This window comes from Nostoc sp. JL23 (assembly GCF_017115065.1).
GTDB classification, from domain to species: domain Bacteria; phylum Cyanobacteriota; class Cyanobacteriia; order Cyanobacteriales; family Nostocaceae; genus Nostoc; species Nostoc punctiforme_A.
The window spans coordinates 1-42,564 of record NZ_JABXKN010000066.1 but is presented as its reverse complement, the minus strand read 5'-3'; the positions used below and the strand labels follow the sequence as shown (position 1 = coordinate 42,564).

Below are 42,564 nucleotides of genomic sequence, written 5' to 3'. Positions count from 1 at the left end.
ACTGCAACTTCTCCTCTGCTCCCTGCTCCCCTGCTTCCATGATTCTTCCCCACTCCCTCATCTCCTATTTCCCATGCCCCATGCGCTATTCTCCATGCCCTAATAAATATGTTTTTATATCTATCCAAATTACTGCCATTATTTTTTTATCCACTAGGATTAGCCTGTGTAAGCTTGGTAGTAGCATTAGTGACTTTGTGGAAACGACCCCGGACTGCTGCGATCGCAATTGCTTTTTCCCTAACTTTATTGCTATTTTGTAGCAATGCTTGGATCGCTAAATCATTAGTGCGATCGCTAGAATGGCAAAATCTTCCACTCGCCCAAATACCTAATGCAGAAGCGATTGTGGTTTTGGGTGGCGCAACCAAATCAGCTTTTCCCCCAAGACCTACCGTCGATTTGAGTGAAGCAGGTGATCGCGTTATCTATGCCGCCCAACTCTATCGCCAGAAAAAAGCGCCTATAATCATTCTGAGCGGGGGACGCATTGATTGGCGTGGAAGTGGTTCTCCAGAATCGGCAGATATGGCAACTATACTCACATCTATTGGTATTCCATCTGAGGCGATTATCCAAGAACCTGACTCTCTCAATACTTATCAAAATGCTGTAAATGTCCGCAAAATCTTGTTATCTCGTGGGATAAATCAGGTATTATTAGTAACTTCGGCAATGCATATACCGCGATCGCTTCAGATTTTCCAGCGTCAAGGAATCAATGCTATTCCTGCACCCACTGACTTTCTGGTTAGTGAGGGTGAGTTGCAAGAACTCGGTAGTACTCCCAAAGCCGCTATACTAAATTTATTACCTGATACTGACAACTTACACCAATTTACCATCGCTTTAAAAGAGTATATTGGTTCTTTAGTTTATCGCTTACGTGGTTGGCTTTAATTAAAGTTAGGAGTTGTTAGAAAGTTAAGGTTATGAGTTATGAGTTATTAATAAGGAAGTGCGGTAATTACCTGAATTCAAAACTTCCGACTCCCGACTCTTAAATTTTATGTCAAAAAATTTACCTTATATTATTCCAGTTGCTCAACCTGAAGTTGAGGAAGCTTTTGCCTCTTACCAAACAACCCATCAGTTTTACCACGAAGTTCGGTCACGGTCGGAGTTTCAGCGTTATTGTGATTGGTATTATACAACCGCAGAACAAAACCGCCAAGAGCTTAAAAGAATGCGCGGCGAACTGAATATTTTTCAGTGGTTTCGCCGCCGATAAGTGATTTAGATGATTTCTAACTCATTTTCACGCAAGTGGGCTTTAAACTTTTTACTAAACTGCACTACAATCGGCAGATTAGCGCTTACTGGTCTGTCTCGCCATTGGGTGGCAATAGCTACTACATCGCCTTCTGTGCCTTTGATGTCAAAAGGCTGATTCCGATGTTCAGGATGATGATACACCACTACCGAATCTTTAACGCGGACGCGATCGCCAACTTTCATAACAACATTTACACCTAGCATTTTCTTTTCCACAAGTATCTGCTACAAAATATATGATTAAATCGCTTAGAATTTGATTTAATCAGCTATTTCTTGACGCTTCATCGGGGTGCAACGGCTTAACCCTCTGCGTCCAGGCACGTCTTAGCAATCCGCGCGTACTTTTTTAAGTTTTTTGCCACCTTAATAAGTATCGCCCATAGCCTTTCTCTTTAACCCAAAAGCAGGGAAATGAAAGAAAATCAGGCGATATCGGATGTGCTTAGTACTTTGACAATATATCCAACCCTTTTATCTTGACTCTAGGATGTTCCCCAGGTCAACTCTCTCACGAATTTTAGTGTATGGCAGATGCTTGGTTATTGCGATCGCTCGTTTGTATACAATAGAATTTGACCTCTCTTGTTTTACTGGAGTTTAGACTCAGCTCTGCTGAGTCTAAACTCCAGTACGGCGGGCTACGCCTACGCTCTCAGTATTGAGAGATTGTCCGGAGCATTACCCATACATATTGTTGAGTCATCCTCCTTCATAACTACGTCTTTAATCCAATGAAGGCGATTTTCGATACTCCAATAACCGCGAATACCACCTTGCACCCCTAAGACAGGTGTGGTTCAAATACATCAAAACTGCTGTAAACGCTAGGATTAAAATTTCTGGTTTACAGTGGAATGTTAAGAGTGTCAACCAAATTGTTTCTGTTCGTTGTTGCCAAAACCGGATGCTCCCTACTCACACCCCCTATTTTTCTTGAAAATATCTGAAGATATATGAAATTTAGAACCTTCAAATATCCTTTCGCACTCATCCTAGTCAGCTTCGGTTTTTTGCAGATAGCTGATGCTCAAACTCCTGTAGCGGAAATCTCCAAGCTATCTCAAGAAGTTTCTGTACTTCGGAAACAGGGCCCAAAAGGGTTACAAGTATTTCTTAAATCCCATGCTAATACGTTAAATACCGCTTCTTCAGGAGCAGTTCTACCTTCCCCTGCACTTCGGGTAGCTTTAGACGAACTTTGTCAACAACAGGACTGTTACGCCTCTCGTTTGTATTGGTACACTGATATAGAACAAGCCAAAGCTGCTGCTAGAAGCAGTGGTAAACCCATTCTATCTCTGCGGTTATTGGGTAGGCTGGATCAAGATTTGAGTTGTGCTAATAGTAGATTCTTCAGGGTAGCGCTGTATCCGAATGTTGAAATTTCTAAGCTGCTTCAAGACCGCTTTATTTTGCATTGGCAATCAGTGCGCCCTGTACCCAAAGTAACTATTGATTTTGGCGACGGACGCAAGTTGGAGCGAACGATTACAGGCAATAGCATTCATTATATATTGGATGCATCGGGTCGGCCAATCGATGCTATTCCAGGGTTATATAGTCCCAAAGCATTTTTGCAACAGCTACAGCAGGCTGAATTAGCAGTAAAAAATTACAGTAAACTTACACCAAGCGATCGCGAGTCTTATTTAAGAAAATACCACAGCGATCGCTTAAATTCTATCCAAGCCCAATGGGTTGCAGATTTATCCCGCCTGGGTATCCAGTCTCCCCCTAAGTTGGTAGAGATTCCCAGCAATCCCAGTCAACCACCGACAGCAGAAATAGCAAGCTCTCTAGCAGTTTCTAAAATGAGAGTTGAAACGCCAATGCTAACTGCTCTCCAGTCTAGTGCTGAACGCAATCAAAACGCCTTAGCTGAAATTACTGACCAAAAAGTTTGGGACAAAATTGCTCAACTCTATGCCGCCGATGTCAAGCTAGATCGAAACAGTATTTCTCTAATCAGAGCTAAAAAGTCTCAGTCTGTCAACACTCAAGAAGATAATTTGCCGATAATAGTGAAAAATTTTGAAGCCACAATGGCTCTAGATACAGTCAGAAATGAATATATGCTGCACAGCCAAATTCATCAATGGTTTATGCAAGGTAAGCAAACCAGGAGCGTGGAAGCGCTCAATGAACGAGTATACGGACAACTATTTTTAACTCCTAGTTCTGACCCTTGGTTAGGGCTTTTCCCCAGCGACAGCTACAGCGCCATTGATAATGATGGCATTCGTTAGGGGACTTGCAAAAAATAAATTATCTCAAATTATTTCTAGATTTGTAGGGGCGCAAGCCCCTACTCATAACCTGATGTAAGTAAAAAGGAGTGATGAGATTTTATAGCACTGACACCTTACCCATCACCCCTTATAACTTGCGCGTTGATTAGCTGTTACGCATTGTTAAATTACACCAGCTTACTACTTCATTTATCCTCTAACTAAAGAGGCGGATAATTATTAAGTTAATACGTGCTTCTCTATACAAATATTTTTAACTTATTAATATCTATCTTTGCAATTTTAGATATATTAGTCCCACTATTGCTTGTTCTCACTAGTTTTAATCGTTACCTGTGCCAGATATTTCCATAATGAATTTGAAAATCGAAAGGCTTAGATTCCCAACTTCTCAAAAAAGTGGGGAATTTTATTAATAGACAACGTATTCAGAATCACAAACAAACTTAACTTATATTCTATGTCTTTAGTAGTAGTTGCTTGATTCTTGTGATGGAAGTTGGCGACAGTCTTATCAGTTATTCTTAAGGAAAATGGAAACAATTATCATTAGCACTAAATCATTCATTGGGGGAATGACAAAGCGGGTTCAATAATAATAGTCATAAATTAAGGTTGAGATGTCGGGTTTTGCGAGTCTGCTATCTTATCTAATTTCTTTGCTAGTCAGCATTTTGACTGGTTTATCAGTTTAGTCAAAAATTAGCATAATCTTAGATTGGGAGATTTGGCACTCGTCTTTAGCCGAGTTTACCGAATTTTACCACCAAAGGTAGAAGTAATACTTAGCAAAACCCCGTAAAATTTATTCTTTGATTTTTTGTTAAAAAACATCCGAGTGGCGCAAGTTCTTAATGGACACTTTGTAACTTGCTAAATTCAATTTACTTTTGAGTATCCAGGTTGAATGCGACACGTGTCATTTCAAAACTGGTTTATTTATAGCGCCTGTAGGATATAAATTGTCGAAAACCTAAAATAAATGTAATTTGACAAGTTCAATTGAATAAAAATTGCAGTTTACAACCAGTTAAATTTATCACTCAGCCAAATTACGAGTGCTGCAATTTTTTCAAGGATTTACTTGGTATATTTTTTTGCTCAACCTCTGCAAGCAAGTAGCGGGAATTTAAGGTGAATATAGAAAAATTTATCCAACGCGCAGAAGTATTGCACAAGCGTTTAGCAGATTTATACCAAACTGCTAGTGTATTACCTTGGATTTCCCCGGATTTGCTGCCGCAAGCTTTTAAGGAACTTTATAACACCTCGAAAATAGTACAGTTAGCGGCAGAGGAACTTTATCAGCAAAACGAGGAACTAGTAAAAACACGAAATTGGCTAGAAACAGAACGCAAACACTATCAAGATTTATTCGACTTGGCGCCCGACGGCTATTTAGTGACTAATACAGAAGGAATCATTCAAGAAGCTAACTTGACCGTAGCGAAGTTACTCAATGTTTCAAAGCAATTTCTAGTGGGCAAATCAATGATTAGCTTCGTCCCTCTAGAAGAACGTCAGCACCTTCGCAGCGAAATCATTCAGCTATCACAATCAAACAGAGCTAGAGAGCTATTGATACGCTTGCAACAACGTCATGGTGAATTTTTTGATGCAGCTTTGACAGTGGCAGTTACCCGCAATCCGCAGGAAAAGGCAACGTCTCTACGCTGGATAGTACGTAATATCACTGAACGTAAACGAGTAGAATCAGCAGTAGTCAAGAATGACAGCGACCTCTTCAATAATCGTCCCGTAGATAAATATTCTAAAGGAGAAACTATTCCCCTCAACCCATTAGTAATTTTGTATGTTTCTCAGGGTTTAGTCAAACTCAGTACCTACTGTGAAACGGGTGAAGAAGTGCTGATAGGATTGGCAACGGCAGGAATGGTTTTTGGCTCTAGTTTGACATCTTTAAACATTTACCAAGCAACAGTTCTCGCTGATGTTGAGTTAGTGTCAATTTACGCGGCAGAGATGGCAGCTTCTCCAACACTGAGCCATACGCTTTTACCAAAAATTAATCAGCGGTTACAGCAAACAGAATCTTTTTTAGTCATTTGTGGAAGACGGCGGGTACAAGAACGCTTGCACCACCTATTACAACTTTTGAAACGAGAAGTGGGTGAAACTGTACCAGAGGGAACTCGTTTAAGTGTTCGCTTTACTCACGAAGATTTTGCTAGCGCCTGCTGCACCACTAGGGTAACAATTACAAGATTGATGGGCAAATTACAAGAAGAAGGTATAATCAGTTTCGACTTAAAAAAACACATTATCTTGAGAGATTTTGATTAATTAATTCGCTGTGGATTTATTTTACTTTTGTTAAGTAAAGATAAGTTGCCAGCCAATCAGGAAAATTGCTATATCTGCAAAAACATGGCTGATGTATCCAGGCCAGATTGAGGAATAATTTAAGTAGCACCATGACCAAACTACCCCTGCTAGAAACACCCCCAATGAGCATAATATTGTCGCCCGCCAGTCGAAGTAAGCTGTCAAACCAACAACGTGATGAATCGTAAAAAAAAGTGCAGACAGTATTACAGCTAAAGGACTTGATACCAAAATTTCACATTTACGATAGACAAACCAACGCCAGACAAATTCCTCAAGTAAAGAGTTAACAAATATCCAATACACTGAACCTACTAAGTAAATCACAAAACTGTTTAATCCAACTTGTGTTGCTCGACCGCGAACATATTCAACATCTATCCATTTTGCTCCCAGCAGCCAATAAACAATCAAGATGATGCCTAGCATCAATAGCCCTAATCCGACTCCAGCCAATAAATCGCGTCTTTTAGGATATTCAACTTTTAAATTCTCTTTATCGACAAATAACAACCAAATAATCGGTAGTAGCAACAACCAGATTTTAGATAATAAAGCTACTAAATGTCCTTGAAAGCCAGGGAGTATATATAGTTGAGTTGTAATACCAATGCTCGGAACTGGCACAAGTAACAACAGAGCTAGTAGTGCATTCTGATTTTGGTTAGCTTTTAACATGGGTAGATTTTATTGTATTTCGATGGTTTTAACTTTTAAACCACATCTAGTTTTAAATCCATAGTTTTTATATCAAGTTAAGATGATTACTTGTAATAAAATCTATATTAACGAGGTTTACTCTCAATACTGTTCGGTTAAGCAAGAGACGCGATGAATCGCCGTCTCTACAATAATTAGTCTTTTGAGAGACGACGATTTGCGTCTTTGCGAACTAGAATTTTCATCAAAAAACCTTAACAAAACCGTATTGAATTTACTATTAATGTTTTATATGCAAACTATAAAACATGAGTAAACTAATCAGACTTGAATAAAGTGACACTTTGTATATTGCCACATAAATTTAATAATAAAACTTGTATGAATTTGTGTGTAATATTCCTGCGATCACAGCATTTTGATAATTATTTACTATGCTGATATACTTACACATAATTAAAATTCACAGTGTCTTGCAACGTTGTGAAGGTCTGGGATTTGAGGCGAACATCGATACCCATTGTGCTAAGTAAAACTTTGCGTAAAAATGTAGCGTTTTTAAATTTACAGAGACGTAACGCTATGCAAACAGGTAATTCAAAATGTACCCAAAATAATGTATATGTGATTGAGGGCGTATTGCTAAAATCGCGATGTCTAGTACAGCACGGTGGAAGTAAACCACCCCTTCGGGTGACGCTCTCTACGAGACGTTAAAAGCGAACGCAGGCTCGCTAACGGCAGTTCCTCATGGGGGAACCCCCCTTGGCGCTAGCCTCTCCCTTTGGGAGAAGACCGGACTACCTCACCATTTAAAATCTATGAAACGCTTACGCTGTATTCATTTTTAATTTTTAATTCCGCCTTGCGGTACTAGGTTGGGCTACGCCTACGCAGCATTCAAAGCAGCTATGCACACATTTGGCACAAAAATTCCATCATTGGGCTACATTTTAGCACTGGATTTAGGTACGACAGGCAACCGCGCCTTTGTATTTAACGCAGACGGCAAGATTGTTGGGCAAGCATATAAAGAATTAACTCAGTATTATCCTCAGCCAGGATGGTTAGAACATGACCCTCAACAAATCTGGCAGGATACCTGTTGGGTGATGCAAACTGCAATTGCAAATGCCCAGATTGCAGCATCAGCGATCGCAGCTTTGGGACTAACTGTACAGCGCGAAACCTGCTTGATTTGGGACAAAACTACTAGTAAACCACTCCATAGAGCAATCGTTTGGCAAGATCGCCGCACTGCTCCCCTTTGCCACCAGTTACAAGAACAAGGCTACGCTGATGAAATTTACGATCGCACCGGATTAATTATCGATGCCTATTTTTCTGCTACCAAACTTAGATGGCTATTAGATAATTTTCCAGATGTTGACCAGAACAATGTCTTAGCAGGCACTATTGATACCTGGGTGCTGTGGAATCTCACTGGTGGGAAAGTTCATGCTACTGACCACAGTAACGCCAGCCGGACAATGCTAATGAATCTCAAAACCTGTGAATGGGATGAGAATTTACTTAAACTATTTCAAATCCCGGCTCATATTTTGCCCCAGATTCAGCCGAGTTTAGGAGTATTTGGAGTTACTGATGCGACTTTATTGGGTGCGGAAATTCCCATCACTGCCATCTTTGGAGATCAGCAAGCGGCTTTATTTGGTCATGGCTGCGATCGCCCAGGTTTGATGAAATGCACTTACGGTACTGGTAGCTTTTTAGTTGCTCACACAGGTAATCAAATTGTGCGATCGCACCATCAACTCATTTCGACAGTGGCATGGACACAAGCAAATACCAGCGATACTTTAGATGTCGGCTATGCCTTAGAGGGCAGTATGTTTACTAGTGGTGCTTGTATTCAATGGTTGCGCGATCGCCTGAAGCTGATTAAAACTGCTGCTGAAACTGAAGCGATGGCCAATCAGGTAAAAGATAATGGCGGAGTCTACTTTGTGCCAGCATTTAGTGGACTGGGCGCGCCCTACTGGGATATGAGCGCGAGGGGAGCCTTTTTCGGCATTACCGCCAGTGTACAACCAGAGCATCTAGTTCGCGCTGTGTTGGAAGCGATCGCTTATCAAGTTCTGGAGGTGGTGCAGGCGATAAATGCATCTAGCGGTACTCCAGTTGGGCGATTAACCGTAGATGGTGGTGCTTGCGAGAATAATTTTTTGATGCAGTTTCAAGCTGATGTCTTAGGTATTCCAGTTGAACGTCCGATAATGCGGGATACCACCGTTCAGGGTGCAGCATTTGCGGCAGGTTTAGCTGTAGGATTTTGGGAGAGCTATGAAGCACTGGTGGAACAACGGCAAATTGAGCGTGTGTTTGAACCAAGGAACAATTTCCCCTTGTCCAACTTTGGTACTTGGCAAAAGGCAGTGAAACGTACTCTGGCTTGGGAGGAGTAGCTGATGCAATTTCTGAAACTAGAGGGACAAACAGTCACAATTGATTTAATGGATTATTCTCTTCCTCCTATCGAACCAATCCTGAGCTTTTTCGTGTGGATGGTGAAAGCAGGTTAATCTCATTCAAAAATCGATCGTTAAAATAACTCTTACTTTGTCAAAATATCACTCTCATATAATAAAAAGCGCATGACTACTAAACCGAAGATTTTCATTGATGGGGAATCGGGAACCACAGGCTTACAAATTTACTCACGCCTGAACCAGCGTGATGACATCGAGTTAGTTAGCATTGAAGCATCTAAACGTAAAGATGCAACTGAGCGAACTAAACTAATCAATGCTGTTGATGTTATCATTCTCTGCCTACCTGATGATGCAGCCCGCGAAGCTGTTAGCTTAGTCAGTAATACTAGGGTTAAGATCCTTGATGCTAGCACTGCCCATCGCACCGCTAAAGACTGGGTATATGGCTTCCCTGAACTAAATCCAGGACAACGAGAGAAAATCGCCAGCGCCCAGTTTGTCAGCAATCCGGGCTGTTATCCCACAGGATTTTTAGCTTGTATTCGTCCGTTGATTGCTAAAGGACTCCTGAACAGTAACTTTCCCATCACCGTTAATGCAGTATCAGGTTACTCCGGTGGCGGAAAGAATCTTATAAAACAGTATCATAGCTTCCACGAACAGCAAGCCGGGGCAGAATCACTCTACCCTTATGGCATCTACGGTTTGCAGTTTGGGCATAAGCACGTCAAAGAAATGCAACATTATTCAGGGTTAGCATCGCCGCCGCTATTCGTACCCGCAGTGGGAGATTTTGAGCAGGGGATGCTAGTACAGATACCTTTGCCACTGGGAAGTTTAGATAATCCACCATCAGGTAAGGTTATCTATGAAGCGATCGCTGACTACTACCAAAGTGAAAAGTTTGTGCAGGTTGCTCCATTCCAAGATTCTACACTGCTCAGAGACGGAACATTTCTGGATGCAATCGCACTGAATAATACCAATATTGTTCAGGTTTTTGTATTCGCCAATGACACCACTAAAGAAGCGTTGCTAGTTGCTCGTCTTGACAATCTGGGTAAAGGCGCATCAGGAGCCGCAGTCCAAAACCTAAATATCATGCTCGGTTTTTCAGAAGAGTTGGGATTGTTATGAAAGCGAGTTAAGCGGTAGGAGTGGGGAGTAGGGGAGCAGAGGAGCAGAGGAGCAGAGGAGAAGTTGCAGTAAGTTTTTCCTCTGTGCCTCATGTGCCCAATGCCCAATGCCCAATGCCCAATGCCCAATGCCCATTATCTTGATTTTTCTTTCAGTTCCTCAAGCAATTGAATTACATTATGCTCAAATGCTTTGTTTCGCTCTTGAACTGATTCAATTAACGGTTTATCAAAAAGATTAATAACATATTTAGCTAGCTGAATACCTAAAGGTCTTAAATGTCCACCTGCTACAGTTTTCCGAAAATCTTGAGTTGGCTTTTGCAGAATATTAGTAAACCATTCACAGGTTGATTTAGCAATATTGTCTGATTTAAAACAGACTAAACCCATAATATTAAATAGCCCACTATCCTTAATTAAATACTGAGTTTCTTCAACAGTTGGTTTCACACCCCAACCAAGATTATCGATGATATCCGCTAAAAATTGAGGACGAATTGCGCTCCCTGTGTCAGCAATAGCAGGTGCTAATAGGATAGAAACCTGTCCTTTAATGAAGAGACTGTTAATGTTGATATTCTTATGCACATAAGTGTAAATTAATTTTTTAATTTCATACGTTTTTCGCGTTAGTTCATCAAAGAGAATGTTAATGTCTGCAATAACACTTTCTATCTCTGACTCATCAGAAGTTTTAGATAGTAGCTTCCGAATAAACTGCTCTCTATCTTGACGCTCTGGAGGTAGAGCAGTAAATCCTTCTAACAGCGAGATATATTTACAGCCAAGGCTATGTCCAATCCAAGAAAAGTTTTTATCATCTAAATAGGCTTCATAATCATATCCTGCAACACTTGCCATTTTCACAAGCTCTGGCAGAATTTCATACTGTTCTCTCATGAGAAAACCAGCTTCTACATAATGGTTAAAAGTAAAATTAAACGGCAAAAGAATAATTGTATATCCCTGCTCAAGTAGAGATTGAAGCAGATGACGATAAAAAAGCATAGGGACAAATGTACCAAAGAAAGCCCCGGCAATAAATTGAATTACCCCTTTAGGCTTTGGATGTAGAGCAACCCAACTGTGAGAAACTGGTTTAAATCTCAGTTTTAGATTCATATTTACCATGACTTATTTGTAGGTATATGCTGAATCTCCAAACTGAAATTATTGCTTTTCGGATTATTCAAAAGATATTTTTACAAAACTGCGATCGCTTTGTTAACGAATAGCCGGAACTCTCCTAATGTCCTTAATTCCACTAGTTAGCCGTGGTTAAAGCTATTTCACCTTAGCGCGGAAGCGGACAAAACCATAAGAATTAGCTGGTGTGCCAGATCCAGTGGCTGCTGGTAGATTGGGAAAACTGGGGACTGTAATATTGACCACTACTGCTCCATTGGTGTTAGTACCGCAGTATGATGGTGTGCCTGAGTCATTAGCTGTATAAAAATGCCCGCGATCGCTATCTCCAACATTTGTCAGATAAAGCGTAGGTGTATTAGAACCAATAGCTAGAGCAATTCCTTGATCTGCTCCTGGTAAGCCACCATCATTAGGAGTCATACTATTAAAAGCAGTAGGAATAAAATTAACATTAGTCGGAATTAAATCGCAGAATTTCACATTAGTTGCATTACCAAGACCATTGGAAAGAAAATATATCGTGTATTCCAATTCATCTCCCGGTTTGACAGTGCCAGCATTAATTAATCCTCGCAAGTAGCCAACAGGCCATTTAGGATCGCTATCATCAGTAGCATAAGGTTCTGGTACATAGTTACTGGCATTAGTAGCAACGTCACTGCGACCATCCACAATATCAGTTAAATCTTGGTTATTGAGGCGGGTAATGCGTTTAATTAACAGCAATTTAGGGTTAGAACTAATAATATTTAATACTGTAAATAAAGTGGGGTCATCATCTGCTGTACTGGCAGGATTATTACCAGTATTTACACCATTATCAGTAATTTGCAAGAACGAATTACCAAGAGTAGGTGGATTATTAGTATTACCAGCAGAGTCTGCATCTGTCAACACTGTACCAACAGTTCCTGTAGGATTATCAGGTGTGTTAAAAGTTGCATTTGCTTGGTTACTAATTGGATTACCGCCATTGGCATTATTAATCGTGGCAGTAATTTTAATGGTAATCGTATCACCTACACGGAGAGTTCCAGAATTTGTTACAGCAACAACACTAGTACCGTTGTAACTGGGATTGATTGTGATATTATTTCCTGAAGTTGTAGCACTAATTGCCGCACTCACAAAACTTAATTGTGAGGGTAATGAGTCGTTAATAGCAAAGTTAATTGCATCGCTATTACCTGGATTTAAGTTGGAATAAGTGATGGTATATTCGATGCGATCGCCTACAGTCACTGTTCCACTACTATCATTGTCTGCGAGGAAGCGAACAGATTTGGTTCCTACGACATTTGCTTGAGTGTTAGTAGTAATTACCAAGGGAGTAGTGATTGCTTCACTTGGGAAATATGTCCAAGTATCTATACCCTTATAGTCACCATAATTACTATTAAATTCATGCTCTCCTAACGCACTATTGATCCCTCTAGCAGCATTACGCGGGTTAGTAGCTCCCGTACCATCTAAGTTAATCGCCGTGCCGTTAGCAGAAGTATAGTTGTTGTCGTTGTAATAAACGGTCGTCGATCCAATCTGCTGTCCATTTTGATCTACAAGGTTAGGAAAAGCAGCCGGAGGATTTTCCATTGTGATTTTAAACCCCAGCGGATTATTTTCGGCATCCAACATGGGAAAGTGATATTCACCCGACCGTGTTGTGATTATGGCATTGTATGGTAAGTTTCCTGGTCGAGGCAGGAGATTTACCCCACTTGCATCCTTTCCATTCCAAAGCACCACATTTGAGCCGAGAGATAGCACATTTTGTAGTACTCTATCGCTACTAGGGTCATAAATACCGTCAGTGTTGGTGTCAATAATTATTTGATAGCTACCACTTGAACTGGCATTGAAACTAAAATTGCCTCCTACACCCACAGAAGTTTGGTTCCCACTACCTCCATTACCCCCAGTAAATTTGAACGAAGTCGGTACTATCGGAATATTCGCTGCAATAGGAATACTCAAAGCATTGAGAGTTGCGGTGTCTGGCCGATTGAAGAAAACTAGGTGGGTAATGTCTGTTGTAGTATCAGTAACATTCGGATTTTGAACTTTTACATTGCCATAAAAGTTGAGTGTGCTGTTTGGGTCTGGTGGGGAATTGATCGAGTGATAAAGTGTAGAACTGTTACTGTCAATATATCCCCGGCTATTAGCAAAAAAGATGAAGCCAAAAGGATCGACTCCATTCATGTCAGTTTCGTAACGATACCCATCTTTAGTTTGAATATAGAGCTTAGAGTTAAGTCCTAAACCAGCAGGAGCGCCATTTAGCCCAGCATTTCCTCCCATATTCATCGCGATATAGTTGGTAAATACTCGCCCTTTTTTGGTAGCGCCGTTACTATCTCGAACTGTAATATCCCAAGCCGCTACCCCTGAAAGTTGAGTACCATTTATAGGAAATACCGCCGTTGTAGTTCTTGGAGGCGGATTGCCTGTAGTACCACTTTTATCAGGAGAATGAAATTCAACTTCGTAAATACCTGTTTCTGTAGCGATGAAGCTACAAGGTGAATAGCCACCACTATTAGGTAAAGGGCCGGCCGTTTCTTTGGCAACGGTGTCAATCCAACCAAAACCAGAAGTTAGAACATTACAAGAGCCATTTTGAGTACCAAAGGGACTGCGGTAAACAATATCTTGTGGGTCTGAAAAGCTAGTATGCACACTAGAGCCAAGATTAACTGTTTCTCCTTGTTGAACATAAACTTTGAGTATAGTTTTCCGAACAATACCTGCCAGCGCTAAATCTGACCATTCAACGTAGGGTCTGTAGCCGCCATCAGAAACTAACTCTTTGCTGCCTTCAGCCCAGCTAGGTTGGATACTATTCCCTAAAATACATAAAAAAAAGCCCAAGCTACTGAGCCATACTTTTTGGCGGCTACTTGTTAATGACTTTTCCATAGTTTTTTTTATTGGGTTATCCACAGTCAGAGAAAATTTATCATTTTCATCAATATTTACTGTGGCGATCGCTCTTAATTTCTTAAATAAAGATTTCATTATTTAGTTCCAATAAAAATACATAATATGTGAGTAATGATATTGAGTTTATAAATATACAAATACCAGAACGAAAATTGAAGCGTTTTTGCACTAGATTCAAAGCGAATAATAAAATCGTTACGACAATAGTATTCCCATGAGGAAAGGTTAAATTCGTATATAGAGGTTGCAATGAACATCTCTACATCAAATAACCCTTTTATATTTCACGCCTTTGCATCCCCCTCATTGCAGCCTTGAGTTTACCCACCAAAGTTTTCATCGCCGATTCCTGTGGCTGGCGCGCTATAGGTTTTTGTTGTCCAAAGCCGTCAAACAATTCGTTGAGCTTAACTGTAAAGCCCAAATACGCACCTCCCGCAGAACGTGTTCCTGAGAAATCTCGGTCATCAACTTTACCAAAGACGTAACCAGCCGAAACACGCAGATTGGGCGTGAGATAGTAGCCTGTTTCAAGAACAAAGCCTGTCTCACTGTAGCTAGACTGACTAATTACACGAGCTTCACCCACCAAATCCCAGCTATATCCCAAACGATAGGTAGCGCGTACTTGGGCCAGATTTACTGTGCTAGTATCGGCTAAATCGTTAGCTATATAAGAGGTACTGTTACGCAATGCATACTTCCCGTAGAATTCCCATTGCCAATTAGGAGCGTAAATCGCTTCTAAAGCAAAGGTATGGTCTTGGGAACCCGTACCACTTCCTAACAGGATGGTGTCAGGGATGGTTGATGGATTTTGGCGATATTCATAACGCAATAAAGCATTAAATTTATCGCTATTGGGATCGCGGTAGGCTAAACCCAGTTTTAAGTTAGCAGTATCTCCCAATCCTGAAAGCTTTTGATTAGAAGAACCGGCTTGTTGATAACGTACCAAAGCGGTGAGAGTCGGAGAAATTTTACCCGCAGCACCTGCGGTAATTACTGTATTGTTACCACCAGAAGAGGAACGATGTTCATAACGGACGCTGGCTTGAAATTGCGGATTATCACTGTATTCCAGCCCTACACTGTAGCTATCGCCACCATCAAATCCGATCGCAGATGCTGCTTGACCAAAGGCGTAGGGTTGAGCATATTGTTGACCGGCTACAGTGCGTCCGAAGAAGTTGCCAAATACGTGTTCGTAAGCAACGTTTAGCCGTAATCCCGAAGCAATAGTCCAGCGGTTATTTATGCCAATTGCACCTTGAGTAGTCATTTCGTTAGCACCACCCAAAATTGAGTAACGACCGGTCAAGGTAGTATCCGAACCGAGTTTGTGTTCGCCGTTGACACTCAAGCTAGTAATGGAATTACCCGAATATTGACCGCTACTGTAATACTGTTGGGCCAAACTGACGCTGACACCAGGAATTACCGCCCAATTCAACCCCAAAATGGTACGGTCTGGGTAAACAGTATCTTTTTGGGAAGATAAGCTGAGTTCATTTTGCGCCTGGAAGGTCAGGTTCTTAGCTAGAGGAACTGAAAAACGCGATCGCAGTTGATCGGAATTACTACTCAAGCTATTGTCGGGGATGCGGTCTTCCAAACGACGATGAATCCAATCCAGATCGATAGTGGCTCTACCTAAGCGTTGTTGAATCCCAGCAGAAATCGTCGTCAGCGAATTATTAACCTTGCTACCAGGTATCGCCTCATAACGCGGTGCAAACAGTTCTTCAAAGGTGTCTAAGGGTTGGGGAGCAATCCCAAAATTGTCTTCGTGGTCGTATTGCGCTCTGACGTTAGTAGTTGAGGTGAGTTTAGCTGTAACCTGCGCTCCATAACGGGTTTGTCCTGGGACAAAGCTGATAGTGGCATTATTGGCAAAACCCGTATCAGCAAAGCGATAATAGGCACGACCTTGAATCCCATTAGCAATCTTTCTTTCAGCTTCTAAACGGTAGGCATCACCTCTGACTTTTCCCACAACATCAGAATCATTAGTGGAATGAGCATATTCTGCGATTAACTGACCGTTGTCACCTAAAGCAATCAGCGCATCTGCACCGTAAAGTTGAAAGTCGCGTACCCCATGATTTTCTTGAACGTAAGTTGCTCCTATCCAACTTTCGGAGTTAAGTTTGCGGGAAAGATTATATTGCAAACGACCAGCATAGATGCTCCCGTCAGAGTCTTCGCTGTCATATTGATAGCTAACAACAATCCGACGTACCAATACTTGTCCGGTTCGATCGATATCGGTGCGAAGAATCGGTTCGCGGAATAATAAAGTACCGCGATCGTAGTCGATTTCGTAGTCTGGGCCTCGGTTAAGCTGTTTGCGTTCTAATACAGTTCCAGGACGATTGAGTTCTTCTAACTCGATAAAGACATTTTCACTACCTGCTTGTAATAGTCTGCGAGAGAGGAAGTAATAACCACTAGTACCATCGGGAGCAATAGTATCCCGTTGAAATCCTTCTAAGTGGTCGCCATAGAAACCCGTAATTTGTAGGTTTCCTAAGTTGTAGTTAGCTTTAAAACCGTGGAGTTGACGGGTGATAGAAGTAAATTGCTGCGATCGCCGCGCAAATTCTTCTGTGTTATAGTCACCCCACATCGCATAATCAGGATCGGAGCTAGGGGTACGAGCTGAACGCTCAAAACGCAAAAATACACTGTCAATGGAAGGAGCAACCACATCAACTTTCGAGCTATCGCCGTAGACCGGATAGTTTTGCTCGCTGAATTGGTAAGTTCTAAACAGGCGATTATCGCAGTTGCAATCTTCATTGAGGCTCCGAGAACTGTTGTATGCGCCTGTAAATAACCATTCTCCGATCGCACCAGTGGCAAATATCGCGGAATGAAAATCTAATTGCGTTCCGTTGTTTTTGTCAGGAGGGAGAAAATCACGGAAACTACCGTAATAATTTGTACCTCTAGCACCCAATCGTAAATCTATTACTCCAGTAACTAAACTTGGACGTAGTGCCGTTTCAAATTGCAATTGGGTGAAGGCTTCTAAATCATTTGCGATCGCGCGAATTGTCACAGTTTCAGCCTTCAGTTGCGATCGCAACGTAGCTGTAAATTGCCCTGCTTTCGCCTCCACTTGAAATCCCGGTTCATTGGGTTTGAAGTCTTTCCCAACCAATTCCCCAGCAGTGGGTATAAGGGTGACAACAGCATTACGATTAGAACGATTGCCACTTGCATCGATGAGTTGACCCCGGATTGTCGCCGTAGAACGTCCATCCGCCGGGATACGAGACTCAACTGTTTCTAAAGTTAATTGCTGCGGCGTTCCCCGTACTGCAACTTGCACTGTTACAGGGGGTTCTGTTCCTCCAACACTTTGTGCAGAGATGGTGTTTGTACCTTCTTTCAACGAGACACCATACCATGTCTGTGTTACTAAGTTGGTGGTAGCATCAGTTTCCGTCCGTCCCACTAAAGAAGGATCTACCAACGCCCCATTTACTCGTAATTCCACTTGACTACCAGCGGGAAACTGTACAATCACCGTACTAGCTTGTACATCTACAACACTGTCAGCCGTCGGAGTCAGGATTTTTATTGCTGTAGAGATAGGGACAGTAGGAGACATGGGGAGATTTTCATTTACCCCTTGTTTCTTTGTCCCCGCGTCCTCTACTCCTGCAATTTTGCGTAATCCTCTAGGCAAACCTACAGAAGTTGCTGGTTGAAATGGTTGTATTTCTGTTGGAGAAGCATGAAACAGGGTTTCAGTATCTTTGCGTTCGTCGTTCTTATCCTCTATTCCTACTATTTTGTGTGAACCTCTGAGCAAATCAACAGAAGTTTCTGGTTGAAGCGGTTGTATTTCCGTTTCACTTAGCTGGACATCTGGAATTTCAGAAGCCGATGCTGAAGAAGTTGAGGCAAATTCGAGAGGTGGAGAATTCAAACCCTCTCCTATTCTAGGGGAGAGGTTTTCCACATCTGGTGAAAAGCCAGGATCTTCGACACTCTTTTCTGCTTGCGAATGGGAATCAGGGAAAAGAAGGTTTTCACTAGTGATTTCTGCTTTAACAATTGTAGGGTACAAAACAAGGCAGAGAGCTACTGGCATCACCCCCATCAATCTCAGGTTAAATATAGTTACATAGTGCAGTCTGGGTTTCATTTCTTGACTGGCTCCTGAAATGTTGGGGTTACAGCGAAGTTCATGCGTACTAAGCCACCAGGCTCTAAATGCACCAAGCGAGATTGGCTATTTCGTTCGCGGAATTTTTCGTTATGAGCTAGGGTGTAACCCCCTACACTGCTGAGGTCTAGTACACCTGTGTGGTATCCAGGTAAGGCATTAGCTAGAGAGAACAAACCATTAGGATCTGTAGTGATGCGGTTTCCATCCTCTAGAAAAATCACCGCATTTGGTATCCCAGGCTCACCACGCTGTTGTTCCCCGTCAAAGTTTTTATCAACAAACACCCGACCGATAATCGTGCCACAGTCAGAAACGATTCCTGGACGAATTTTCAATTGGTGCGTTGCTGGACCATCCTTAGTACTAAAACGGTTATCAGCTCGTTGAGCATTAACGATCGCAGTGTTACGACCATTACCACGCAGTGCATCAGCTGTTAGTTGAGCAGCGTAGGCAATATTCAAGACTTTCCCTGTGGGAATTGTTACGTCTGTGCGGAATGTCACTGTGTTACCATTGCGTTCTGAAGCGATCGCGACTGGTTGACCATCTAGCTCTCCCTGCACAGATTTCGGCAAGAATTGGAATCCTAAAGGTAGGTCGTCGGTGACAAATATATTGCTCAAACCAGCATCAGCAAGATTTTTTACCGACAGGCGGTAGATTACCGTATCTCCAGGTTCAGCAGTAGCGCGATCGCCTGTTTTGATAATCTGTAACTGATTGGCTTGACACAAATTTGTGGTGAATTCAAAGGCTAATAAATCCAGTCCCACCGTTTCTGCATTGGGAACTAAAACAACTGTTTGCTCTAGTCTGGTTTCACCTGTAAGACTGATTGGTTGACCATCCAAAGAACTAGCGACATATCGCACAACACCATTGCCTTGTGTTCCATTGCTAGCAAGGATTTCAATCTTGACCCGCCGCTGTTTGTAAATAGAATTTGGTGGTGGATTAACTACAAAAATGTAGGTTCTACCTGGATCAGTTTGACCCTTATTGGGATCGAGTAGGAAATTGTAAACACCCGCAGGGTTATTCGTAACAAAGTAGGGATTACTATTCTCGGTATTTGGAGATTTCCCACCAGGAACGTTGTTATTAGGAATATCTGGTAACTCTGTTCGGGTCAAAGCAACCAAACTGCCCAATTCTGTCCCCGTTGGGTCGCTAGAGTTCGGTTCGTATACCCCAACTGAAAAACCTGTATAGTCAGGTAAAATTGTCCCAGCGCAACCTAAAATCCGCCCTAATGGATCGAGTAATGGGCTAGGGCTAACATTGATTTGCTCAGAACTTCCTTGATATTGATAATTGCTAGCAGAATCTGTATAAGTATAAGTAGCTTGATTTATTAATGGCAAAGACGCAACCAGATTGTTAGTTTGTTGCGCGATCGCTGGCATAGATATAGTAGTATGCAAAAAACTTCCCAGAAGAACAGTAGCTGTTAACCGTCGCCACCAGCTACCGCTAAAAGTAATTTGCTTTTGGTTTTGAGGACGGCTCACTAAACACATCTCCTGTGAAATGTCAAGCTTGTTGTTAATAAAAGCACTTCTTTATTTGTGGAAATCTAGTTAAGCCAAAACCCTTTAAAAATCTCGTTTCCAGATGGAATCTGAAAATATTCTTGATTGCAGCTCTTTTTAGAGTCAGCAAGGCGGCATGTTAATCAGCGAATTTGGGTTTGATAAGTTGCCTTGACTGTTGTCTTCGCCGCAAGTAACGGAATCTGCAAACGGATATGGGTGTAAACGGTGGCTGGGGCTGGTTTGGTTTCCACTTTGCCGCCAGGAAGAGTAACTTTAACCGTAGGATTTTCGACAAAGCTACGCCCGCCATCAATGCTATAAGCAACTTTGGCATTTTTGGCGACGTTGACAGAATTCAGTACGTAGACCATTCCTTTGGGAATAGGTTGATTAAAAGTCAAATTCTTCACTGGGCGATCGCTCTGATTTTCGCCACTCAAGGTATATCGCAATACATCTCCGGGTCGCACTACAACTTGACCTTTCAAAGGTTCCCATTTCTGGCTTTGCTTACCCTGCCGATCCTTTGCCACCACCTGCTTTTCTGCTTCTAAACGCAATTGAATTTGCCCTTGAGTTTTGATATTCTGAGCAACAGCACTTTCTGAGTGCCATACATTTGCGATTCCCGGAATTTGACCGAGAAATGGAACTGTAGCAATGAGAGCGAATGCTCCTAAACCTGCAAGAGAAACACGCTTCATATAAATAAATAACCTCAAAAAAAAATTCCAGAATGTGAATTATTGACTTATCTTTCCCAGCTTTTGCTAAGAAAAAATCACTTTTCTATTTGCTCGCTGTTTGGGGTTGGGGATAAGGTCAAATGGTTCGCAGACTCTTCTGTAGCAGAGTCTGCAAACTTCAAAGTCCCCAATTCCAAAGAATTAGTTCACTTTGCGTTGGAAGGTAAATGTTCTTTGAATACCTGGTGCGATCGTGTCAGTTACAGTATCCACATACTTAGTAACATCAGCGTTTGTCGTAGTCCCAGTTTGGTCAATGCCAGAGTTAGTAGCTGGATTACCACTGAAGAATTGGATGGTTGCACTCCCGGAATCCTTAGCTGAACCAACAATGTTGCTAGTATCAATTTGACCGTTGGTATCGTTGTCTAGCGCCCAGTTATTGGGGCTTTGCGTACCATCTTCAGTAATCACAACTTTGTTAGCATTCAAAATCACATTACCGGTTCCAGATTGAGGATCGGAAATATTTGTGTATTGAATTTGGTACTCAATAATGTTTCCTGGTGCAGGCTTCTTCGCATTGATACTGAATGTGCCATCATTTCCCTGGACTACAGGCCCAGTTCCTTGTAAAACTCGCGACACTTTCAGCAGTTTCAGGAAGCCAGTATACACGCGATCGATAGTGATGTTAAATGAATCAAAGATATTATCGTTTCCAGTATCCTTGATTCCATCAGCATTGGTATCTGTCGTGTAGTTGTCAATCGAAGCAGTGATGGGTACTGGGAAGCCTCTATTAATATCAGTAGATAACTGCGTTCCCGGAGGTAAATCAACTTCTACACCATAGTTGATACTTGCACCAGGAGCAACGTTGGGTATTGTAATTGCTGTACCAGCTATTGTAAACACTCCCGTTGCACTATTGTAGGTATAGACAGCAGACTGACTACCGTAGGTAATAGTCACCTTCGTATTATTCGGTAAATCTCCTATAGTTGTTGGTGCAGTTGGCTCTATCTTCAAAACACCTGAGTCAGTACCACTATTCTTAATAGTGTTGGTAAAGCCAACTGATTGTGGGTCAAGTGTACTACCAGGTGCTGTACCAGCAGGAACCAGAGAAGATTTGTTGGTGAAGTCATCGTTAGTCAGACCTGATGGCCCAGTAGCATCTGGGGCATTTTGCGGCCCGTTGAGTAACGCTGAAGCAACAGGTGCTTGCACCGTGAAGACGTTCGCCTCACCGCCTGTACCAGTACCACTGTTGTTATTACCCGTGTCAGTTCCAGTTTCTGGAGTTGCTGGATTGTTAATATAGCCATCATCAACGTTGGCGGACGGAAGAGTATCGGGAACACCATCACCATTGGTATCTGTACCTGTAGGAGGTGTCATACTGCCTGGGGAGCCGTCGTAATTGCTGGGATTTTGGTCGCCGGATTCGTCGTAGACTGGGAAATTGCTAGTAGGCGTTTGACCAAACAATTGAGCGATATTAGCGACAGTTAAAGGTGAAGATGCAGTTGATTCAACAGCTAGCTGAATCGAGAAGCCATTTACAGTTGTACCAGGAGCAATGGAAGTAATAGTAGCTGGATTATTGATAAAACCAACTCGTGTTACACCTGCGAGTGTATCAGCACCTTTTAAGGGAAAAGTTTTCCAATTGGCTGTATTAGCATCAGTTGTAACTAAATCGGTGGTATAAACTGCTTGCCAACCAGGAGGCGGAGTTGGTGCTACTGCCAAATCTGTACCCGCAGGAATCGCATCAGAAACCAAGATATGGGTGCTAGCAACACCATCAACGTTGATGCTTGTACCCGTCAAAGCTGCTGGTGTAATTCCCTGTCCTGTGGGATCGTTGGACTCAACTCGTAAACTCAAATCGTAGGTCAACTTGTCATCTGTAATTGCACTGGTGCCAGCATTGTTATAGCCACTGCGAATCTTGAGAATAGTGGCTAAAGCATAGGTCTTAACCGTTAAACCAACCTTAATTTGCTCTGTGGCGCTAGCTTCCCGCGTACCATTAACTGGTGCGCCAGATACTTCACCAGCACTACCATCGGGGTTATCTACGGTGAATATGTCACCACCATCAGGACTCCGCAGTTGGTTTTGAGCATCACCAGGAGTATTACCAAGAGTAACGGTAATGACATCATTAGTTTGAGCACCAGCTTGTACAGTTACTGGCACACGCACCAACACAGTACCGCTAACCGGAACTGAGGGTGTGTCTACGCCGCCTTGGGGGACGTTTATCCAAGTTTGACCACCGTCAGTGCTATATTGCAGGCTATTAACTGTACCACCATTTGGTAATGTGCCAGAAACTGTACCTGGTCCAGTTGTTGTCGCTTGGTTGGGAATGTGGAATTTGGTAGGGTCATTACCTACGTTGGTCAAGGTATAGGTGTAGATTAGTAAGTCGCCAACTGCAACATTACCGCCATTGTTATCTGTTACACCAGACGCTGTGACGGTGATTCCAGCAACCTCTGCTATGCTAACAACGACAGTGTTAGAAGTGGCATTTATAGTTGTCCCTGGACTGTTGGGATCTTCGTAGGTTGCTGTTGCAGTGTTACTGATAGATGTACCCGCAGTAGTTCCGTCAGCTAATACAGGTGCGAGAAATTGGAAAAGGCTACCTGTTAATAATGCTGTTGCTACTAGAAATTGGTAAAATTTACGCTGCTTATTTACAGATTGATTTCGATTTACCATAGAGCTAGTTTGTTTGCTGAACTTGTATCTTGGATTTTGAGACAGGATAAAGTTCGGCAATTCCCTTTTAGGAATTACCGATTATGGCTTCCCAAAACTTCAACGTTTTGGGAATGCATATTTAAGGAGTTAAATTATTGACACTCCTTGGAAATTATATTGAGACAATAACCAGAAAGAACTTGTCTAGTTGTTTTACGCTTACCGTTGAGAATCAAAACTGGCAATCGCAAATATGTGTAATTTATTACTGTATTTTGCTGAATTAGAGATGTAAATAGCAATGTAGCTTTTAAAGCAAAAAAAATCTTCCGTATAAATAAGTAACTTCTCTAGCTGTGAATGACTACATCAAAGCTGAAAAATTAACTTTATTTTGGCAACACACATAACAATTTTAGTGGTTTAATCAGATGCAAAAAACCCTAAAACTTATATATAAAGATGTTTCTGAGTCTTTGTTGTCAGAAATATATAAGTCATTTAGATCAAAAAAATTGAACGTTAAATAAGCGATCTAGATTGCTTAAATGGGATAGCAATTTCAACAAATGCAATTTTGTCATAAAAAAATGCGATTTAATCATACTTGTTTACCGTGTTAATGCTGAAGAAGGGAAGCTATTTTATTTTTCCATAACATTCAAGGTATGCGTGTAAATACTAAAAACAGAGATTACTAGTATTAAAGTTTTACAAGAATCATTCCTCTCAATACTAAACATACCCGATATTTTTAGTCGGGTATGTTTGACTGGTATTTTTGCTCGTGTTAGTATCAGGCTACAAGTGACAGACAAACAGGGAAAGCTAGTTTATGACTCAGGCAATCAAAACCCAGACCCAAACCCAAACCAGCACTGCCTACTTTCAAGCCTTGAAGTGTAAGGAATGTGGTGCGGAATATGAACTCAAAGCCAGTAATGTTTGTGAGTTATGTTTTGGCCCGTTAGAAGTCAAATATGACTACAACGCCCTACGTCTGACTGTCACTCGTGAAACAATTCAAGCTGGGCCGAATTCAATTTGGCGCTACCGTCCCTTTTTGCCTGTCGCAACTGACAATGTTATAGATGTGGGAACTGGTATGACTCCCCTAGTTCGTTCCCACCGTCTTGCTCGTCGCCTGGGTCTAAATAAGCTTTATATAAAAAATGATGCTGTGAATATGCCCACCTTAAGCTTTAAGGATCGGGTGGTGTCAGTCGCTCTATCCAGAGCGCGGGAGTTAGGTTTCACTACTGTTTCTTGCGCTAGCACTGGTAATTTAGCAAATTCTACAGCTGCGATCGCAGCTCATGCCGGTTTAGACTGCTGTGTGTTCATCCCCGCAGATTTAGAAGCCGGTAAAATTATCGGTAGCTTGATCTACAGTCCCACCCTCATGGCCGTCAAAGGCAACTACGATCAAGTCAATCGTCTCTGTTCGGAAGTTGCTAATACACACGGTTGGGGTTTTGTCAACATTAACCTGCGTCCTTATTACTCTGAAGGTTCTAAGACGCTAGGTTTTGAAGTTGCGGAACAACTAGGCTGGGAACTACCGGATCATGTTGTTGCTCCCTTGGCTTCTGGTTCGCTCTTTACAAAAATTTATAAAGGGTTCCAAGAATTTATCGAAGTTGGTTTGGTAGAAAACAAGAGCGTCCGTTTCAGCGGCGCTCAAGCTGAAGGTTGTTCGCCTATCGCCCAAGCCTTTAAAGAAGGACGCGACTTTATTAAGCCAGTAAAACCGAATACAATAGCGAAATCGCTAGCGATCGGCAATCCAGCAGACGGTATTTATGCTGTGGAGCTAGCTCACAAGACTGGTGGTAACATTGAATCAGTCAATGATGCCGAAATTATTGATGGCATCAAGTTGCTGGCAGAAACAGAAGGCATCTTCACAGAAACGGCTGGTGGTACAACCGTGGCCGTGCTGAAAAAACTGGTAGAAGCTGGCAAAATTGATCCAGATGAAACTACCGTGATTTACATCACAGGCAATGGTTTGAAAACCCAAGAAGCCATCCAAGGCTACGTTGGTGAACCCTTGACTATTGATGCTAAACTGGATAGTTTTGAACGCGCCTTGGAGCGATCGCGTACTCTTGATCGCTTGGAATGGCAACAAGTTCTCGTTTAGTTAGGAGTTAGGAGTTATGAGTTTTTTATATTCATAACTCTTTACTCTGAACTTTATTTCTAACTCTCCACTCTTCACTTTTTACTTCTATGGCTGTAAAAGTTTTAGTTCCTACGACTCTTCAGAGTTTTACTAATAATCAAGCTACTTTAGAATCCAGCGGTAGCACTATTGCTGAATTGTTAGATTCCTTAGAACAAAGCTTTCCCGGTATTAAATCTCGATTGTGCGATGAACAAGGTAAGCTACGTCGGTTTGTAAATTTTTACGTCGATAGTGAAGATATCCGCTATCTAGATGGTATAAACACAGCCTTGAAAGATGGCGATGAAGTCAGTATTGTTCCTGCTGTTGCTGGTGGTTAATCTTAAAAACATCTACCTAGATTTAGCAAATGAACGTATGTAGGCTTGCCACAAATGGCAGGCTTATTTTTATTGGTTTCAAATTCAGTATATCGAAAACTTTTGTAAATGATTTTAACCGCAACTAGAAAAGAATTCCTGGGAATTTTTAGCTTTTGACTGACCTACTCTAAAATTCAAAATAGCAGGAGACTGTACAGAGATCGTTTAACATTCACATTAGATTCTCAACAATCCTCCAGCGTAGTAGTTTACGACCACTGGAATCTTTATTATCAACTCGAAGGAGTCAATTCACGCCTTGTGTAACGCTCCAAGGCTTCGAGAACTCAAAGCCTTGGAGGAAATTGAGCAAGAATCTTGGCTAAGTCAATGAAAAAGTTTTTGCTCTTTAGCTTGCAGTTATAAACATAAAATCATCGAAATGCTGGTATTGATAGTTGATTGGTAAGTATTTGGCAATTTGGCAGTTTTTTATTATCATATTTTGATATGTTGAAGAAATTACCAAGATGTTTTTACTTTTTATACAAAGGATGGGCTAAAGCCCATCTTTTTTATTGCTAATTAATTGGCACTTTAGTGTTAGGTTACAATTGATTTTATATATAGCGATCATAAATCATTTGTCAGAAAAAATTCTGAAAATCCGATAAATACGTAATTTAAATTCCTGTATTTTCTCACGTTTAAATCCAGATTGCTATCTGAGTCTCAATCCGGTTCGGGTAAGTTTTTTTGATAAAAATTTAGACCGCAAAGATGCGATAAATCGAACAATATTGATATGAGTCCTATATACTAGATTAGGAAAATATCAGGTTTTAGGGTATTTGCACACATCCTATAGGAGGATGCCCGATGAATATAATAATTAGTAAATTAATTTGGGATGTTGTTATGCACTGGATTTATATAGGTTTGGTGGTGAGCCAAACCTTTTTTATATCTATTCAAAATATGGCATTGGGCACTAAAGGAGATATGTTGATTATTATACCAACTTTCTAAAGTTTCCCAATAAATCAATCTCCGCTTCTCCCAAAGTTCTGAGTGCATCCTGTGGGAAGCCGTAAAAGTTTCTTATGATGTGAAACTAAAATTAAAAACTAAAAGTACTACGCAGAATGCCGATAGTAACTGAGTCACTATCTGGTGTGTTACCAGGCTGGATAAGATGAATTATCCCTGGTGTAATACTAATATTATCTGTTAGGTGAAAACGATAAAATGCCTCAATTTGAGTGGTCGTACCTGGTTGCCCACCTGCACGTCCTAAACCTGTATTGATAAAATCAGGGACATTATTTCCTACAGGTAAGTCGCTACTAGTGATTTTAGGAGGTTGACCGACATAAATTCCTCCTAAATTTCCTTTAGCAAATAAATCAGGGAAATTCAGAAACACCATATAATTTGTCGTTTCTACACTTCCCGATTGCCCAGGAATATAAGATTTAGTATAACCACCCCACGCACCTGCACTAATGCGGGGAGAAATTTGCCAAGTGAGAGTCGCACCCACGGCGTTGGTTTGTAGCGGTGCTGATTTTCCAGTAGTAGTATTAACTGTAGTTAAGCATTCATCACCAACAAAGGTTAGCAAACAACCATCTGAAGCGTAATTGTTAACGTAATACAAACTTAAATCTAGAGTATCGGTTGGTGTCAGCAGTAATTGCACGCCTGTAGTGGTAGTTCCATCAAATAAACCGCTACCTTTACCGGGATTTCCTGGTTGATAACTAGTATAAATTGCTTGTAAACTAGCGCGTTTAGCAAATTGCCAATCAATAGCTATACCACCGTGACCATATCCCATATTTAAAATTGGGTTTCTTTGGGCAAAATAAGATAATGGCCCTGTTGCAGCACTTTCTACCCGATTGGGGCCTCGGAAAGCAGCTGGAATACTTACGCCTTCTGTTCCTACCATTACTGCTAATTTATTTGTCACCAGCCAATGAAAATTTAGGTCACTTACAATCAAGCTATCTGTAGGAAATTCGTAGCCAAGAAAAACATCATTCCGAGAAACACTATTGGTAAATCTAGGCGAAGTTTTTCCTCTACCATCTAAAAGACCTGTAAACAAGTAACTACCGGGAGTGATTTGACTAGTTAAATACAACTGCGCCAGGGAAATAACATTAATATTTGTCCCTGCATCATCTGTATCCTTTTGTCCATCTCTAGGATTAACATCACCACGATTGTTAGTTCGTCCTTGAATGCCAACTATCAGTAGTCCACTGAGTTTAGTTGTTGTTGAGAATTGGTTGGCTTCAATTTCAGCAGTTTTGGCTTCTAAATTATCGACACGACCCTGCAAAGTTGCTAATTCAGGAGCAAATTCTGACTGTAATTTTTGTAAGATTGCTAAATCTTCACGAGTGACTAAATCGCTGGTGGCTGTAGTGATTAATTCGTTGACTCTATCTAAACAAGCATTCACACCCGCAGCAAATTCATACCGAGTTAAGGCACGATTACCGCGATAGTTGTTATCTGGATAGCCAGCTATACAACCATAACGTTCTACCAAAGATTGCAAAGCTTGGAATGCCCAATCGTTGGGTTGTACATCCTTGAGTTGAGATACCGATGTAACTTGGGACATCGGTTCTTCTGGGGAGATGGAGGAGGATGAGGGAATAATGTTATCGCCCTTAACTTCTATTTCCTGGGTAGTTTCTGGATTGATGTACTCTTGTGATAATGCTTTTTGTGCAACTCCATTTACTCCCGCAATTAGTAACCATGCTAGCATCCAGGTTCTGCTATGACTGGGGCTAATAAGTCTACCTTTCAATTTTTTACACTCTTGCTCACATATTTAAGTGAAGAGTGTATTCGCGATCATCGAGCGTTCACATGGGGACATTTACGGATTTTGCCCCAAACTAGACTTAATGCTTCTGGGCAACTTTTGAAAGGGCGAGTATAACAGGGTATTAGGGAGTGGGGACTGGGGACTAGGAAAGAGTTTTCTCAATCCCTAATCTTCAATTCTCTAACCCCGAATTTATGGCAAATCGTTCACGCAAGCTGACGCCAAAAGCCTCTAAACTAAATCAACCTGGTGCTGGTGCGATGAAACGCGTCGCTAAAAAACCTCAGAAAAAATTAAAACGAGGAAGTTGGTTGTCGTCAATACTAGCGATCGCAATTCTCTTAAGTAGTGCTAGTCTATTTATGGCTTTTGCCTGGATTAGTGTTCTCTTCATCTTCAATCCAGACGAGGTAAGCTGGCTAAATAAAATTTTACCTGCATGGGCACAAATCCCCCTTGGTAAACACGAACGCCCCCAAACTCTCAAACAAATTCAACTCGATTTAAGTAAAAAAAACCAAATATTTGGGGAAACTCTGCCTTTACATCAGGATGTCAAAAGCTCATTTTTATTACCAGTTTTTCAACAACGTGCTAATTGCCAATTTGATTGTGAAGAACTTGTGGAACTTAGGGTTTACGAGCGCTCAGTTGAGTTAGAGTTTAAATCTCAGTCAGAAAATTATTACTATCTAGCAACTCAATTACCTATAACTGGCCCAGATGAATCCTTTTTGATTTCTTCTTTGCTTGATGAAACTTCAGAACCCCAGGATATCAGTATTCCCCTACCTTTAACTGAAGTGCAACGCTTTGAAGGTAAGACACCATCATCAGGAGTTTGGTTTGATTTGCGCGGTAAACGCCAACAAGGAACTGGTACTATCCGCTACGGTTACGTCGTATACTACAATCCAGAACGCACGAATTTACTACAAATGTTGTCTTGGATTAGTCCTAATGGACAATTGCCCAAATGGCAGCAGGTAACTGGTGATGGTACAAAAGAGTTAGTTGTCGATCAAACAGTAGGTTTAGAACCGCACTTACAGGTTTACCAAGTCAAGCCTTTGAAGCTGTTCCTCAAACCAATTCAATTGGAGGCGATTACCCTCAAATCATCAACTTTCAAGGATTCTGGATACCAGAACGCCCTGTCAATTGCCCGTAGTGGATTGTGGACACCAGCTTTTGAATGGTTGAAATTCATCAAGAAACAGCGCAAAGGAGTTTTACCAGAAGCTGCGCAAGCGCAAATGGATGTGATTCGCTTGCATTCTCAACTTACTAAAACCCAAGCCCAGAAAATTTGGGCAAGTCCTAGTCAAGAAGTGCTGGCAGATTTGATTGATGGTCGCTGGGAAAAAGCTTTACAGGTGTTTGAAGCGTCGCCACATAATGCCCAAGAAATTGCTACTCTACTTAAAGCTGATAAAAAACGGTTGTGGAATCGCACAGCGGCGGCGTTGCAGCTGAACCCAAATAGACGAGAGGTGCAAGCTTGGTTCGCGTTGATTTTAGCAGTTCAGCGGGGAGAAAGACATACTAATTCTTGGTTAAAGGCGCAACCAAAAATTACAAAAGAAAATCTTGCCTATATTCAAGGTTTGTTGGCAAGACTCAATGGTGAGGGTACAAAGTCGCAAATATCCTCTACTCACCCTAGTCAGATTGTTGGTACGGTGCAACCAATTACTCAAGTTACCAATACCGAATGGCTGCAACCAAATTCCCCGGCAGATTTGAAACTTACGGATAACCAAGTTTGGTATCAGGTGGAGGTGAGTGCATTTAATGACGGGAAACGCTGGCTAAATTTCCCCTTTGAGAATTTCAACCCACCGAAAACTGACGCCGCCAAATTTTTCTGGAAAACTTTGGGAATCACTTCTGACCGGGAAATCCAGATTGTAGTCTGGTTGCCAAATGGAGAACAAAAAATTAATATAGCCGCTATCAAAGCGGTGCAACTACAAGGTAAAGTTTTGCGCCTATTAGCTGCTGGCCCAAAAATTCCAGATAATCAAAACGATGTTCTCCAACCCAAACCTTTGGCTTTGACAAATGCAGCACTGGAATGGGTGCAACCATCTCCTATTACTCTACGAGAGCTGCATCAACAAAATCCCCAAGGGGTGAAGGTAATGCTATCGAGTCTGTGGCAATCTTTACAAAAATCTGGTGAAGTTCCATCTGGTGCTATTCCTAGCTTTGAACAGATGCAAGAAAAATTGGGTGATTGGCCCGTTCAAGTGATTGATTTAACAAATAACGCTCAATCAGAAATAATCCTGACTATCTCACCAGAAGCAATAGCATCCTTGAATCAGCCGACACCTGAAATTCAGGGAGAAAAACCAGAGCAACGCCGTGACAGGACTATAATTTTGTCTGATGTAAATAAGGTCATTTACACTGATTTTACAGGAAATTACTTACAAAGACTCTCGGCGATCGCCAAGCTTTCAGGGGTGCAATCCTTAGCTTTACTGGTAGAAAATGCTCATAACTACAGTTTGAGGCGCTGGTCAGAGAAAAATCAGCGCTTTGAATAACGCACCCCTGACTCAAATTTCCCCTTTTCTCAAATTTAGATTAGAGAGGGGAAAAGCGTAGGCGTAGCCCGTCGTAGACATCGCTATCTGCAAGACTGACTTATTCTTCTTTTTGGTTGGTTTCGGCTAGACGTTGGTGCTTTAGGTTTTCTAACTGCTGTAACAGGGAGTCTACCTCTGCTTGTAAATGCATCAATTTAGCTTGCTGGTCGTCTTGATAATAAGACTTGGTTAACTTACTGACCCAGGCAGTCTGGGACTCGCGATCGGAAACACTAGATAAATAAGTAGGCATCGCTAATTAAATCCACTATTTAACTCACACCATTAGAAATATTATAATAATGCTCTTTTAAGCTTTATTAAATTATTGTATATTTTCAATCAATTACTCTAATGGATTTTGGGTTCAATCATAAAAGACGGTGATTAGAATGGCTGTGTTCCATTAAAAAAAACACTGACCCAAGTGTGTAAAGCTTCCCTACACTAGACGCTACTTAGGAATAGCTAATTTATAGCTTATCAATTATGGTTGTACAAATGATTATCGCCGTTTTTAGGGAATTTACGCAAGAAATTATATGTAGACTATATCAAGAATTACGCTAAATTATGAAAAAATGTAGGGCGAAGCACTTACACTTGGTGCAGTCTCTCGTAGAAAGGGAGGTAGAAGACTATCATCAAAAAGGGACAGCCTCTTAAGTATTTTCCTATCTTTACTGAAGCGAATAGGGGTGGGAAAATACACTGATACAGTTGACTAAACGAAGGCACTCAAAGCGGCTTTAACCACGGATAAATCAGCATTTCAGAGAGTTATGAGGTAAGTCTGTGAATAGGGAATAGAAAAAAAGGATAGATACGTACTGAGTCTTGTTCAAAAGTCAAATAAGAGTTCTATAGATTTACAGATGACTTTTCACCTCGTCAGTATCCTCTAAGCTAATTTGTTGAAGCGAAGGTCGCCGTGGCGGTTTATGATAAATTAACGTTCTAAATAAAATAGCAAGTGAAACGCCTGCACCACAAAAAATAATATTCTTAACAAGATTCTTTGGAATTAGGGAACTCGGAACGGGTAACTGGTAAGGAAAAATCTACTTTCTTCCTCTTTCCCATTTTGCGGTTCCCTATCCCACCCTTTCTAAATATCCAATCCTTACATTAAGAAATTTTAAATCCCGTGACTTTGAGCCTGTCTGTTGCTACATCTCATCGCCAACCCTGGCCAGGACTGATAGAAGCCTATCGCGAATACTTGCCTGTCAGCGAAGAAACACCGATTGTCACTCTATTGGAGGGCAACACACCTCTAATACCAGCGCCAGCGATCGCAGAACGCATTGGCAGACAAGTACGGGTTTTTGTAAAATACGATGGTCTGAATCCCACCGGTAGTTTCAAAGACCGGGGGATGACTATGGCAATTTCCAAGGCCAAGGAAGCAGGGGCAAAAGCAGTAATTTGTGCCAGCACGGGCAACACCTCAGCCGCCGCCGCCGCTTATGCCAGACGTGGAGGCATGAATGCCTTTGTACTGATTCCCGACGGCTATGTGGCACTGGGCAAGTTAGCTCAAGCGTTGTTGTACGGCGCAGAAGTATTGGCAATTAAAGGTAATTTTGACCAAGCGCTAGAAATTGTCCGCGAGATGGCCGAAAGCTATCCGATAACTTTGGTGAATTCGGTCAATCCCTACAGACTAGAAGGACAAAAAACAGCAGCCTTTGAAGTTGTCGACGCATTGGGTGACGCACCAGACTGGTTGTGTATTCCCGTGGGAAATGCCGGAAATATCACAGCATATTGGATGGGATTTTGTCAATATCATCAAGCCAGAAAGTGCGATCGCCTACCCAAGATGATGGGATTCCAAGCCGCAGGAGCAGCCCCCTTAGTACACGGTCAGCCAGTGGCGCATCCCGAAACCCTAGCGACAGCAATTCGCATTGGCAACCCTGCAAGTTGGGATTTAGCGATCGCAGCCCAAACCGCCAGTCAGGGAAATTTCCACGCCGTTACCGATGCCGAAATTCTCGATGCTTATCGACTTTTAGCAGCATCAGAAGGTATCTTCTGCGAACCTGCTAGCGCCGCTTCTGTAGCCGGGTTGTTGCAGGTGAAAGACCAAGTTCCCACAGGGGCGACAGTCGTTTGTGTTCTCACAGGCAATGGTCTAAAAGACCCAGATACAGCCATTAAACACAATCACAGTCAATTTCAACAAGGTATCGCGGCGGAACTGGGCGCAGTAGCCAAGGCAATGGGATTTTAGGGCATTGGGTATGGGAAGAGGCAGGGGGGCACAGGGGCACAGGGGCAGAGGAGAAAAACTTACTGCAACTTCTCCCCTGCTCCCCTACTCTCCGTCCCTGCTCTTTCGTGTGCCAAGCTATCAATAGCATCACCCAAGGCAGTAGTCAGGTTATTGCGAGTTTGGGCGTGATTGTCCTGCTCAGTTTTCAAAGCTTGCAAGAGGCGATCGCGTTCTTTAATTGCGGCGATAAGTTTAGCTTGCAAGTCTTCCACAGATTTTAGCTGTTCTATTTCTTGTTGAATTGCTACTGGTGTCCCAGCAGCCAGTGTGTCTACTTCAAGACCTTGGAGTTTATGCAGTTCTGCCTTGAGAGAGGCGATCGTCTGTTGGGAAAGTTGGGCATCTGTGCGGCGTTGTTCTGCTTCTGTATTGTAAAGCTGGCGCCATTTTTGGGCACTCTCCCAAGCCGTATCGCGCTCGTGTTGCAACTGTGCCATCTGCTCTTTGATTACCTGGATTTCTGTCAACCACTGTTGTGTTAAATCTTGATTCATAGATTAATAGTCATTAGTTAGGAACTCTCCCTCACTTCGCACTCGGTATTCTTGCGGTAGAAAGATAGATGCGATCGCTACGCAAAATTTAGCACAGTAGTTAATAAACCCAACCAGTTTTAACTCTAAATTATGCCAAAGCCTCGTTTTTTTCGCTTCTTTCGCCACCTCAATTGGCGCACGATTAAAAAAACTTTTTCCAGAACAATCGAAAGGCGACTTTTAGGACTCGCCTCGGAAATCGCCTACAATGCAATGCTATCGCTGTTTCCAGCAATTCTTGCTATCATCACAGCCATTGGCTTATTGGCAGAATCTTTACAAAACACCTTTAAGCAACTGGCGGCACAACTAAGTCAAGTCCTACCTGAACAAGCCCTGGATCTGATTCGTGATTTTGCCACCACAGAAATTACCAATTCCAAAAACAGCGGTTTGTTTTCTCTAAGCTTTGTATTAGCAATTTGGACTGCTTCTGGGGCGGTGAGTACAGCAATGACAGCCCTCGATCAAATCCATCAAATTCCTTCAGAAAACATCCGCCCCTTTTGGAAAGCCAAACTTGTCTCTCTGGGATTAACAGTCGGTACTATGTTGCTTTTAGTATTGGCTTCTTTCTCAGTGTTTACTAGCGACTGGCTTTTAGGAATAGTAGTGCGCGAAAATAGTTCTTTGATCTTTTTGTTGGATCTTTGGCTACTGTTACGCTGGCCTTTAGCTTTAAGTATTGTCGCTGTCGCCTTTGGCTTTGTCTATCGCTATGGCCCAAGCAAGTGGAACTCAGGTACGCCAATGATGCCTGGAGCAATTTTAGCAGCTGTTTTTTGGGCAATGTTGTCTGCCCTATTTCGGCTGTATGTGGCGAATTTTGGCAATTATAATAAAGTATATGGTGCTGTAGGAGCTGTGATAGTTTTAATGCTCTGGCTGTCAATGAGTGCTGCTGTTCTGTTAATCGGCGATCAGTTGAACGTGACTGTCGGCGAAGATATGCGCTTAAAAGCCCAGTTAAAAGCCCAGCCGCAATCGCAAGTCAAATATTAATTCGTAAATCCCTGAGAAAATGATTGCAAAAGCTCAGTAGGGGAGTAAAATATCTAACGATTCAATACAAAGTTAGCGATCGCCTCCATGCCTGATTCTCCTCCTCGATTTTCGATGATTGAACCTGATGCCAAAGCACCCACCTTGAAGCGCCTGCGTCAGTTAAGTCGGTTGCTGGATAATGTTATTACCATTCCTGGTACAAAGATTGGTTTTGGTTTAGATCCAATTTTAGGACTCATACCGATTGGTGGTGATTTTTTGGGAATAATGTTTTCTAGCTACATCATTTTAGAAGCAGCACGGCTAGGCGTATCTAGAGCCACTCTAGGTAAAATGGTTTTGAACGTAATCATTGATGGCTTGGTAGGCGCTGTCCCAGTTTTGGGAGACTTTTTTGATTTTGCCTGGAGAGCTAATACTAATAATATCAAGCTCTTGGAAGAATACTTAAAGTTTCCCAGCGAGCAAAAGAGTGCAGACAGATGGTTTATCTTTGCCGTTTTGGTTGGATTGTTGCTAATCTCCATTGTCTTAGTAGCATTGCCTGTGATCCTAATTAGAATCCTGTGGAACGCCGTAACTGGCGGTTAAATTGTTTATTAATAAAAGAATGAAAGATTGGTGGCAAGCTACTTTTCCCAAAGGTCGGCAAAGTCTAGTTATTAGTGATGCTACAGGGTATCCTGTACAAATTGCTTATGGCGAAAGAGGTAGAGGTAAACCGCTAATTTTATTACATGGTATGGGGAGTTGGAGCTACAATTGGCGCCACAGTGTAGCAGCACTATCTAAATATTACCGAGTAATTTGTTTTGATGCCAAAGGTTTTGGTTTTTCTGAAAAACCATTATCTCGTAAAGAACACAACGGTCATCAAGTTATTGAATTTCAAAGAATTATTCAGGCATTATGTGATGAACCCGCAGTAATTGTGGCAGAATCTCTGGGGGGATTAGTTGCCCTTGCTCTTGCTCAAGAAAATCCGCAGTTAATCGGACGGCTTGTAGTAGTAAACGTACCTGTTTTTGCCGAACAGCTACCCCATTGGTCTATGTGGTTGCTTGCCCAAACTCCCCTAGAAGTAATGCAAACAATTGATTCCTTACGTCTGGCATATTTGTTTGCACCTCTATTTAGAGAAGTTATGGCAATAGAAAGACGTAGGGTATTATTCGATCCCTCAATTTTGACGCAGGAAGATATCTATTGGATAACTTACCCGTTTACTGAATTGCCTGGTACGATCGCAAAAGTTGCCGAAGAGTTACAAATAGCCGCGCGAGAAATTGAGAATTGGCAAGCAAATAAGCCCAATATGCTCACCAAAATTCAAAATAACCTGAGTGCGATTAAGTGTCCTACACTAGTTTTATGGGGTGAGCAAGATAGTTGGTTTCCTGCTAGTCATGGTAGAAAATTACATCAACATATCCCTAATTCCAAATTACAGATTTTATCTAACTGCTGTCATGATGCCTCCACTGGTGCTTCTGAGGTGTTGAATAAAACGATTCTTGAGTTTTTGCGAGATACTGACTTTTAAAGAAGAATTCGTATTTTAATGGGAATATCCCAAATATACCAAAACACTTCACAATGACGTGCGAGTGTTTCAACAATAATTACGAATTACGAATTACGAATTAGATAAAAAGAGAGTGGGAGGAAGCATATCAGTCAGCTTTCAAACTCCCACTCTACCATTTGCTGCTGAAGCGAACAGGAATGTATACAGACGTTACCCGTTACTTGGGGGCTAATGCGTAGTTTAACAACAACGCCTGCACGCATTGAATATTCCTGTTGCAGCAAATGCCAAACCTGATTATTGAATTTATTTACTGAGATAAATACTCGGCAAATAATTGTTAGAAATAGCCTTTTGTTTTTGTAAATCACCTAGTAAATAGTGTTTTACAAACGGAATTTGCTTAAGTGGTAGCCCCTGATAATCAAACCCTTGAAGTCGTTTATCTTCATACAATTTAACTTGAATTATCAAAAGCTGGTTGCCATTTTGGCAAGTTTTTAAATTTCCTAATTGCTCATATCTAACTTTTTAAAAGCAGTTAAACCTCTATATAGCAAATAAATTATTCGTACATAACAAGATTCCCGACTTCTTAGAGAAAGTCGGGAATCTAAGCCAAGTTAATTGGCAAAAAGTGTTAATTTAACGGGGTTTTACTTTACAGTAGTATTAATACTGGCGTAAAATAGCAGACAATGAACTATTTTTACGAAGATCCATTAAGTCTGCTAAGGGTTCTGTGCGTGTATCCAGGTGGTGCTTGTGTTCTGCTGGGAGAACAGTTACCAGATGCTTTGTTTTAGGTTGCATCTGCATAAGGGGCATTAGTTGTGGCTGTGGCACAAAAATTGGCTGACTCTTGGGAAGATTTGGTGCCAATTTTTGGTGATGCTTCTGTGCCAAGCGTACCTGATGGCGATTAACCTGTTTTTGAACTTTTTGCGGTTGCTTGGTGCGGTTAAGCATTCGGAAAATCAGCAAGGAACCACCACCACAGCTGAGAACGATCGCAGCAACCATCCATAAAGGTGTAGGATTGCTATTCTCAGAGGGCGGACTGATTGGTTCTTCAACTATAACTGGGATTTTTTCTGGTTCTTCTTGTGGCACGGGGCCAGCATTACCTAAGCTATATAAGGCAAAGGTGCCACCTCCCAGAAACATGGCTAAACACCCGGTTAACAATAGCCAAGGATGATGTGCAACCAGATATATCAGAACATTCGAGCTGTTTCTTAGTCTCGATTTCCTGTTTGTCAGCTCTGGAGTAGCCCTTTTTAATTGGGTTCGCTCGCGCTGTACACTCTGACTTTTTTCCATGATTACTTTCAGATTTGTACCCCTCTAGTCAATAAATTGTACTGGAGGAGTCAAGCATCAGGTATCCGTAACAAAGTTCAGATTTTAGTAGCTTTTTTGTAAAATATAAGCTACAAAATCTGGCTAAATTTTGCCAAAGTTCTGTATTTATTGTGACTTTTTACCGTAATAATCTGAAATCAGTTTGCTGATTTATTCTGTCAGCTAGGAGAATGCCTTTCAAGAGCAAGTTGAATTAACCGATCGACTAATTCTGGAAAGGAGACTCCACTATGTGCCCAGAGTTGAGGATACATACTTGTTGCAGTAAAGCCTGGTAACGTATTGATTTCGTTAATAAATACTTCTTGTGTTGCTTCCACATAGAAAAAATCTACCCTTGCTAACCCAGCAGCGTCAACAGCGGCAAAAGCTTGCAAAGCCATGTCCTGAATTTGACGAGCGATCGCCTCTGGAAGTTGTGCAGGGATCAGTAAATCTGCCCGACCCTCAGTATATTTAGTTTCATAATCATAAAAATCGCTGTCATAAGTAATCTCTCCAATGACAGAGGCTTGGGGTTGATCGTTACCTAAAACGGCACACTCAACTTCTCTAGCGACTACTCCCGCTTCTACAACTAGTCGGCGATCGTAACTGGCAGCACTATCTAAAGCGGCTTCTAATTCTTGGCGCGATCGCACTTTGGCAATACCCACTGATGAACCCAAATTAGCTGGCTTGACAAAAGCAGGATAACCTAATGCTGCCTCAATGTCATCACACAGTTTCGGAAATACGCAAGGATTAGACCAAACTTGCGCTCTAGTTACCGCCTTATATTTTACCTGTGGTAATCCTGCTTGCTCAAAGGCCATTTTCATGGCAATTTTATCCATCCCCATTGCCGAACCTAACACCCCAGAACCGACAAAGGGGACTTGCATCAAGGTGAGTAACCCTTGAATTGTTCCATCTTCACCGTTGGGGCCGTGGAGAATGGGAAACCAAACATCCACTTGGGCAACTTGAGAGGGAGATTGCCAATTGCTCAGAGTTTGGGCTTGAGGGTTGGATGTCAGATTTCCCTCAGAAGTTGATTCTTCCGATTCCAGCAGCGGACTGCCGGTTGTTAAAACCTTTTCGGGTGCTTCTCCTGCCAACCAGCGTCCATCTTTTTGGATGTAAAAAGGCAGTATTTCATACTTATTAGCATTTTGCTCTGCACTCAAGGCTTTAGCGATCGCCCGTGCTGATTTGATCGAAACTTCATGTTCTCCCGAACGACCGCCAAACAGTAACCCCACGCGCAGCTTAGTCATTTTCGGTTCCTCGACACTTCTCAAGCAGATAGCGTATCACAACCTACAAAAATTGCCATATTTTTCTATCTTCTTTTATCAAGGAAGGCAGTTCTTGAAGGAAGGCAGTTCTTGCTGTTCGCGCAGCGTGTCGTAGACAGGGCAGTTCGAGTTTACGGAAAATTCCCTCAGTATATACTCATAAATTTTACTTATGTATTCTCAGCACAAATTGGTATCACATAATGCTTTTGAACACAATAAATAGGTGCGTTTTTGAATACAATATAATGCATTTGTATTAACAAATAAATAAAATTTTATTAGACATTACATCTGTAATCAGTAAATAAAATTTTATTTGATAAATAAAAAACTTTAGTTTATATTAATTTTGCTTTTTATTATATTTTTCTATATAATTACATCTTTAAATTTTGTAAAGTAAGTTTACGTGGATTGGGAATAGTGGTAAACAGAATACTAGTGTTTGACTAAGCCACATCGAAAAGGTTAGTAACGCGAAGTGGAACTCAAAATAAATACAGTCAGCAAAAAATAAGAAAGTTTATGAAACCATATAAGCCAAGCATAATCAATAAAACAGCGAAAGTTTTAGCACGTCCACTAAGTATGCTAGTTGCTAATTCCAGAACTGAAAGTTTTGCTAGATTAGCGGAGGCTTACTGGTGTGTTCTACTAGGCAAAGGGAGTGGATCTGGCTGGGCTTTTGACACTGAGATAAATGCAGCGAAGAATGCAATAAAAACTTCTTCACCAATCTTATTCGATGTAGGTGCAAACATTGGCGAATGGTCGTTCCAGCTTAACAAGCTTTTCCCCGAAGCACAGATTTTCATGTTTGAGCCTCTGCCTAATTGTCAGCAGATAATTAAAACCAAAAATATCACTAATTCCTTACTTATTCCTTGCGCTGTCAGTTCTACCAAAGGATTAGTAAGACTACATACACCTAGTGAAACGTCTCCAATTGCGTCACTACATCAAAGGTATGACTCTTATTCACAAGATAGGCAATTTAGTACTCTTGAAGTTAATACTGTTACTATCGATGACATTATTGAAGACTACAAGGTAGAACGTGTTGATTTCATGAAAATGGATATTGAAGGACACGAACTTGAGGCACTCCAAGGCGCAGAAAAGAGTTTAAAGAACAAAGTAATCAGGGCGCTCACATTTGAGTTTGGTATAGGAAATATTAATTATCGAACATACTTTCGGGATTTCTATGAATTATTAAGTTCTTTGGATTATCAGATATATCGCATTCTACCTTCATCACAATTAATGCATATCAAAGAGTATTATGAAGATTGTGAATATTTTAGAGGAGCGACCAACTACGTAGCAATTGTTACTTAGTCTTTTTCTCTGGAGGTTTCTTGAACTCGTTGCGACTCATGCAACCTTTTACCCTTAATCATCATATTTCCTGCCTTCTACCTGGAATTGAAACAATCGTGTTGTCAGCTACAGTAATATTCCAGGAAAACGGGCAACAATATTGATAACTAACTAGAAATGCAGCCCTACCTGTAAAAGATGCTGCCGTTTCATGAAACCCAGAATTATTGTTTGTGGCTTAGGACGTACCGGATATAAAACCTTTCGTCTGCTGAGACATCAGGGAGCCTTCGTTGTTGGCATTCATCACCAATCTATCCCTGGCGAAACAGCAGGAGATGTGATTGTTGGAGATTTACAAGCAGCTTCTACCCTGACAGCAGCAGGCATTCAACAGGCGCACACTTTAGTCATCGCTGGATCTAAAGATGCTCTGAATTTATCTATTATGATGCAAGCGCGAGTGCTGAATCCCCAGATTCGGATTATCAACCGTTTTTATAATACAAATTTAGGAGAGCGCCTAGATCAAAGTTTGCCAGATCATTTGAGTATGAGTGTTGTCGGATTAGCAGCACCCGTATTCACCTTTGCAGCAATGGGAAATCGAGCGATCGGACAAATCAAATTATTTCAGCAAACTTGGCCAATCCATGAAGAATACATTCATGAAAACCACTTCTGGAAGGGCCGAAGGTTGAGTGAATTGTGGGAAGACCGATCGCGGATGCTAATTTATTACTTGCCAGTCAAAGGTGAGATAGATTTGGTGTCAGGGGTAATATCTGGACAAGAGATCCAAGTAGGCGATCGCTTAATTGTTGGCACTCAACCCCGCATCCGTTCCCCCCGCAGATCATTAATTAGAAAACTGCTGAAAGTTTTGACTAATTTTAGGCAGTTTCAGGAACACGGGCGATCTGTAGTACTGGGTGCTATTGCACTATTGACAGTTATTGCGATCGCTACATTCACCTATATGTCGGCTGAGTTGAGTTTGTCTCCTGTAGATGCTCTATATTTTTCTGTAGGCATGATTACAGGAGCAGGTGGAAATGACAAAGTAGTAGAAAATGCTCCTAACACCATTAAATTATTTACTGTTGTCATGATGCTGGTTGGAGCAGTGGTGATTGGTATTTGGTATGCCATGCTCACCGATTTTGTCTTAGGGAGCCGCTTTAAGCAATTTTGGGATGCAGCCCGAATTCCCCAGCGATCACACTACATTGTCTGTGGCTTGAGTGGTATTGGGGTAAGAATTGTCCAGCAACTCCACGCCAGCGGACATGAAGTTGTAGTAGTTGAACCCGACTCCAACAATAAATATATCAACACCGCCCGCGAATTGGGTATTCCCGTCATTCAGGGCGATGCCAGCTTCCGCACAATACTCAAAGCCAGCAATATAGAGTCTGCCGCCGCAGTACTTGCTGTGACTAGCAATGATGCTACCAATCTGGAAATTGCCCTCAAAGCCAAAGGTTTAACACCCAGCATTCCGGTGATTGTTCATTATGCCGATCCTGATTTTGCTGGTATAGCGCAACAGCTATTTGGCTTCGAGGCCGTACTGAGTCCGGCTGAACTGGCAGCCCCAGCTTTTGCCGCCGCTGCACTAGGGGGACGTATCCTTGGCAATGGCATCACAGCCGATAGTCTTTGGGTGGCTTTTGCGACTGTGATTACAGCTTCACACATCTTTTGCGGTCAGTGGGTGAAAGATGTAGCAATGTCCGCTGATTGCGTACCTTTATACGTAGAAACAAATCACCAAACTCTTCATGGTTGGGATTTACTAGAAACCAATCTCAGCGCTGGTGATGTTTTATATATGACGATGCCAGCAACTCGGCTATATCAATTATGGCGGGGCGAGCAAGTTTGCGAATCACACGTTTAAATAATTCGTAATGACGCTCCTGCGTCGCTACCGCTGCGCTAACGTAATTCG

Annotated in this window: 28 protein-coding genes and 1 pseudogene; 15 read left to right on the top strand and 14 right to left on the bottom strand. The window is 41.7% G+C overall.

The features are described from left to right. Positions 1-108: 108 nt before the first annotated feature. Together HWQ42_RS13345 and HWQ42_RS13340 are read left to right on the top strand one after the other, a co-directional pair. Positions 109-900 carry a YdcF family protein gene (locus HWQ42_RS13345; RefSeq protein ID WP_292812699.1) on the top strand — a complete coding sequence of 264 codons (792 nt, stop codon included), beginning with the start codon at positions 109-111 and terminating at the stop codon, positions 898-900. Between the two features lie 109 nt (positions 901-1,009). Then, positions 1,010-1,231 carry a hypothetical protein gene (locus HWQ42_RS13340; RefSeq protein WP_292812697.1) on the top strand — a complete coding sequence of 74 codons (222 nt, stop codon included), beginning with the start codon at positions 1,010-1,012 and terminating at the stop codon, positions 1,229-1,231. A gap of 5 nt (positions 1,232-1,236) precedes the next feature. Here the strand turns inward: HWQ42_RS13340 and HWQ42_RS13335 are convergent, their stop codons facing one another. Both HWQ42_RS13335 and HWQ42_RS13330 read right to left on the bottom strand, forming a co-directional pair. Further along, the gene (locus tag HWQ42_RS13335) at positions 1,237-1,479 is read right to left on the bottom strand and encodes a ferredoxin-thioredoxin reductase variable chain (RefSeq protein WP_334701219.1); all 243 of its coding nucleotides are present in this window, start codon (positions 1,477-1,479) and stop codon (positions 1,237-1,239) included. A 449-nt stretch (positions 1,480-1,928) separates the two neighbouring features. Further along, positions 1,929-2,045 (bottom strand): annotated as a pseudogene (locus HWQ42_RS13330) (ISAs1 family transposase); the annotation flags it as partial. A 186-nt stretch (positions 2,046-2,231) separates the two neighbouring features. Between HWQ42_RS13330 and HWQ42_RS13325 the strand changes: the two are divergent. Together HWQ42_RS13325 and HWQ42_RS13320 are read left to right on the top strand one after the other, a co-directional pair. Next, on the top strand, positions 2,232-3,524 hold the full coding sequence (locus HWQ42_RS13325) for a hypothetical protein (protein WP_292812695.1): 1,293 nt from the start codon (positions 2,232-2,234) through the stop codon (positions 3,522-3,524). Between the two features lie 1,137 nt (positions 3,525-4,661). Further along, complete coding sequence (locus HWQ42_RS13320) at positions 4,662-5,831, top strand: PAS domain S-box protein (protein ID WP_292812692.1); 1,170 nt, start codon at positions 4,662-4,664, stop codon at positions 5,829-5,831. Between the two features lie 30 nt (positions 5,832-5,861). Here HWQ42_RS13320 and HWQ42_RS13315 read toward each other — a convergent pair whose 3' ends face one another. Next, positions 5,862-6,551: a CPBP family intramembrane glutamic endopeptidase gene (locus tag HWQ42_RS13315; RefSeq protein WP_292812690.1), complete on the bottom strand. Its 690-nt coding sequence runs from the start codon at positions 6,549-6,551 to the stop codon at positions 5,862-5,864. Positions 6,552-7,444: 893 nt separating this feature from the next. Here HWQ42_RS13315 and glpK point away from each other — a divergent pair. Then, on the top strand, positions 7,445-8,959 hold the full coding sequence (gene glpK, locus HWQ42_RS13310) for a glycerol kinase GlpK (protein WP_292812704.1): 1,515 nt from the start codon (positions 7,445-7,447) through the stop codon (positions 8,957-8,959). A 189-nt stretch (positions 8,960-9,148) separates the two neighbouring features. After that, positions 9,149-10,123, top strand: coding sequence for an N-acetyl-gamma-glutamyl-phosphate reductase (gene argC, locus HWQ42_RS13305; RefSeq protein ID WP_292812688.1), 975 nt, complete (start codon positions 9,149-9,151; stop codon positions 10,121-10,123). 134 nt (positions 10,124-10,257) lie between these two features. On the opposite strand, the gene HWQ42_RS13300 is transcribed toward argC, so the two are convergent. From HWQ42_RS13300 to HWQ42_RS13275, 6 genes are all read right to left on the bottom strand, one after another. Next, the gene (locus tag HWQ42_RS13300; protein WP_367119054.1) at positions 10,258-11,256 is read right to left on the bottom strand and encodes a DUF1350 family protein; all 999 of its coding nucleotides are present in this window, start codon (positions 11,254-11,256) and stop codon (positions 10,258-10,260) included. 153 nt (positions 11,257-11,409) lie between these two features. Further along, the gene (locus tag HWQ42_RS13295; protein ID WP_292812686.1) at positions 11,410-14,292 is read right to left on the bottom strand and encodes a hypothetical protein; all 2,883 of its coding nucleotides are present in this window, start codon (positions 14,290-14,292) and stop codon (positions 11,410-11,412) included. Between the two features lie 202 nt (positions 14,293-14,494). Further along, entirely contained in the window at positions 14,495-18,376 is a 3,882-nt protein-coding gene (locus HWQ42_RS13290; protein WP_292812683.1) for a TonB-dependent receptor, read from the bottom strand. After that, entirely contained in the window at positions 18,373-19,923 is a 1,551-nt protein-coding gene (locus tag HWQ42_RS13285) for a hypothetical protein (RefSeq protein WP_292812681.1), read from the bottom strand. The genes HWQ42_RS13290 and HWQ42_RS13285 overlap by 4 nt, the downstream gene beginning before the upstream one ends. Before the next feature lie 155 nt (positions 19,924-20,078). Next, complete coding sequence (locus HWQ42_RS13280; RefSeq protein ID WP_292812679.1) at positions 20,079-20,642, bottom strand: hypothetical protein; 564 nt, start codon at positions 20,640-20,642, stop codon at positions 20,079-20,081. A gap of 183 nt (positions 20,643-20,825) precedes the next feature. Next, positions 20,826-23,366 (bottom strand): hypothetical protein, encoded by a 2,541-nt coding sequence (locus HWQ42_RS13275; RefSeq protein ID WP_292812677.1) that lies wholly within the window; start codon positions 23,364-23,366, stop codon positions 20,826-20,828. Between the two features lie 817 nt (positions 23,367-24,183). Here HWQ42_RS13275 and thrC (HWQ42_RS13270) point away from each other — a divergent pair. Continuing rightward, positions 24,184-25,494 (top strand): threonine synthase, encoded by a 1,311-nt coding sequence (gene thrC, locus HWQ42_RS13270; protein WP_292812675.1) that lies wholly within the window; start codon positions 24,184-24,186, stop codon positions 25,492-25,494. An 89-nt stretch (positions 25,495-25,583) separates the two neighbouring features. Then, a complete protein-coding gene (locus HWQ42_RS13265) occupies positions 25,584-25,859 on the top strand; it encodes a ubiquitin-like small modifier protein 1 (protein ID WP_292737141.1) in 276 nt (91 codons plus the stop codon). Between the two features lie 1,102 nt (positions 25,860-26,961). On the opposite strand, the gene HWQ42_RS13260 is transcribed toward HWQ42_RS13265, so the two are convergent. Further along, a complete protein-coding gene (locus tag HWQ42_RS13260; protein WP_292812673.1) occupies positions 26,962-28,629 on the bottom strand; it encodes an iron uptake porin in 1,668 nt (555 codons plus the stop codon). Positions 28,630-28,886: 257 nt separating this feature from the next. On the opposite strand from HWQ42_RS13260, the gene HWQ42_RS13255 reads away from it, so the two are divergent. After that, on the top strand, positions 28,887-31,247 hold the full coding sequence (locus HWQ42_RS13255; protein ID WP_292812671.1) for a hypothetical protein: 2,361 nt from the start codon (positions 28,887-28,889) through the stop codon (positions 31,245-31,247). Between the two features lie 100 nt (positions 31,248-31,347). Here the strand turns inward: HWQ42_RS13255 and HWQ42_RS13250 are convergent, their stop codons facing one another. After that, the gene (locus tag HWQ42_RS13250; RefSeq protein WP_194041136.1) at positions 31,348-31,542 is read right to left on the bottom strand and encodes a hypothetical protein; all 195 of its coding nucleotides are present in this window, start codon (positions 31,540-31,542) and stop codon (positions 31,348-31,350) included. Between the two features lie 894 nt (positions 31,543-32,436). Between HWQ42_RS13250 and thrC (HWQ42_RS13245) the strand changes: the two genes are divergently transcribed. After that, on the top strand, positions 32,437-33,528 hold the full coding sequence (thrC, locus tag HWQ42_RS13245) for a threonine synthase (RefSeq protein WP_292737149.1): 1,092 nt from the start codon (positions 32,437-32,439) through the stop codon (positions 33,526-33,528). 59 nt (positions 33,529-33,587) lie between these two features. Here thrC (HWQ42_RS13245) and HWQ42_RS13240 read toward each other — a convergent pair whose 3' ends face one another. After that, on the bottom strand, positions 33,588-34,064 hold the full coding sequence (locus HWQ42_RS13240; RefSeq protein ID WP_292737152.1) for a hypothetical protein: 477 nt from the start codon (positions 34,062-34,064) through the stop codon (positions 33,588-33,590). A gap of 132 nt (positions 34,065-34,196) precedes the next feature. Here HWQ42_RS13240 and HWQ42_RS13235 point away from each other — a divergent pair, with 132 nt between their 5' ends. From HWQ42_RS13235 to HWQ42_RS13225, 3 genes are all read left to right on the top strand, one after another. Next, entirely contained in the window at positions 34,197-35,108 is a 912-nt protein-coding gene (locus HWQ42_RS13235; protein WP_292812668.1) for a YihY/virulence factor BrkB family protein, read from the top strand. Positions 35,109-35,195: 87 nt separating this feature from the next. Beyond that, positions 35,196-35,702, top strand: coding sequence for a DUF4112 domain-containing protein (locus HWQ42_RS13230; RefSeq protein WP_292737156.1), 507 nt, complete (start codon positions 35,196-35,198; stop codon positions 35,700-35,702). A 19-nt stretch (positions 35,703-35,721) separates the two neighbouring features. Beyond that, on the top strand, positions 35,722-36,654 hold the full coding sequence (locus HWQ42_RS13225) for an alpha/beta hydrolase (RefSeq protein WP_292812666.1): 933 nt from the start codon (positions 35,722-35,724) through the stop codon (positions 36,652-36,654). Positions 36,655-37,311: 657 nt separating this feature from the next. On the opposite strand, the gene HWQ42_RS13220 is transcribed toward HWQ42_RS13225, so the two are convergent. Both HWQ42_RS13220 and HWQ42_RS13215 read right to left on the bottom strand, forming a co-directional pair. Continuing rightward, the gene (locus HWQ42_RS13220; protein WP_292812663.1) at positions 37,312-37,806 is read right to left on the bottom strand and encodes a hypothetical protein; all 495 of its coding nucleotides are present in this window, start codon (positions 37,804-37,806) and stop codon (positions 37,312-37,314) included. 356 nt (positions 37,807-38,162) lie between these two features. Then, on the bottom strand, positions 38,163-39,263 hold the full coding sequence (locus HWQ42_RS13215) for a D-alanine--D-alanine ligase family protein (RefSeq protein ID WP_292812661.1): 1,101 nt from the start codon (positions 39,261-39,263) through the stop codon (positions 38,163-38,165). 549 nt (positions 39,264-39,812) lie between these two features. On the opposite strand from HWQ42_RS13215, the gene HWQ42_RS13210 reads away from it, so the two are divergent. Continuing rightward, positions 39,813-40,628, top strand: coding sequence for an FkbM family methyltransferase (locus HWQ42_RS13210; RefSeq protein WP_292812659.1), 816 nt, complete (start codon positions 39,813-39,815; stop codon positions 40,626-40,628). 193 nt (positions 40,629-40,821) lie between these two features. Further along, positions 40,822-42,513, top strand: a complete 1,692-nt coding sequence (locus tag HWQ42_RS13205; protein ID WP_292737165.1) for an NAD-binding protein — start codon at positions 40,822-40,824, stop codon at positions 42,511-42,513. Positions 42,514-42,564: the final 51 nt, after the last annotated feature.

Bases quoted from the DNA above. Each gene is read 5' to 3' on its own strand.
- HWQ42_RS13345 (WP_292812699.1), top strand. From the start codon at position 109: ATGTTTTTATATCTATCCAAATTACTGCCATTATTTTTTTATCCACTA.
- HWQ42_RS13340 (WP_292812697.1), top strand. From the start codon at position 1,010: ATGTCAAAAAATTTACCTTATATTATTCCAGTTGCTCAACCTGAAGTT.
- HWQ42_RS13335 (WP_334701219.1), bottom strand. From the start codon at position 1,479: ATGCTAGGTGTAAATGTTGTTATGAAAGTTGGCGATCGCGTCCGCGTT.
- HWQ42_RS13325 (WP_292812695.1), top strand. From the start codon at position 2,232: ATGAAATTTAGAACCTTCAAATATCCTTTCGCACTCATCCTAGTCAGC.
- HWQ42_RS13315 (WP_292812690.1), bottom strand. From the start codon at position 6,551: ATGTTAAAAGCTAACCAAAATCAGAATGCACTACTAGCTCTGTTGTTA.
- glpK (WP_292812704.1), top strand. From the start codon at position 7,445: ATGCACACATTTGGCACAAAAATTCCATCATTGGGCTACATTTTAGCA.
- argC (WP_292812688.1), top strand. From the start codon at position 9,149: ATGACTACTAAACCGAAGATTTTCATTGATGGGGAATCGGGAACCACA.
- HWQ42_RS13300 (WP_367119054.1), bottom strand. From the start codon at position 11,256: ATGGTAAATATGAATCTAAAACTGAGATTTAAACCAGTTTCTCACAGT.
- HWQ42_RS13295 (WP_292812686.1), bottom strand. From the start codon at position 14,292: ATGAAATCTTTATTTAAGAAATTAAGAGCGATCGCCACAGTAAATATT.
- HWQ42_RS13290 (WP_292812683.1), bottom strand. From the start codon at position 18,376: ATGAAACCCAGACTGCACTATGTAACTATATTTAACCTGAGATTGATG.
- HWQ42_RS13285 (WP_292812681.1), bottom strand. From the start codon at position 19,923: ATGTGTTTAGTGAGCCGTCCTCAAAACCAAAAGCAAATTACTTTTAGC.
- HWQ42_RS13280 (WP_292812679.1), bottom strand. From the start codon at position 20,642: ATGAAGCGTGTTTCTCTTGCAGGTTTAGGAGCATTCGCTCTCATTGCT.
- HWQ42_RS13275 (WP_292812677.1), bottom strand. From the start codon at position 23,366: ATGGTAAATCGAAATCAATCTGTAAATAAGCAGCGTAAATTTTACCAA.
- thrC (WP_292812675.1), top strand. From the start codon at position 24,184: ATGACTCAGGCAATCAAAACCCAGACCCAAACCCAAACCAGCACTGCC.
- HWQ42_RS13265 (WP_292737141.1), top strand. From the start codon at position 25,584: ATGGCTGTAAAAGTTTTAGTTCCTACGACTCTTCAGAGTTTTACTAAT.
- HWQ42_RS13260 (WP_292812673.1), bottom strand. From the start codon at position 28,629: ATGCTAGCATGGTTACTAATTGCGGGAGTAAATGGAGTTGCACAAAAA.
- HWQ42_RS13255 (WP_292812671.1), top strand. From the start codon at position 28,887: ATGGCAAATCGTTCACGCAAGCTGACGCCAAAAGCCTCTAAACTAAAT.
- HWQ42_RS13250 (WP_194041136.1), bottom strand. From the start codon at position 31,542: ATGCCTACTTATTTATCTAGTGTTTCCGATCGCGAGTCCCAGACTGCC.
- HWQ42_RS13240 (WP_292737152.1), bottom strand. From the start codon at position 34,064: ATGAATCAAGATTTAACACAACAGTGGTTGACAGAAATCCAGGTAATC.
- HWQ42_RS13235 (WP_292812668.1), top strand. From the start codon at position 34,197: ATGCCAAAGCCTCGTTTTTTTCGCTTCTTTCGCCACCTCAATTGGCGC.
- HWQ42_RS13230 (WP_292737156.1), top strand. From the start codon at position 35,196: ATGCCTGATTCTCCTCCTCGATTTTCGATGATTGAACCTGATGCCAAA.
- HWQ42_RS13225 (WP_292812666.1), top strand. From the start codon at position 35,722: ATGAAAGATTGGTGGCAAGCTACTTTTCCCAAAGGTCGGCAAAGTCTA.
- HWQ42_RS13220 (WP_292812663.1), bottom strand. From the start codon at position 37,806: ATGTTTCTGGGAGGTGGCACCTTTGCCTTATATAGCTTAGGTAATGCT.
- HWQ42_RS13215 (WP_292812661.1), bottom strand. From the start codon at position 39,263: ATGACTAAGCTGCGCGTGGGGTTACTGTTTGGCGGTCGTTCGGGAGAA.
- HWQ42_RS13210 (WP_292812659.1), top strand. From the start codon at position 39,813: ATGAAACCATATAAGCCAAGCATAATCAATAAAACAGCGAAAGTTTTA.
- HWQ42_RS13205 (WP_292737165.1), top strand. From the start codon at position 40,822: ATGAAACCCAGAATTATTGTTTGTGGCTTAGGACGTACCGGATATAAA.